This is a genomic window from Pseudanabaena sp. PCC 6802, from assembly GCF_000332175.1.
Taxonomy (GTDB): domain Bacteria; phylum Cyanobacteriota; class Cyanobacteriia; order Pseudanabaenales; family Pseudanabaenaceae; genus PCC-6802.
The window spans coordinates 2970434-3028104 of record NZ_KB235914.1; the positions used below are offsets into that span (position 1 = coordinate 2970434).

The 57671-nt window shown below is 49.2% G+C and carries 53 protein-coding genes and 2 pseudogenes (1 of these 55 cut by a window edge); 28 read left to right on the forward strand and 27 right to left on the reverse strand.

Going from position 1 to position 57671, the window contains the following annotated elements:
• Positions 1–64 precede the first annotated feature (64 nt).
• Positions 65–442, reverse strand: coding sequence for a 30S ribosome-binding factor RbfA (rbfA, locus tag PSE6802_RS0119410; protein ID WP_019501706.1), 378 nt, complete (start codon positions 440–442; stop codon positions 65–67).
• Positions 443–822: 380 nt separating this feature from the next.
• Here rbfA and PSE6802_RS0119415 point away from each other — a divergent pair, with 380 nt between their 5' ends.
• A complete protein-coding gene (locus PSE6802_RS0119415) occupies positions 823–1089 on the forward strand; it encodes a hypothetical protein (protein WP_019501707.1) in 267 nt (88 codons plus the stop codon).
• Between the two features lie 112 nt (positions 1090–1201).
• On the opposite strand, the gene PSE6802_RS0119420 is transcribed toward PSE6802_RS0119415, so the two are convergent.
• Both PSE6802_RS0119420 and PSE6802_RS0119425 read right to left on the reverse strand, forming a co-directional pair.
• On the reverse strand, positions 1202–1501 hold the full coding sequence (locus PSE6802_RS0119420) for a DUF6464 family protein (RefSeq protein ID WP_019501708.1): 300 nt from the start codon (positions 1499–1501) through the stop codon (positions 1202–1204).
• 28 nt (positions 1502–1529) lie between these two features.
• Positions 1530–1733, reverse strand: coding sequence for a DUF751 family protein (locus PSE6802_RS0119425; RefSeq protein ID WP_019501709.1), 204 nt, complete (start codon positions 1731–1733; stop codon positions 1530–1532).
• A gap of 221 nt (positions 1734–1954) precedes the next feature.
• Here PSE6802_RS0119425 and tkt point away from each other — a divergent pair, with 221 nt between their 5' ends.
• On the forward strand, positions 1955–3949 hold the full coding sequence (tkt, locus tag PSE6802_RS0119430) for a transketolase (protein WP_019501710.1): 1995 nt from the start codon (positions 1955–1957) through the stop codon (positions 3947–3949).
• A 256-nt stretch (positions 3950–4205) separates the two neighbouring features.
• Here the strand turns inward: tkt and phoU are convergent, their stop codons facing one another.
• From phoU to sfsA, 5 genes are all read right to left on the reverse strand, one after another.
• Positions 4206–4877 carry a phosphate signaling complex protein PhoU gene (gene phoU / locus PSE6802_RS0119435; RefSeq protein WP_019501711.1) on the reverse strand — a complete coding sequence of 224 codons (672 nt, stop codon included), beginning with the start codon at positions 4875–4877 and terminating at the stop codon, positions 4206–4208.
• A 264-nt stretch (positions 4878–5141) separates the two neighbouring features.
• On the reverse strand, positions 5142–8654 hold the full coding sequence (gene mfd / locus PSE6802_RS0119440; RefSeq protein ID WP_019501712.1) for a transcription-repair coupling factor: 3513 nt from the start codon (positions 8652–8654) through the stop codon (positions 5142–5144).
• 192 nt (positions 8655–8846) lie between these two features.
• Positions 8847–9707, reverse strand: a complete 861-nt coding sequence (locus tag PSE6802_RS29720) for a metal ABC transporter permease (RefSeq protein WP_036945670.1) — start codon at positions 9705–9707, stop codon at positions 8847–8849.
• Positions 9701–10447: a metal ABC transporter ATP-binding protein gene (locus tag PSE6802_RS29725; RefSeq protein WP_019501714.1), complete on the reverse strand. Its 747-nt coding sequence runs from the start codon at positions 10445–10447 to the stop codon at positions 9701–9703. Before PSE6802_RS29725 ends, PSE6802_RS29720 begins: the two co-directional genes overlap by 7 nt.
• Positions 10448–10579: 132 nt before the next feature.
• A complete protein-coding gene (sfsA, locus tag PSE6802_RS0119455; protein ID WP_019501715.1) occupies positions 10580–11365 on the reverse strand; it encodes a DNA/RNA nuclease SfsA in 786 nt (261 codons plus the stop codon).
• Between the two features lie 135 nt (positions 11366–11500).
• Between sfsA and PSE6802_RS0119460 the strand changes: the two genes are divergently transcribed.
• The 3 genes from PSE6802_RS0119460 (at position 11501) to PSE6802_RS29730 (ending at position 16888) form a co-directional block, all read left to right on the forward strand.
• Positions 11501–12823, forward strand: coding sequence for a S41 family peptidase (locus PSE6802_RS0119460; RefSeq protein WP_019501716.1), 1323 nt, complete (start codon positions 11501–11503; stop codon positions 12821–12823).
• A gap of 183 nt (positions 12824–13006) precedes the next feature.
• Positions 13007–15655 (forward strand): ATP-dependent chaperone ClpB, encoded by a 2649-nt coding sequence (gene clpB / locus PSE6802_RS0119465; protein WP_026103418.1) that lies wholly within the window; start codon positions 13007–13009, stop codon positions 15653–15655.
• Between the two features lie 300 nt (positions 15656–15955).
• Positions 15956–16888, forward strand: coding sequence for a chlorophyll a/b binding light-harvesting protein (locus PSE6802_RS29730; RefSeq protein WP_083901768.1), 933 nt, complete (start codon positions 15956–15958; stop codon positions 16886–16888).
• Between the two features lie 32 nt (positions 16889–16920).
• Here PSE6802_RS29730 and PSE6802_RS0119475 read toward each other — a convergent pair whose 3' ends face one another.
• The 3 genes from PSE6802_RS0119475 to PSE6802_RS0119485 all read right to left on the reverse strand — a co-directional run bounded on the left by PSE6802_RS0119475 (position 16921) and on the right by PSE6802_RS0119485 (position 18885).
• Positions 16921–18081, reverse strand: a complete 1161-nt coding sequence (locus PSE6802_RS0119475) for an IS110 family transposase (protein WP_019501719.1) — start codon at positions 18079–18081, stop codon at positions 16921–16923.
• Positions 18082–18356: 275 nt separating this feature from the next.
• The gene (locus tag PSE6802_RS33680; protein WP_156815595.1) at positions 18357–18713 is read right to left on the reverse strand and encodes a hypothetical protein; all 357 of its coding nucleotides are present in this window, start codon (positions 18711–18713) and stop codon (positions 18357–18359) included.
• Positions 18694–18885 carry a hypothetical protein gene (locus PSE6802_RS0119485; protein ID WP_019501721.1) on the reverse strand — a complete coding sequence of 64 codons (192 nt, stop codon included), beginning with the start codon at positions 18883–18885 and terminating at the stop codon, positions 18694–18696. Before PSE6802_RS0119485 ends, PSE6802_RS33680 begins: the two co-directional genes overlap by 20 nt.
• Positions 18886–19172: 287 nt before the next feature.
• On the opposite strand from PSE6802_RS0119485, the gene PSE6802_RS0119490 reads away from it, so the two are divergent.
• Both PSE6802_RS0119490 and PSE6802_RS0119495 read left to right on the forward strand, forming a co-directional pair.
• Entirely contained in the window at positions 19173–19397 is a 225-nt protein-coding gene (locus tag PSE6802_RS0119490; protein WP_225902739.1) for a helix-turn-helix transcriptional regulator, read from the forward strand.
• 29 nt (positions 19398–19426) lie between these two features.
• Complete coding sequence (locus tag PSE6802_RS0119495; protein ID WP_019501723.1) at positions 19427–19744, forward strand: hypothetical protein; 318 nt, start codon at positions 19427–19429, stop codon at positions 19742–19744.
• Here PSE6802_RS0119495 and PSE6802_RS0119500 read toward each other — a convergent pair.
• Entirely contained in the window at positions 19741–20343 is a 603-nt protein-coding gene (locus PSE6802_RS0119500; protein ID WP_019501724.1) for a tyrosine-type recombinase/integrase, read from the reverse strand. The two genes, PSE6802_RS0119495 and PSE6802_RS0119500, sit on opposite strands and share 4 nt — an antisense overlap.
• A 171-nt stretch (positions 20344–20514) precedes the next feature.
• Between PSE6802_RS0119500 and PSE6802_RS0119505 the strand changes: the two genes are divergently transcribed.
• The 10 genes and pseudogenes from PSE6802_RS0119505 (at position 20515) to PSE6802_RS0119545 (ending at position 27171) form a co-directional block, all read left to right on the forward strand.
• On the forward strand, positions 20515–20985 hold the full coding sequence (locus PSE6802_RS0119505) for a hypothetical protein (RefSeq protein WP_156815596.1): 471 nt from the start codon (positions 20515–20517) through the stop codon (positions 20983–20985).
• A 128-nt stretch (positions 20986–21113) separates the two neighbouring features.
• On the forward strand, positions 21114–21359 hold the full coding sequence (locus PSE6802_RS0119510; protein WP_156815597.1) for a hypothetical protein: 246 nt from the start codon (positions 21114–21116) through the stop codon (positions 21357–21359).
• 4 nt (positions 21360–21363) lie between these two features.
• Positions 21364–21786 carry a hypothetical protein gene (locus PSE6802_RS0119515; protein ID WP_019501727.1) on the forward strand — a complete coding sequence of 141 codons (423 nt, stop codon included), beginning with the start codon at positions 21364–21366 and terminating at the stop codon, positions 21784–21786.
• A 4-nt stretch (positions 21787–21790) separates the two neighbouring features.
• A complete protein-coding gene (locus PSE6802_RS0119520; RefSeq protein WP_019501728.1) occupies positions 21791–22801 on the forward strand; it encodes a hypothetical protein in 1011 nt (336 codons plus the stop codon).
• Positions 22767–23255: a hypothetical protein gene (locus PSE6802_RS0119525; protein WP_019501729.1), complete on the forward strand. Its 489-nt coding sequence runs from the start codon at positions 22767–22769 to the stop codon at positions 23253–23255. Before PSE6802_RS0119520 ends, PSE6802_RS0119525 begins: the two co-directional genes overlap by 35 nt.
• 27 nt (positions 23256–23282) lie before the next feature.
• Positions 23283–23717, forward strand: coding sequence for a hypothetical protein (locus PSE6802_RS0119530; RefSeq protein WP_019501730.1), 435 nt, complete (start codon positions 23283–23285; stop codon positions 23715–23717).
• Between the two features lie 9 nt (positions 23718–23726).
• Positions 23727–23873: pseudogene (locus PSE6802_RS33685) on the forward strand (chlorophyll a/b binding light-harvesting protein); the annotation flags it as partial.
• A 140-nt stretch (positions 23874–24013) separates the two neighbouring features.
• Positions 24014–24526 (forward strand): flavodoxin FldA, encoded by a 513-nt coding sequence (fldA, locus tag PSE6802_RS0119535; RefSeq protein WP_019501731.1) that lies wholly within the window; start codon positions 24014–24016, stop codon positions 24524–24526.
• Positions 24527–24689: 163 nt separating this feature from the next.
• Positions 24690–26210, forward strand: coding sequence for a chlorophyll a/b binding light-harvesting protein (locus tag PSE6802_RS0119540; protein ID WP_019501732.1), 1521 nt, complete (start codon positions 24690–24692; stop codon positions 26208–26210).
• Positions 26211–26421: 211 nt separating this feature from the next.
• Entirely contained in the window at positions 26422–27171 is a 750-nt protein-coding gene (locus tag PSE6802_RS0119545) for an alpha/beta fold hydrolase (RefSeq protein ID WP_036945672.1), read from the forward strand.
• A 266-nt stretch (positions 27172–27437) separates the two neighbouring features.
• On the opposite strand, the gene PSE6802_RS0119550 is transcribed toward PSE6802_RS0119545, so the two are convergent.
• Positions 27438–27959 (reverse strand): SH3 domain-containing protein, encoded by a 522-nt coding sequence (locus tag PSE6802_RS0119550; RefSeq protein WP_156815598.1) that lies wholly within the window; start codon positions 27957–27959, stop codon positions 27438–27440.
• A gap of 309 nt (positions 27960–28268) precedes the next feature.
• Here PSE6802_RS0119550 and PSE6802_RS0119555 point away from each other — a divergent pair, with 309 nt between their 5' ends.
• Positions 28269–30974 carry a HAMP domain-containing histidine kinase gene (locus PSE6802_RS0119555; RefSeq protein WP_019501735.1) on the forward strand — a complete coding sequence of 902 codons (2706 nt, stop codon included), beginning with the start codon at positions 28269–28271 and terminating at the stop codon, positions 30972–30974.
• On the opposite strand, the gene PSE6802_RS0119560 is transcribed toward PSE6802_RS0119555, so the two are convergent.
• The 6 genes from PSE6802_RS0119560 to PSE6802_RS29735 all read right to left on the reverse strand — a co-directional run bounded on the left by PSE6802_RS0119560 (position 30963) and on the right by PSE6802_RS29735 (position 36022).
• Positions 30963–31145: a hypothetical protein gene (locus PSE6802_RS0119560; RefSeq protein WP_019501736.1), complete on the reverse strand. Its 183-nt coding sequence runs from the start codon at positions 31143–31145 to the stop codon at positions 30963–30965. The two genes, PSE6802_RS0119555 and PSE6802_RS0119560, sit on opposite strands and share 12 nt — an antisense overlap.
• Before the next feature lie 354 nt (positions 31146–31499).
• Positions 31500–32639: a glycosyltransferase gene (locus PSE6802_RS0119565; RefSeq protein ID WP_019501737.1), complete on the reverse strand. Its 1140-nt coding sequence runs from the start codon at positions 32637–32639 to the stop codon at positions 31500–31502.
• 176 nt (positions 32640–32815) lie between these two features.
• Positions 32816–33163, reverse strand: a complete 348-nt coding sequence (locus PSE6802_RS0119570; protein ID WP_019501738.1) for a hypothetical protein — start codon at positions 33161–33163, stop codon at positions 32816–32818.
• 4 nt (positions 33164–33167) lie between these two features.
• Positions 33168–35057, reverse strand: a complete 1890-nt coding sequence (locus PSE6802_RS0119575) for a hypothetical protein (RefSeq protein WP_019501739.1) — start codon at positions 35055–35057, stop codon at positions 33168–33170.
• A 30-nt stretch (positions 35058–35087) separates the two neighbouring features.
• Entirely contained in the window at positions 35088–35702 is a 615-nt protein-coding gene (locus tag PSE6802_RS0119580; protein WP_019501740.1) for an RNA polymerase sigma factor, read from the reverse strand.
• A 107-nt stretch (positions 35703–35809) separates the two neighbouring features.
• A complete protein-coding gene (locus PSE6802_RS29735; protein ID WP_036945674.1) occupies positions 35810–36022 on the reverse strand; it encodes a hypothetical protein in 213 nt (70 codons plus the stop codon).
• A 429-nt stretch (positions 36023–36451) separates the two neighbouring features.
• Here PSE6802_RS29735 and PSE6802_RS0119590 point away from each other — a divergent pair, with 429 nt between their 5' ends.
• Entirely contained in the window at positions 36452–37480 is a 1029-nt protein-coding gene (locus tag PSE6802_RS0119590; RefSeq protein ID WP_019501742.1) for a hypothetical protein, read from the forward strand.
• Positions 37481–37589: 109 nt separating this feature from the next.
• On the opposite strand, the gene PSE6802_RS0119595 is transcribed toward PSE6802_RS0119590, so the two are convergent.
• From PSE6802_RS0119595 to PSE6802_RS29740, 5 genes are all read right to left on the reverse strand, one after another.
• Positions 37590–39158 carry a tyrosinase family protein gene (locus PSE6802_RS0119595; protein WP_019501743.1) on the reverse strand — a complete coding sequence of 523 codons (1569 nt, stop codon included), beginning with the start codon at positions 39156–39158 and terminating at the stop codon, positions 37590–37592.
• 178 nt (positions 39159–39336) lie between these two features.
• Entirely contained in the window at positions 39337–40131 is a 795-nt protein-coding gene (locus PSE6802_RS0119600; RefSeq protein ID WP_019501744.1) for a hypothetical protein, read from the reverse strand.
• A gap of 15 nt (positions 40132–40146) precedes the next feature.
• Positions 40147–41127, reverse strand: coding sequence for a lipase family protein (locus PSE6802_RS0119605; protein WP_019501745.1), 981 nt, complete (start codon positions 41125–41127; stop codon positions 40147–40149).
• Positions 41128–41698: 571 nt separating this feature from the next.
• The gene (locus PSE6802_RS0119610) at positions 41699–42856 is read right to left on the reverse strand and encodes a hypothetical protein (RefSeq protein WP_156815599.1); all 1158 of its coding nucleotides are present in this window, start codon (positions 42854–42856) and stop codon (positions 41699–41701) included.
• Between the two features lie 630 nt (positions 42857–43486).
• A complete protein-coding gene (locus PSE6802_RS29740) occupies positions 43487–47206 on the reverse strand; it encodes a WD40 domain-containing protein (protein WP_019501747.1) in 3720 nt (1239 codons plus the stop codon).
• Positions 47207–47450: 244 nt separating this feature from the next.
• Here PSE6802_RS29740 and PSE6802_RS0119620 point away from each other — a divergent pair, with 244 nt between their 5' ends.
• From PSE6802_RS0119620 to PSE6802_RS0119660, 7 genes are all read left to right on the forward strand, one after another.
• A complete protein-coding gene (locus PSE6802_RS0119620) occupies positions 47451–47639 on the forward strand; it encodes a hypothetical protein (RefSeq protein WP_019501748.1) in 189 nt (62 codons plus the stop codon).
• Between the two features lie 302 nt (positions 47640–47941).
• Positions 47942–48388: a tRNA (adenosine(37)-N6)-threonylcarbamoyltransferase complex dimerization subunit type 1 TsaB gene (gene tsaB, locus PSE6802_RS29745; protein ID WP_019501749.1), complete on the forward strand. Its 447-nt coding sequence runs from the start codon at positions 47942–47944 to the stop codon at positions 48386–48388.
• Positions 48389–48949: 561 nt separating this feature from the next.
• Positions 48950–50839, forward strand: a complete 1890-nt coding sequence (locus PSE6802_RS0119635) for an alpha-amylase family glycosyl hydrolase (RefSeq protein ID WP_019501750.1) — start codon at positions 48950–48952, stop codon at positions 50837–50839.
• A gap of 134 nt (positions 50840–50973) precedes the next feature.
• On the forward strand, positions 50974–51159 hold the full coding sequence (locus PSE6802_RS0119640; protein WP_019501751.1) for a PCP reductase family protein: 186 nt from the start codon (positions 50974–50976) through the stop codon (positions 51157–51159).
• Complete coding sequence (murQ, locus tag PSE6802_RS0119645) at positions 51159–52070, forward strand: N-acetylmuramic acid 6-phosphate etherase (protein ID WP_019501752.1); 912 nt, start codon at positions 51159–51161, stop codon at positions 52068–52070. The genes PSE6802_RS0119640 and murQ overlap by 1 nt, the downstream gene beginning before the upstream one ends.
• 291 nt (positions 52071–52361) lie before the next feature.
• Positions 52362–52784: a Fur family transcriptional regulator gene (locus tag PSE6802_RS0119655; RefSeq protein ID WP_026103422.1), complete on the forward strand. Its 423-nt coding sequence runs from the start codon at positions 52362–52364 to the stop codon at positions 52782–52784.
• Positions 52785–53005: 221 nt separating this feature from the next.
• A complete protein-coding gene (locus PSE6802_RS0119660; RefSeq protein ID WP_019501754.1) occupies positions 53006–53293 on the forward strand; it encodes an RNA recognition motif domain-containing protein in 288 nt (95 codons plus the stop codon).
• A 293-nt stretch (positions 53294–53586) separates the two neighbouring features.
• Here the strand turns inward: PSE6802_RS0119660 and groL are convergent, their stop codons facing one another.
• Together groL and groES are read right to left on the reverse strand one after the other, a co-directional pair.
• Complete coding sequence (gene groL, locus PSE6802_RS0119665; protein ID WP_019501755.1) at positions 53587–55215, reverse strand: chaperonin GroEL; 1629 nt, start codon at positions 55213–55215, stop codon at positions 53587–53589.
• A 66-nt stretch (positions 55216–55281) separates the two neighbouring features.
• Positions 55282–55593 (reverse strand): co-chaperone GroES, encoded by a 312-nt coding sequence (groES, locus tag PSE6802_RS0119670; protein ID WP_019501756.1) that lies wholly within the window; start codon positions 55591–55593, stop codon positions 55282–55284.
• A 134-nt stretch (positions 55594–55727) separates the two neighbouring features.
• Here groES and PSE6802_RS35925 point away from each other — a divergent pair.
• Positions 55728–55923 (forward strand): annotated as a pseudogene (locus tag PSE6802_RS35925) (PIN domain-containing protein); the annotation flags it as partial.
• A gap of 64 nt (positions 55924–55987) precedes the next feature.
• Positions 55988–56740 (forward strand): ABC transporter ATP-binding protein, encoded by a 753-nt coding sequence (locus PSE6802_RS0119680; protein ID WP_019501758.1) that lies wholly within the window; start codon positions 55988–55990, stop codon positions 56738–56740.
• Positions 56741–56866: 126 nt separating this feature from the next.
• Here PSE6802_RS0119680 and leuB read toward each other — a convergent pair whose 3' ends face one another.
• Positions 56867–57671, reverse strand: the 3' portion of a protein-coding gene (leuB, locus tag PSE6802_RS0119685; protein WP_019501759.1) for a 3-isopropylmalate dehydrogenase. 281 nt of this gene lie beyond the right edge of the window; only the last 805 of its 1086 coding nucleotides appear in the window; its start codon lies off the right edge, out of view — the gene reads right to left on this strand; it ends in the stop codon at positions 56867–56869.

Below are 57671 nucleotides of genomic sequence, written 5' to 3' on the forward strand. Positions count from 1 at the left end.
CCCTGCACCCCGTCCTAAGTCTAGCGGCGACAGCTATCTCATTCAGGTGGTTAGTTCCTTGTTTCTAAGTTAGAGATTCTTTGGCAGCTCTTTCTGCGCTCAGTTGATTCAGGAGCGATAGTACTTTCACCCCGCGTTCAAACGAGCGATCCTCTTGAAAAAGTATCTCCGGCGCGCGCCGCAAGGACAAGCGCTGGCCAATTTCACGTCTCACAAAGCCTGTTGCCGCCTCAAGTCCCTCCATTGTCTCGGTTCTGGCTTCTTCCGTACCATAAATACTCACGAAGATGCGGGCATGTTGCAGATCGCCCGAAACAACCACTTCGGTAACGCTGACCATGCCAGCACCAACGCGATCGTCTTTGATTTCATGCAGCAACATGTTACTAACTTCGCGCTTAATTAGTTCTGCAACCCGTGCCACTCTGCGACTGGTAGCCATAATTTATTCCTCGATACTCCACAAATATAGCAGTAAGCGATCGGGTTTGCGATTGGGGTGTTGTGGCTATCACCTGCCTATGCTCCTTACCTGCTCTCACGCAGGAGTGGGATCCCCCCTACCTCGGCCTACACCGAATTTGTGATGCTATAGCCGTAGACAGATCTGTTAGGACAGGGGGTGTGGGGGCTGCGCCCCCACGCAGGGGTTCCACCCCTGCACCCCGTCCTAAGCCTATTGGCTATAGCTATACATATTGCTTGGGCAACTGTAGCGCTGTAGCACAAAAATGCCAATCGTGTATATAACGTTACAATCTGTTATGAAATCAAAGCTATAGTGCTAACAATGGCATTTATACTCAATGCTTGCATTTGACTATGCTAGCAGAGACTAAGCCTGGACGTACTATAACGGAGGAAGCAATGATTCAAACTCCAGAAATGCTAAGACATGCGATCGAAAAGTTGTATATGGATATAACTGAGCCTCTCGATCCCTATATAGCCTTAGCCGTGACAAACCTAAGCGTAAAAATGGCTGAAACTGCTTATGCAATGGGATTTCAGGACGGTCGCAGTTCCGATCGCACTAACTGCGAGCTTTGCCATGGGGGGGAGTGCTTAGGTCTAGGCAAAGCATTCTAGTCAGTTTTTCGCAAATTTATCAAAGTTCTATCGAACGTTGGTTGGTGTGAGTAGCCCCATCTGCCCAGTATCTAAAGATCTGGCAATGGGGTTTTTGCTTGGTTCATAATTGTTAATCTATGCTGAGCAATTCGTAATGCCGACAGGACTGGCAAGGGCCAGATGGGTTAACGGCGCAACGTACGTGGGCAGAACGAGCGTTAAAGCGACAGCTAAAGTCGCCGATCGCAAAGCCAATCCCCTCAACATAAGTAACATCAGCAGGTAGCAATAGGGGTTGCGTTCTCGCTTGCCCGACTGCCTGCGCTACCGAACGCAGTCGTGCCTCTGTCTTAATTGCCAGGCGGCGCATTGCCAATATCGATAAAATGGGAGTTAAAAACCCCAGCACGATCGCGAGAAAAATTTCCATAAGCCACACAAAAGCTGCAACGACAGGACTAAACAGGATCTAAGCCCAACATAGCGCGTAAAATTAGCGACAAACCGATAAAACTACCAATAAACGCCGTTACAAGCGCGATCGCAGTTACAGGTTGTTTAAAAAAAGGCAACAGGGGCTTGAGTGCAAAAAACAAAACCCCCAATACGATCGTAATTAAGTAACGGGGATAGCGGCTGACATTTTCAAAAAAATCTTTCATGAGATAAAGAAGGCTAGGAGTTTGTTGCTTTAAAGTCCATATTTTATATCGCTAATTTAACATTTTCCTGTGGCTGTCACAGACCTGTGAGGAAGAGAGGCAGGTATCAGTAAAAGAACATTCATGAAGAAATAGTTAAAATTGCCCCTTCAAATTTGATCTTTAAGTGTCAAGCTTAGGTGAAAATATAGTCAAAGAAAAAAACTTAGGTACCCCGAATCATGGCTGTTGCTACCCAAACTTTAGAACAACTCTGCATAAATTCAATCCGCTTTCTGTCCATAGACGCAGTAGAAAAAGCTAAGTCAGGACACCCAGGGTTACCAATGGGAGCCGCCCCCATGGCTTTTGTACTGTGGGATCGGTTCCTCAAGTTCAACCCCAAAAACCCGAAATGGGTAGATCGCGATCGCTTTGTCTTGTCAGCCGGTCATGGTTGCATGTTGCAATATTCGATGCTGCACTTAACTGGTTATGACAGCGTTTCTATTGATGACATTAAGCAGTTCCGCCAGTGGGGCAGTAAAACCCCCGGCCATCCTGAAAACTTTGAAACCGAAGGCGTAGAAGTTACTACTGGCCCTCTCGGTCAAGGTGTAGGTAATGCTGTTGGTTTGGCGATCGCGGAAGCACACCTGGCAGCTCGCTTTAACAAGCCCGGACATAACATCGTCGATCACTATACCTACGTGATTCTGGGGGACGGTTGCAATATGGAAGGTGTGGCTTCGGAAGCAGCATCCATGGCGGGGCACCTCAAGTTGGGCAAGCTGATCATGATGTATGACAGCAACAGTATTTCCATTGATGGCAGCACGGATCTCGCTTTTACTGAAGACGTGGGCAAGCGCTATGAAGCCTATGGTTGGCACGTTCAGTACGTCGCCAATGGCAACGACGACCTCGATAGCATTGCCAAAGCGATCGCCGAAGCTAAGAAGGTTACCGATAAGCCCAGCTTGATCGTGGTCACTACCGTAATTGGTTATGGTTCGCCCAATAAAGCTGGTACCGCTGGCGTGCATGGTGCTGCCCTCGGTGGTGATGAAGTCACGGCTACTCGCAATAACCTGGGCTGGGAGTACGAGCCATTTGTCGTGCCCGAAGACGCTCTCAAGCGCTTCCGAAAGGCGATCGATAAGGGTGCCGAAGCCGAAGCCGATTGGAATCAGCGCTTTGCTGCTTATGCTCAAGCTTATCCCGCCGAAGCAGCCGAATTTACGCGCGTCATGGCGGGCGAGTTGCCGGAAGGTTGGCAAAACGCTTTAGAGCCGGTTACCCACAAGGAAACCTCTACCCGCCTGCTCTCTGAAGCCTGCCTCAATGCCCTCGCTCCAGCTTTACCGGAATTTCTGGGTGGTTCTGCTGACCTGGCACACTCCAACATGACCTACCTGAAAGGCATTCCCGATTTCCAAGCTGGCTCTTATGAAGGTCGCAACTTCCGCTTTGGCGTGCGCGAGCACGGCATGGGTGCAGTTTTGAATGGGATGGCCTTGCATGGCGGTCTCATTCCTTATGGTGCAACTTTCCTGGTATTTGCCGACTACATGCGGGCAGCGATTCGTCTGTCGGCGCTGTCGCAAGTACGGGTAATTTACGTCATGACCCACGACTCAATTATGCTGGGTGAAGACGGCCCCACGCACCAACCGATCGAGACGATCCCATCCCTACGAGCAATTCCCGATTTGCTGGTTTTGCGCCCCGCTGATGCCAAGGAAACCGTTGGTTCCTACGAAGTTGCCATTTCCGAACGCAAGCGTCCTTCTCTACTAGCTTTTACCCGTCAAGGCGTAAAGAATCTACCTGGGACATCGGTCGAAGGCACCAAGAAGGGTGGCTATGTGGTAGTTGATGCCGCTAACCCCGATCTGATCGTCATCGCCACTGGTTCTGAGCTAGAACTAGCTGTAAAAGCAGCGGATGCTCTTAAAGCAGAAGGAAAAGCCGTACGTGTAGTTTCCCTGCCTTGCTGGGAACTGTTTGAAGAACAAACGCAAGAGTATCGCGACTCTGTATTGCCTCCTGCCTGCAAGAAGCGCGTTTCAGTGGAAGCTGCTTCTAGCTTTGGTTGGCATAAGTATGTCGGTTCGGAAGGCGCGATGGTCAGTATCGATCGCTTTGGTGCATCAGCTCCCGGACCTACCTGCTATGAGAAGTTTGGCTTCACGGTCGATAATGTCATCGCTACCTGCCGCCAGGTACTCGGTTAATACCAATTTGAACAGTAAAACGACAGAGATCGAACGGGGTGAAGGGGTAGAACCCCTTCGTGGGGGCAACGCCCCCACCCCCCATCCGTAACCACAACAATTTAAATTGGTATAACCAGGAGTAAACCATTCGCGATCGCTCGTAGAATGGTAATCTAGAAAAATTCAAGGACTTCAGTGCATTTATGCACTGAAGTCCTTTTAACAGCGCCGTACGGTCAATAGTCTCAAAGTATGGAGCCGAGCCAGAAGTTCGTTAACGCTTACCCGTCACAATATAACTAACCCTTTTGCCGATGTTGGTGGCATGATCCGCCATGCGCTCGAGGTGATGAATTGCTAATACCATCAGCATTACAGGCTCTAAGGAAGTGCCGATGTTGGTTTGCCTGGTTAACAGGTTATAGAGAGAATCATAATCATCATCGACGGCATCGTCTTTGGCCTTAATATCTAACCCCTCCTCTGCATCTAAATTAGATACCGCACCCAAACTCAAAGCTAGCATTGCTTGGCAGCGCGCAAACATCACCTGAAGTCGATCCATGTGTGGTGGCACGGGGTAGGGAAAAAGTTTGATCGCAATTTCTCCTAAATTCTCAGCGTAGTCACCAATCCGCTCTAGATCTCTGACCATATGTATCAGCGCGGTTAAAAGTCTTAAATCGCGGGAAACGGGTGACTGGAGAGCAATTAGATCGATACAGCCTAGTTCGATTTGGCGATAGAAACGATCGATGTCCTTATCTTGAGTGTCAATTTTGGTAGCTGCCTCTAAATCTCGATCGAATAAGGCGCGGTGTGCTAGCAAGCAGGAATTTTCTACCAATGCGCCCATGCGTAGAGCGTCTTGCTCTAGTTCTCGCAGTTGGCGATCGAAGTTTTTTCTCGTTCGATGGCGCTCTTCCTCAGTTGAGAGTTCTTGCATGGCAATTTTCAAAGGTAGTTTTCAAATGATATAGCAATCACAAATGATTTGTGAAAAAGGGGGTGTGGGGCTGCGCCCCACGCAGGGGAGGCAGGGCGGTCTTGGGGGGTTCCCCCTAAAGCCACTGCCGTGTTCTACCCCTGCACCCCGTTCATATGATGATTTAGCATCGCTATAAGCGAGTTGAAATAATTAAAATGCAAATAATCTTGACATTCCAGTAATTTGGATACAAAAGAAAATACTTGACTGGGCAAACCTTTTTTAAAGGTTAAGTTCTGGTAAAGCTAGTTGCATTTTATCGAGCCAATCAATCAGGTTGTCCAGTTGTTTATCTGGTGGTAAAACACCCACTCCCCTTACTGTAACTTTACTTTGCTGATAAACAAAACGCGATCGCAAATGCTCTGGCAATTTTTGCTCTAATAGTTTCCAGGCAGGCTCTTCCATTTTAGTTTCTAAAATAACATGTTGTTTGCCATCGGGTTTAATCCGCGAAAATCCGATTTTCTTCGCCACCAGTTTCAGCTCCATCACCTTGATTAAACGCTGGGCGGCAGTAGGCAGGGAACCATAGCGATCGCGCCACTCTTCGGCAATCTGGCCCAACTCGCGCCGCGAACTGGCAGCGGCGACGGCGCGGTAGGCACTCATCTTCTGGTCTGGATCGCTGATATAGTCAGCCGGGATAAATGCCGTGATCGGAATGTCGATCTGCGTATCGTCTACTTCGGGGATGGCAGAACCGCGAATTTCCGCGATCGCCTCCTGCAACATTTCCATATACAAATCGAAACCGATCGCATCGATCTGGCCCGACTGCTCCGACCCCAGAAGGTTGCCCACGCCCCTAATCTCCATATCCCGCATCGCCAACTGGTAACCGGAACCAAGGTGCGTAAATTCCTGAATCGCACGCAGGCGCTGCCGAGCTGGTTCGGTCAGTTCCCCCTGAGCTTGATAAAATACCCAGGCATGAGCCTGAATACCAGCGCGACCGACCCGCCCGCGCAGTTGATAGAGCTGTGCCAGTCCCAGTTTTTGGGCATCTTCGATAATAATCGTATTCACGCGGGGAATATCTAAGCCGGATTCAATAATCGTCGTGCAGACCAGGATATCCGCTTCGCCACTGTTAAAGGCGATCATCGTAGTTTCCAACTCGGCTTCTGGCATTTGACCGTGGGCGATCGCCAAACGCGCGCCGGGAATTGCTTCTCGAATTTTAGTAGATGTTTCCTCAATCCCTTCAATGCGAGGCACGACATAAAATACTTGGCCGCCGCGATCTAATTCCTGACGGATGGCGGCTCTGACTGCTTCAGGATTGTAGCGGGACAGGTGAGTTTTAATGGAACGGCGCGATGGCGGTGGTGTCGCAATTAGACTCATCTCCCGCACGCCCGACAGCGCCATGTACAGCGTGCGCGGAATTGGAGTCGCTGTCAGCGTCAGTACGTCTACTTCAGTTTTGAGAGATTTAATTTTTTCCTTTTGCGCTACTCCAAAGCGCTGCTCCTCATCCACCACTAACAATCCCAGATCCTTAAACTTCACTTCCTTAGAAAGTAGTTGGTGCGTGCCTACAATTAAATCCAGTTCGCCCGTCGCCAATTTCTGCACGATCTCCTTGCGCTCGCTAGCCGTTCTAAATCGATTCAACAGGGCAATTTTAATTGGATAGGGGGCGTAGCGTTCCTGGAGGGTGTGATAGTGCTGCTGCGCCAGGATAGTTGTGGGAGCCAGCATGGCGGCTTGCTTGTTATTAGTTAATGCCTTAAAAATGGCGCGAATCGCAACTTCGGTTTTGCCAAATCCTACATCGCCGCACACCAGCCGATCCATAGGGCGATCGCTCTCCATATCCTGCTTGACATCTTGAGCTGCCTTTAGTTGATCGGGAGTTGGTTGATAGGGAAAAGAATCTTCCATTTCTGCTTGCCATTGCATATCAGGTGGGAAAGCATAACCGACCTGCTGCGATCGCTTGGCATATAGCTCTAGTAAGTCGATGGCGATTTTCTTAATCGCTTTGCGGGCTTTGTTAGTAGCATTGACCCATGCTTTGCCAGTCATGCGATTGAGTTGGGGCTTACCCTCTGTCATACTGCGATAGCGCGATAGAGTTCCCACCTGGTCGGCAGCAACGCGCAACAAACCATCCTCGTATTGAATTACCAGGTATTCGCGGGTTTCGCGGTTAATCGTTAAGCTTTCCAAACGCAAAAATTGTCCGACCCCGTGGTGCTTGTGGACTACATAGTCGCCGATGGAGAGCTTATTGAGATCGACCTGCTTGGAAACGGCTCTCCGTCGCTTGCGAATGTAGGTGGGGGTACCGAGTGCGTGTTGCCCAAAGAACTCGCGATCGCTGACGATTAAAATCCGAAATGTCGGCAGAATAAATCCCTGGATTTCTGCCACGCCAGAGTATTTCAACGCCACAGGCGTACGAGAGTTATGCAGTTTCTCAATGGCAGGATAATCTCGCACGTTCGGCACGAACTGGGCGGGGCAGTCATGCTCTTGCAGGAGCGCCACCGCCCGCGATGGTTGCGCTGACACGATCGAAATTTGATAGTGCGAGTTGCGATATTCTCGCAGAATCTTGGATAAATTGCCAAACTGATGCGGTATTGTGGGTATGGGGCGGCTAGATAGATTCACTGTTAGGGGGCGATCGGGGTGTTGCAAAAGACTGAGGTCATCTTCTGCTAATTCAGTGAGATAGAGGCGCTCGAACTTAGATTCCAAATCCAATAGACATTCATCAAAGGGTCGGTGCAGGGAACCAGAATAGCTAGAAGTGCCATCAAGAACTTTAAAAGCTTCCGAAGCAGATTCATACCAGCGATCGCTATGGGCTTGACATTGTTCTAGTTCGTCGATGGCGACGAGACAATGCTCTGGCAGGTAATCGAGGATGGAAGCGCTGGAATCTGGGTGGATAGAGTACATTGCTTCGGATCGATCTTCCAATCCTCCTTTGGGATCTGGCGGTGCGAAGATGGCATCGTAACTGGTGGGAGTAAGTGTAATTGTCGCGATCGCGTCCATAGTTCTTTGCGAAGCGGGATCGAATTCGCGAATTTTCTCAATTTCGTCGCCAAACCAATCCAGGCGGAGCGGTAATTCACAGGAAACTGGGAATACATCGACAATATCGCCGCGCCGACTCCATTGACCTTCAGCTTCAACTAAGGAGGTACGCTCGTAACCAAGTTGAGTTAAGCGATCGGCGAGAACCTCTAATCGCATTTCCATTCCCACGCTCAATTGCAAGCAATTGGCTTGAAATTGAGACAAGGCGGGGAGATGTGGTTGTAAAGCTCGATCCGTCACTACGATCGCGATGCGATTGCCGGAATTTAATTTAGAGCCGCCAGGTTTACCGTTACCATCGTTAGAAGTGTTGCTGAGATCTGCAAAATCATGCGCGTAACCGCTTAAATCTGAGAGTACCTGCATCTGCGCCCAGATAATTTCCGGTTCCGGCGCGTAGTTTTCGTAGGGCAAGGCATCGGAAGTGGGGTAAAAATGTACGGTCTGCCAACCCATCGCTTCTAGCTGCACCGCCCACCGCCCCGCCTCTTCAATAGTTGCCGTCACCACTAATAAAGGACGATCCTGCTTTTGCGCCAAGCAAGAACTAACCAGCCCTTTCACCAGGCGAGGCATACCACTGAGGCTGAGGCAGCGCCACTTTTGCAGCTTGGTTTCTAGTTCGCTGGTAAGGGGCGATCGCGTTAGAGCGCGGATGACAGACGAAAATGCCATAATTTTGACGACAATAACTCAGCCACTCAGATTCCTAAGTGGCTGCACGAGTTGGTTATCTTGATTGTATCAAAGCCCAAAAAGTTAGTTTTGGTCTGCCATGCTGTGATTTGAGTGCGCGATCGCACCCTTCCCTTAATACTGAACCGAAGTGCGATTTGATAGCATAAACACAACCCCGTGCGATCGCATCTATGACGATGTAAATGTTGCTGATTTCTTAAGGTTTAGCCGCGTTAGAATTCCCTGTGAGGGGCTGAAGAGTAGAACGCATAAGAATATGCTGGATGCTACCAGGGCGATCGCTGGGCCGGAAGGCAAGCCGTAATAATAACTAATATACATGCCAATAACGCCAGCAGTAATGCCGATCGCTGCCGCCAAAATCATGATTAAATGCAGTTGTTTGACTAATAAATAGGCAGCGGTACCTGGTGTGATTAGCAGAGAAATTACTAGCATTCCACCCACGGTTTTGAGACTGGTGACGATGGTTAGCGTGATCGCAAACATTAAACCAAAGTCTAAAAGTTTTACAGGTAGACCCATCACCTTTGCTGCTTGAGGATCGAAGGTATAAAGCAGCAACTCTTTATAGAAAATTTTGATGAGAAAGAAGATCGCGCATGTCGTCAGCCCCACCCACCAGACATCCTTGGTGGAAACGCTCAGAATGTTACCGAAGAGGAAACTATCGAGATCGACCTTTGTGCCTAATTTGGTAATTAAGCTAATACCGAGGGCAAAAAAGCTAGAGAAGACGATCGCCATCGCGGCATCCACTTTCACCTTTGACTGTGACCGAATCAGCGTGACGATAAAGGTACTGAAGATACCAGAGATAAATGCACCTAAAAAAATATCAACTTTGTAGAAAAAGGCGATTGCTAACCCCGGAAATACTGAATGCGAGATTACGTCGCTCAGTAATGACATGCGCTGTATGACTAAATAAACTCCGGTGACTGCGCATAGCGCCCCAATTGCGATCGCAGCAAGCATGGCATTGCGCATGAACTCAAGGCTGAGGGGATCTAAAAACCAGCTTAGCAACTTAAAAGCCCTTCTCTTGGCGAGAATATATGTCGATTTCTGGGGTCGCCGTAGGCACGCCGCAGGTTTTCCGATGTCACGACCTCGCCTACGGCACCGAAGGCAATTTGCCGCTGACTCAGTAATAGTAAGCGATCGTAGCGTTCCAGGGTTTCACCCAAATCGTGGCTGACGACAACCAGGGTTTTGCCCTGTGCTTTCAGTTCGGCAAAGACATCAAATATGATTTCCTCTGTGGCAGCGTCAACGCTACTAAATGGTTCGTCAAAGAAAAATAGTTCTGCTTCCTGTGCTAGCGATCGCGCCAAAAATACACGCTGCTGCTGCCCCCCCGACAACTGGCCGATCGGTTGCTGGCGCAGATCCCAAATCCCTACGCGCTGGAGTGCTTGCGTTACCACTTCACGCGATCGCCGACTGTGGGAACGAAACCAACCGGTACGGACAGTGCGAGCCATCATTACCACGTCCCATACAGTGGCAGGATAGTCCCAGTCGATCTGCGATCGCTGCGGTACGTAAGCAATTTGACGTAGATGCCGATCTAAACTTTCCTGTCCGAATCTAATTAAGCCGCTGACAACGGGTACAAGTCCCAACATGGCTTTGAGCATGGTGCTTTTGCCTGCGCCGTTAGGCCCGATCACTCCAAGTAACTGACCGGTATTGAGGGTAAAGCTAATGTTTTCTAATGCGGTCACACCCCGATAGTTGACAGCGAGTTGGCTAACCTCAAGCATTTTTACACGATTGCAAGAGAATGATTCTCATTCTTTTATATCACGATTTTGGGGAGGGGTTAAGCATTTGCATGGAATTCCTGCACTTTAGTCATTTTGAAAGAGCGGGGAAGGGGGTAAAATCTCTTCCAGTTAAGCATTTGCATGGAATTCCTGCACTTTAGTCATAGGCGGGATTATGGTATTTCTAAAATCTGGCAAAACTAGTTCCGCCAGTCCCAAATATTCAATTCCATTGGGAGTAACGTCAAAGCGGCAGGGCAGAATTTCTACTCCTTCAGCGATCGCTTCTCTTAGTAATTTGCCATACTCGGGATCGGCGCGATCGCCTGGTGCAAAGCGATCGCAGTCGCCGCGATTGATGAAGTACAGCAATATGGAACGGGTGTTGGCATCCTTAATCGAGATTAATTCGCGCAAATGCTTTTGTCCTCTGGTCGTTACCGTATCTGGGAAGAGAGCTAAACTGCCATCGCACCAGGTTGTATTTTTGATCTCGATAAAGGTCTTGCTGGTTTTATCAGTTTTGGGATCGGTGGTACTGAGGACGAAGTCAATCCGGCTGTTTTCGCTGCCATAGGCAACTTCTGCTCGTACTAGATCGTAAGCTCCTAATTCGGGAATTATGCGATCGTTCAACATTTTGCCCACCACTTGATTGGGTAAGCCCGTGTGTACGCCCACCCAAACATTGTCAATGTGAATAATTTCCCAACTGTAAGGCAGTTTGCGTTTGGGGTTATCGCTACAGGAAACCCCCACCCTGCTGCCAATTTTACAAATGCCAGTCATCGGCCCTGTATTGGCACAATGGGCAGTAATTAACTCCCCAGTTTCTAGCTCGATATCTGCAAAAAAACGCTTGTAACGCTTTACTAACGTGCCAAACCGTAGAGGGGGATAGGCGTGTACCTGCATAGTTTCCTGATTTCGCCCTAATCTAAAATTTCCTCCCAAGAGTTTAGCCCGATACGGTTCCCCACTCCTCAGTTCTAAAAATTTCCACTAGGATAGATCAATAAGTTAAGTTAGATTGCGATCGCCATAGTAAGCATGACAAAGCCGCGTAAGTTCTGGTCAATTATTATCGTCCTCTGTCTGGTATTTGTAGTTCAGTTGTGCAGTCTAGGTAGCGCTAAAGCCGCGATCGCAGACTGGACGCAAGAGCAAAAGTTTTTTAACAACGTATGGCAGATCGTGTATCGCTCCTATGTGGACGACAGCTTCAACCATCAAAACTGGTATCGCGTCCGCAAAAGTTTTGCCAATCGGAAGTTTAACAGTCGCGAAGAAACCTATGCGGCAATTCAAGAAATGCTAGCCAGCCTCGGCGATCCGTTTACCCGCTTCTTGCCGCCCGACCAGTACAGGACTATGCAAACCAGTACTAGCGGCGCGCTTACCGGCGTGGGCTTGCAAATTGCGATCGATCCCCAAACTAACTCTCCGATCGTGATCGCGCCGATTGAAGGCTCGCCAGCAGATAAGGCGGGCGTGCGATCGCTAGATCGCATCCTCAAAATCGACAACGTATCGACGGATAATTTAACCCTCGATGAATGCGCCGAACGCATGCGCGGTCAGATTGGCACCCAGGTAACGTTATCGATCGCTCGTACTGAATACGCCCCTGAAACAAGTGCGAAGAAGGACAAACAAACACCCAAACAGAAAACATTTGACGTAGAAATTAGACGCGATCGCATTGAAGTTAACCCGATCGTCGCCAAGCTGGATGATTTTAACCACCATAAAATTGGCTACATCCGGCTATCGCAGTTTAATGGCAACGCCGCCACTGAGATGGCAAGCACGATTAAGCGCATGGAAGCAAAAGGTACCGATGCCTATGTATTGGATTTGCGCGGTAACCCTGGTGGCTTATTGCAAGCAGGGATCGAAATTGCCCGCATGTGGCTGCCCGATGGCACCATTGTCTATACAGCCGATCGCATGGGGATCCAGGAAAGCTTTACTGCCCACGGCCAGGCTCTGACTAAACATCCGCTGGTCATTTTGCAGGATAGCGGTACTGCTAGTGCGAGCGAAATTCTCGCAGGTGCTCTACAAGATAACGGACGCGCATCGTTGGTGGGAACCAAGACCTACGGTAAAGGCTTAATTCAATCCTTGTTCGAGCTAGAGGACGGTTCTGGACTGGCAGTGACGATCGCTAAATACGAAACACCCAGCCATCGAGATATAAATAAAGTTGGTATAACTCCCGATCTTGAAGTCAAGATTTCTCCCATCAGTCGCGAGCAGTTAGCTACTCAAGACGATATTCAGTATCAAACTGCCATCAAACTACTCGATCGCCAGATTAGTCACCCACAAACAACCCCAGCCGTCGCTAAAGCAACTGCCAGCGGGTGAACGAAAAAAAGCACGGGGGTAGAAAAAGGCGTAAGAAGGGAAGCATACAGACAGCAGGCAGAAAAGCCAAAGGAAGTAGGAAGTAGCTTTGCTGGCATAGGTAATATGGTGGCGGTCAGCCCGCTGACCGCCGACCGCTATACAATTAGTAATGCCCCAAATGCTACTAGCCGTTTTAGATTAATGCAACCAACAGACCCCAATAAATTTACCGAGAAAGCTTGGGAAGCAATTGTTAAATCCCAGGATGTGGCGCGGCGATCGCAGCAACAGCAACTGGAAGTCGAACACCTATTGCTCGCTCTGCTAGAGCAAAACGGCTTGGCAAGTACGATTTTAACCACCGCCTCCGTGCCATTGCCAAGATTTCAAAAACTGACCGAAGATTTTCTGCGCGCGCAGCCCAAGGTGGCAAATCCCGAGCAACTTTATTTAGGGCGCAGCCTTGAAGTCTGGCTGGATCGCGCCGACGAGTCTCGCCAAACCTTTGAAGATGAATTTATTTCGATCGAGCATTTGCTGCTGGGCTTACTGGACGACGATCGCTTGGGAAGACGCTTGTTTCGCAATGTGGGCATCGACCGCGCCAAACTGGAAGCTGCCGTCAAAAAGGTGCGCGGTAACCAAACCGTATCCGATCAAAACCCCGAAGCTAAGTATGCCTCTCTGGAGAAATACGGGCGCGACCTTACTGCTAGCGCCAAGGAAGGCAAACTCGATCCCGTGATCGGGCGCGACGACGAGATCAGGCGCGTGATTCAGGTGTTGTCGCGGCGTACGAAAAATAATCCCGTTCTGATTGGCGAGCCGGGTGTGGGGAAAACGGCGATCGCGGAAGGATTAGCACAACGGATTATCCGGGGTGATGTGCCGGAATCGCTTAAGGGGCGCACGCTGATTAGCCTGGATTTGGGGGCACTAATCGCTGGAGCTAAGTATAGAGGCGAATTTGAGGATCGCCTGAAAGCAGTACTCAAGGAAGTGCTGGACTCTAACGGGCAAATAGTCCTGTTTATCGACGAGTTGCATACGGTGGTGGGAGCTGGGGCCACGCAGGGGTCGATGGATGCCGGTAATCTGCTCAAACCAATGCTGGCGAGGGGGGAACTGCGCTGTATCGGTGCTACGACGCTGGATGAATATCGCAAGCATATCGAAAAGGATGCCGCTTTAGAACGCCGCTTCCAACAAGTGCTGGTCGATCAACCCACAGTAGAGGATACAATTTCGATTTTGCGCGGACTAAAGGAACGCTATGAGGTACACCACGGGGTTAAAATCTCCGATTCGGCTTTAGTGGCAGCATCTGTCCTGTCAAATCGGTACATTGCCGATCGCTTCTTACCAGACAAAGCGATCGATCTAGTCGATGAAGCCGCCGCCAAACTCAAGATGGAAATCACTTCCAAACCAGTGGAATTGGATGAGATCGACCGTCGCATTATGCAGTTAGAGATGGAGAGATTCTCTCTGCAAAAGGAAGATAGTATTGCTTCTATGGATCGCTACGAACAGGAAGGCAAAGTCATCTACAAGTCCAAGGCAGCCCAGGCAGCCAGCGAGCGCCTGCAAAAGATCGATGATGAACTGAACGAGCTAACTGAAAAGCAAACGACTTTGAACGATCGCTGGCAACTTGAGAAGGAAACTATTGATAGCGTACAAATTCTCAAGGAGCAAATCGATCAGATTAAGCTGCAAATCGAGCAATCGGAACGCGACTATAATCTCAATCGCGCCGCTGAATTAAAGTATGGCAAGCTTACGGAGCTAGAGAAGCAGCTCGATGATGCGGAATTGCAAATCGGGCAAGCGCGATCGGAAGGTTCCACCCTATTCCGCCAGCAGGTCACAGAAGACGACATAGCCGAAATCGTCGCTCGCTGGACCGGAATTCCGGTGAAGAGTTTATTGGAATCGGAGCGGCAGAAATTACTCAAACTAGAATCGCATCTACACGAGCGGGTAGTCGGACAGGATGAAGCCGTAGAGGTAGTAGCAGCGGCGATCAGGCGCGCCCGCGCTGGTATGAAAGATCCCAATCGCCCAATCGGTTCCTTTATCTTTCTCGGCCCCACTGGAGTTGGCAAAACTGAGTTGGCTCGTGCTTTAGCCCAGTTTATGTTCGACACGGATACGGCCACGATCCGCCTCGATATGTCGGAATATATGGAGAAGCATTCGGTATCGCGGTTAATTGGGGCTCCTCCGGGCTATGTGGGCTACGAAGAAGGCGGGCAGCTTTCCGAAGCCGTGCGTCGCCATCCCTATTCCGTGATTCTATTTGATGAAGTGGAAAAAGCTCACCCCGATGTCTTTAACATTCTTCTGCAAGTACTGGATGACGGTCGCATTACCGACAGCCAGGGACGTTTGGTGGACTGCAAAAATACAGTCATCATCATGACCAGTAATATTGGCAGCGAATTTATTTTGGATGTGGTGGACGATGACTCTAAATATGAAGAAATGCGCCGCCGCGTAATGGAAGCACTGCGTACCAGCTTCCGCCCCGAATTTCTCAACCGCATTGATGACACGGTGATTTTCCACGCGCTGAAGCGTTCTGAAATTAAAGCGATCGCTGCTCTCCAAATCCAACGCATCGAAGAGCGTTTGAGCGATCAGAAAATCAGTCTGAAACTCACTCCCGAGGCACAGAACTATATCGCTGAAGTCGGATACGATCCCGTGTTTGGAGCGCGACCGCTCAAACGGGCGATTCAACGCGAGATCGAAAACCCGATCGCCACCAAGATCCTGGAAGGCATATTCAGCTCCGGTCATGCGATCGAGGTTTCTGTCAAGGATGGGAAACTAGCATTTAGCTAGACTGGGACTTTACCTATCGTTTGCTTTATAGCATTTTTCAATTGAGAACAGGTTTTATTTTTGGGGTGAAGGGGTACCCCTTCTTGGGGGCAACGCCCCCAAACCCCCTTCTCGTTTTCATCTGAAAACCGCTATAAGTCGTTGATACGCTCATATTAATTTAATGATAACTATTTGCATTAAGCAAATTTTCATGTAGACTAATTCCTTAGTTGAGAATTACTAGCAATAAATCTAAGGAGGTTAGTCGTGACAAGTAGCACATCTGCAAGCACGAATAAGGATCCGAATCTAAGCGCGATCGCAACTGAAACAAGCTATGCCATAAAGGAGAAAAATAATGCTGATATTCCTTGGTGGGCTGGGAATGCTCGCCTTACTAACCTGTCTGGTCAACTATTGGGCGCTCATGTGGCTCACGCTGGTTTAATAGTTCTGTGGGCGGGGGCAATGACCCTATTCGAGCTATCGCACTTCGACCCTAATTTTCCCATGCACGTGCAGGGGCTAATCCTCTTGCCTCATCTTGCTTCCCAGGGTTGGGGTGTGGGGGCAGGCGGTACGGTAATTGATACGTACCCGTATTTTGCGATCGGCGCTCTCCATCTCATTTCATCCGCATTTCTGGGCATAGGCGGCATCTTCCACGCCGTACGCGGCCCTAAGACTCTACAAGAAAAGTCAGATTTCTTTGGCTATTACTGGGCTGATACCGACAAAATGACGACTATTCTGGGATTTCATTTAGTTCTATTAGGTATTGGGGCATTTTTGCTGGTTATCAAAGCTATGTTATGGGGTGGTCTATACGATCCTGCAGTTGAAAATGTCAGGATAATTGCCAATCCTACCCTCAATCCCGCTGTCATCTTTGGTTACTTATGCGGCGCGATCGGCAAACACTGGATTGCGGGCGTGAGTAATCTTGAAGATGTCGTAGGGGGGCATATCTGGATTGGAGCCATTTGTATCGGTGGCGGCATTTTCCATATCGCCACCAGGCCATTTGAGTGGACGCACTCGCTATTTATCTGGTCGGGTGAAGCTTACCTATCTTTTAGCCTTGGCGCGCTAGCTCTGATGGGGTTTATTGCCACCTATTTCGTGGCTGTGAATGTGACTGTTTATCCCGAGTCGTTCTACGGTTCTAGCCTGAATATTCAGATGGGCATCCTACCCTATTTCTCCGCACCGAACCCACAGGTTCACTGTAGACGATTTCCATTTTATTAAAAAGCCAGCCTTTCGACTGGCGTACAGATCTGTTAATCCCGTTGGGTTAGTAGGAGTTCTTTAAATAATAACTTGACTGCTTTAGCGGCAACGGTGATTCTGGCTAGTTTGATCGGCCTGCCCATCGCTTTATATTCATCCAGGTCTTTACCGAGTTCGTTGAGTATGGGGTTGGTTCCCCTTGACTTATGAGGCTCGACCCGAGTAAAAATCCACTGCCATAAACTACGACGGCACAGATCTGAACCTCCGACCACTGAACGATTCTGCTTGTCACCCGATGAATTTTCGGTGGGTGCCACGCCCAATGCTTTCATGAATCGTCGGAGGCTTAAGTAGCGTTTAGTAGGCTTGCCAGATTTGCGTCCCTTGCGTATTTTCACGATCGCTCTACCGTTGTCGAGGTAGTTTTCAAACGGGTAAATCTGACTCAGTACGATCGCCTGGACGCGATCGCCGAATCCGAACTGTTTGAAAACGCTGCGATAGGGGAGGAATTGGGCATCGTCGAGGTAACCGCGCAGCTCGTCCTCGATCGCTTTTTCTTCGAGGTGAATCAGGCAAAGTCGCTCTGCATGGAGTCCTACCGTGTCGGTCAGTCCCAGCCCGGCGCTGCCAGCATACTCGCTGTCGAAGCGCTTGGACTTGACCCTGCCAGCCAGCCACGCCCACAGGCGATCGCTTTTCGATAGGGCAACTTCGGGAAACTGCCATGCCAGATCCTGCCGGATGCGGTTGATGATAGGCGATTGCACCCGCGCCAGGTGCGACAGTCTCAATACCAGTTCTCTGATGCGCACGATCGGGAACTCTCTGACCTGCACGAAGCGCCTGTTGTCTTCGCAGTAGTCCCAGTAGTAGCAAGCCAGTGCTAGCGCGTCCGCGTCGTCGTCTTTGTCCGGTAGCCCCAAATGAGCGTCCCTGTAGTGCCTTAGCTGCGTGTGTCCTACCAGCACTACTTTTACGCCCTCACGGGCTAGCTTGGTTGCCCACAGCTTCGAGTAGTTCACCCCCGTCGGTTCCATCACGGCCACGTCTGGCTTTAATGCCAGTAGAGCTTTGATGCCTTTGACGTTGGCCTCGAACTTGTGAAAGTCGATATCGAAGTAAAGTTGCCGTGGATCTTTCGGTTTTTCAGCAAGTACGCACGCAGCAACCGATAGCTTGCATACGTCAATTCCGCAAACGATCATAGTAATATCCTTTTGTCATGGAGTATGACGGTTACCCCGTTGGCTAGCTTACGAAACTCCCAAAGGCCGCTAAAGAGCCTGTTTCACTGTCAAAGCCAATGATTGCCGTGGGGTGAACGGTCGTCCGATCGCCGAGCTTATGAACCTGTAAAAGCCACAAGAGCTTGTTTCTTTCTCAAAGCCCTGAGCGATCGGACATGTTGACCGACTGTACGACCGTCGTCGCACAGCAGACCGCCATCTCAAGGAGATGGGCGGGTGCTGTGCGATCGGCACTACGATCGCCCCATCGAGGAAGAAACTCTCTCTATGCTGAAGCAAGCTAGCTCGACCAGAGCATAATCTTGAATTTTGTAGTGCAGCAGTGCCTGACGGATACAATTGTTTACCCGCTCTACGTCAATACTGCTGACGTATGGCGCGTAGCAGATCGAGAATTTCAACGCACCGAGATAGTTGATGAACCCAACTTCACGGTTGCCATCTACCGCGAAAACCGTCCATACATCGTCTTCAGTTTTGCGGATTTTGTAGCCGCTGGTGGTGAGGTAATAGCGAATGTTAGCGGCGATTTTGTGCCGTAGAGAGTACCTGTCAGCAGGCACAGCATGTTTAATATCCGGCTTTTTCATCTTGTTCCACCAAAAAATCTGCAACTTCACTTAAGCGTTTGTAAACCCCAGCAGATAGATCGCTGAGTTCAAAGTGGTCTAGATTCAGTTCGTCGATCAGCAGTAGCAGGCTAGTTACCTTGCCGCTAATGGGAATGCGATCGCCTGCATCGTCTTCGTCTTCGTCGTACATAATTCAAAATCTCCTTAGATAGAGCGATCGCAGTTACGCGGAATAACTGCGATCGCATTTGGGGTTTTTACTCTATGGAACCAGCACCCCTGCCAGACGGCACAACGCCTGACGGAACGTGGGATGATGGTGCTAACTAACGCAGCGTGCGATCGGGTTTCCGTTCGTGCGCTGTTTTAGCTTGCCAACCAAACTATACACCAATGTATAACTATGAGGCAAGTGTGTATAGTTTTTATCCATGCTTGTATAATTAGATGACCCTTGAAAATGTTTCGCCCCTTGCCATGCTTAGACGTTTAAGATTCATGTCTCAAGAAGAGTTGGGTAAAGCCATCGGAGTTACTGGTAATACAGTTGCTCGTTGGGAGCGTGGAGAAGTACAGCCGCGCTTGACTCCCAAGCAATACAAGCAACTTGCACAAGTCCTTCATGTGAAACCTGAAGATTTGCCTGATGACTTTGGCCCCCAACCGATCCACGACACGGCACCGCGAACGACACAGAACTAGCGATCGCTAATGGCAAGAGGTAAAAAGCTATGACCAGAAAGTACGAGCAGCTAGGTATTTTCGCGATCGCCCCGATAACGCCTGGTGTTGCTCCAGAACACAAACCCTTGCCCCCCGTGAGTTCCTGTGGCTGGATCGAACGTTATTGCGTTGTGCGATCGCATCGGGAGTATTGGTATTGGCGCTACTGCTATCGCGATGTAAACGGCAAAACCTGGCGCTTGCACGTCACAAACGATCGCATCTCAACGGTATCGTCAATGATCGCACAGCGTTACGCCCCTAAAGAGATCAGGAGATTCATCAAAGGTAAGCTGAGTCTAGCTCGATGTTCTGGGGCAAGCTAAGCAAACACCTTATTGAGACTGTCTCTCAGCTTGAGTGGATCGATACCGATGTAGCGCTGCACGACTTGCAGGTCTTTATGTCCCGTGATCTGCTGAATGGCATGTAGATCCATGCCATGCCGATACAACTGCGTGATAAACGAGCGGCGCAAGCTGTGGCCGGAGATGCCGCGATGTTCCATCCCAGCTTTTTCGACTGCCGTTCTCAGCCACTTATCGGCAGCGCTCCAGGTGATCGGCAAACCCTCGTGAATCCGAGATGGAAACAGCCATTCCCCGCTAAGGTCGCCCCTGTAGGCACGTAACGACTCGTACAGGCGATCGCAAATAAAAGCTTGCCTGGTTTCGCGGGTACCGTCTGGCGCTGCCTTGCGAGTGCTGGCGCGGAACGTGATTTCCTTGAGCGGTTCGCGGGTACCGCTAAAGCAAACGTACACATCGCAGACCTTAAGCTGACAGATCGCCCCAAAGCGTTCGCCCGTGTACCTGGCAATCTGGAAAAAGAGCTTGTGAGCGGGTGACTTCAGATGTCGGTAGATGCGATCGAGTTCCGTATCGCGCAAAATTTCCGCTTGACCGTTCCTGTTATTTTTGCCCATGCCAACCTCTCACTTTTCCTGCTATAGAACGTAAAAGTGAGAGGTTTTTTTAACGTCTCACTCCCAGGTATACCCCAAGCGATATACCCCGTCAAGCTTTCATCCCAAAACGGAACCTCTCAGTTTTACCTAAAAGTGAGAGGTTTACCCCATTACCTTTGCACCTTTATATTGCTAATCAATGGTATTGACAAGCTCGGTACAATTGGCGGCCAATCTGCCAAACATGGCCGCGCCCAAAAACACGAAACCCCTCAACTACGCCCAATGGCAGGATCGATCGCAGACTTCGCATACACCGATGATGACGGACAGCAATGGCTGATACGCATCGATAGGAGCAACGCACTGATTGAAGGGACGGGTTTCACGCTGCTTAGCGAAGATGATAAGGATTTGTCATTCTTACCCAGAAATGTCAAACCCCGTTTCGTCTCGTTCAGGCACTTGACGCGGCCTACCAAGCGTCGCATCTACTGCGCTAACACGGACGCGGACATTTGGCGCGGCAACAAAACCGCGATCGAGCTAGTTGACTACCAGGACAACTCCGTACAAACGTTTGTAGCGATGTCGCGGACGGCTGAAAAAGCCAAATACCGAGCCAACCTTACAGACACTTACCTTAACGACAACCCCTAAAACTAATGGCAACAGCAAAGTACAAGTACCAGACCAACGCTGGAAACGTGTTTTACTGCCGTACCGACTCCGATAGCGAGGTGGCCGGAATTCGCGGCGCCGAACCCGCTGGCGCGCAAACCGAGTACATGACTTTTGAGTTCTCCAAAAACTCGAAGCAGGTCGGATGCAGGCCGCGATCGGCAATACTCAGGCGCGAGTATGTTGGCGGCGCGGCAGCGGCAGACAGTTGTATAGACACTTCCGGTTCTCGCAACAAATACGTCATCGTCCTGACCTCCGCTCATTACGACTCGTTGCAGATCGGCACGGCAGTCAGCGTCAACGGCATCAACTACACGGTAGCAGGCAAACGCAGGGAGGAAATGAGATAATCCTATGGCTAGAGGCGTAAATTTTGAAGATACGATCTACACGCTCGATGACGGGCTGGCAATGCTGGCTCGCATGGATAAGAACTGGGTAACCGCCGATCGCGCTGGCGTGATCGCTCCAGGAACGGGAACCCTGATCGACGCGCACGTTAAAATTAGTTCCAATCGCAATCAATACGGCATCCACCCCCGTTATGTGAACCTCTATCGCGAATTGGGAGCGGCAGGCGATGCCTGCGTCTTGCAAAACGCTAACAAGTCGATGAAGCTGGTAATTCTTTCTAAGGAAAGGTTCGACGAACTCGTAGTATACACTGCCGCTACTGCCAGCAATGCCAACAGCAAAATCACGCTGTCTCACAAACCTGGCGGCGGCGGTACCGTAGAATGGCGCGTAGGTAGTAAAGTCCCCGAAAAACGGGTGTAAGCCAGTGGCTGAGGGAATCTGTCTTTACGGCGGTCGCAAGAAAGCAGGGGCACCCGATGAGTTCTCGGTCGATACGGGAGTGGGATGCTACCTGTTTGGACTGGAACATTACTTTTGCAAGTACTTGGATGCAGTCTTCCTCGAAAAAGGCACCGCCTTAAAGTCAATCATCCAGAAGTTAATAAAAAAGGTAGTCAAAGATGTTATAGACGGCAATATCAATACGGCTAAATTCTGTGAGACTCCCCCGTCGATAGAGTTCTCAGAAATCAACTACGTTGACGTGTTTCTGTGCTTCTATTACGGCAACTGCTTAGTACTCCAGCAAAAGATTGCCGAACTCTATCGGTATCAAAAATGGTACGAGTACTGCGAGTGCATCCCCAACAAGCCGGATACAACGCCACCTACCCCCGATCCAAACGAGCCAGACTTACCTCCCAACCCCCCTCCCCCTTTGGGCGGCTGTGGTGCCTGCTTTAATTACTGGCTATCGGTGTTTGAGACTCAGACTGCTCAGAACGTGCAGAAGCTCAATAATTACCGAGATTTCTCAATATCGCAGGGGTTTGAGAGCCGTATAAGAAAAACTTATCGGTCATTTCCCGAACCTCCAGCCCCAGGGTCTTCTAGATGGCTAAGGTTAACCTGTAGTGGTGAAAATGCAACTAATTGCACTTGCTGGTACAGGATTATCAGTGATGTAGGGGGGTTTGTCGAATGCCGACCCCCTGGTACTCAAGCATGGGGTGGATGCCCCGTTGCACCAACAGACGGCAACTACTCCAGTCAGACGATTTTGAGGAGTTATTATTCATGGCGCGAGACTGGTTGCTTTGATAACACCCCCCCTCAAGGACCGATCGAAATACCCGACAACTTCCCCAATTTTTGCAAACAGTTCCCCTATCTGTGCAAAAAGAAAAAGCGGAATCCTAAATGCTGTAACTGCTGTAACTCTCAATGGTTGAAAAATCCCAATGGCCTGTATTTGCCCTCAAGGTACAAAATCTGACCAGACCTTAGATGTAGTTGAAATCGTCAAAACCCGCATTATCGAGGTTGAAGAGCCTGAAGAGGGTCTGTATTATCGCGGGATTGGCGTTGAGGTATTGGATTTTCCCGATTGGGGCGGCAAGCGCTTTAACTACGACACAGAAGTTCCCTTAGAACGCTTGTACGATGTCGGTTTCATCTCCTTCAGCACTTCCAAGGATTACTTCCTGCCGGAGATGGAATTGATGTGGAACAAAAACTACTTCTTTCTGCCGGAGGGAACCGTACAGATTTACCTGTGGCTGTATCCAGACATCACCGTCGATCTGCGCTACGACATCTGGGAGTGCCCAGAAGAAGAAGCTACGCCCCCGGGCGCGGGTGGCGATAACCCTGGCACGGGCGGCGATAACCCTGGCAGCGGCGGTAACGACACCAGCGGCGGCGGCGATTCGCCTGGTAGTGGCGGGTAAGTATGCGCTGACGCGCTAGGAGGAAACGTGAAAGCATTGATAGCTCAACAATCTACCCCTACAAATCAACCACCGTCGCCTTCGCTTTCTAATTGGGCTGAAGGTGCTGTCATCCTGGCGGCGATCGCTTACCTGATTAGGACTGTCGTACCCAGCTTGTTTAGCAGTTGGCTCAAGCGTAGCGAACTGGAGTCGCAGCACGACATAAACAGCGAGGCCGTCACGCTCTCTACTGTTCTAACCACCCTTACCAAAATGCAGGATGCGGTGTTAACGCAACAAAACACGCTCATTACCAATCTCCTCAACAAGCACCAAATTGCGATCGAAGACATCGAGCTAGCTAAAGCCATCAATTCTCAAAACCAGATTTTTAAGACTCTAATTGAGAATCAACAGGAAATCCTCAAATGCGTGCGGGAACTTAGTTTGAATCAAGAACAAGATTCAAATCAAAATTAGCTGGGGTTTCTTTCTAATCGGGTTTGGCTGGCAAACGCACATATGTGGTTGTCCTTCTTTTTCTTGCAAGGACATATTTGGCACGCCCTGCAAGCCGCAGGCTTCGACTTCCGTGTAGGTAAAGTAGTTTCACCCAGTTCAAATCCAGGCTATTAGGGACTTGTTGAACTCACGTACTTATTAGAGATCGTAAGGTGGGCGATGCCCACCCTACCCATAGCTTATTAATAGTAAGTACTAATAGTGAACTTGGCTTGTAGTTAAAGAATTCAGTTTAAATGCAATAAGGAGGATATATGCCAACAAAGATTGGACTTTTCTTTGGCACCACTACTGGGAAAACCGAGTACGTCGCAGAAATGATTCAAAAGGAATTCAACGGTACCCAGATCGACCTTAACGATGTATCCAAGGTATCAGCATCAGATCTGACAGCATATGATTGCTTGATTATCGGTTGTCCCACCTGGAATATTGGCGAGTTGCAAAGCGATTGGGAAGGTCTATACGACGAATTAGATAGCGTCGATCTTAATGGCAAAAAAGTTGCCTACTTCGGTACTGGCGACCAGGTTGGCTATAGCGACAACTTTATGGATGCGATCGGCATTATCGCGGAGAAGGTGGAAGAGCGCGGCGGTATTACTGTCGGCTACTGGCCGACGGATGGCTATGACTTTAATGAATCTCGCGCCGTGCGCGATGGGAAGTTTGTTGGTTTAGCTGTAGACGAAGATAATCAACCTGAGTTAACTGCTGCCAGGGTTAAGACATGGGTAGCTCAGGTGAAATCAGCTTTTGGTGTATAGCGATCGCTAATCCCTCAACGTCAATAGGTCGAATCCTCTTCGTAAGTCTCTACTGTAGGATGTGTGAGGCGATAGCCGTAACGCATCGTAGGCATCTTATTTTCATGCAAGTCTCTAAGTAGGTTGAATCCTCACCGTAGGTATATAAACAAGGTGTAAATTTATGACAACAGCTTCTACGCTCAAGTTGGACAGAAGTATTCCCGATGTTGGCTGGTGGGCAGGAAACGCTCGCCTAGTTAATCTTTCGGGGAAATTATTAGGTGCCCACGTTGCCCATGCCGGACTGATCGTGTTTTGGGCAGGTGCCATGACTCTATTTGAGATATCGCGCTACGACCCCAGTATCCCCATGTACGATCGGGGACTGATTCTGCTACCGCATTTAGCAACCCTAGGTGCAGGTGTATCGGCTGGAGGCGTAATTGTCGATACCTATCCCTATTTCGCGATCGCGATGCTGCATTTAATCTCATCTATGGTGCTTGGTGCTGGCGGCATCTACCATGCCCTCATGGCAAGGGAAACGCTGGTGGACGACTCTACTTTCGCAGGTCTGTTTGGCTATAACTGGGAAGATGGCGACAAGATGACCACAATTTTAGGTATCCATCTAACATTACTTGGCAGTGGGGCCTTACTGCTAGTTGCCAAGGCGATGTTTTGGGGTGGCTTATTCGATCCGCATGTTTTGACTGGTTCTGGTATCCAGGGAGATGTGAGAGTAATTACCAATCCCACCCTCGATCCAGTGAGGATATTTGGATATCTGTTTGGCGCTCGGGGTGAAGGAGGAATGGCAGCAGTTAATAATTTAGAAGATGTTGTTGGCGGTCATATTTGGATTGGATTAATCTGCATTCTGGGCGGATTCTGGCATATTCTTAGCAAGCCGTTACCCTGGGCAAAAAATATTCTCATCTATTCTGGTGAAGCTTATCTTTCATACAGCTTGGGTGCGATCGCTTACATGGGAGTACTTGCAGCCTATTTCATCAGCGTTAACGATACTGTTTACCCTTCGGTATTCTTTGGTGCTCTGGGTGGATTGGAATCTACGCCTGGTGTTATTTCCGCCCGAGGATGGTTGGCATCGTTTCATTACATTTTGGGCGGCTTATTTCTGACGGGGCATATCTGGCACGCCATTAGAGCAAGGGGTATAGCTAAGGGTTTTGACTTCAAGAAAGGCGATCTATCGGTGAGGGCGATCGCTAACGATCCCCAGGAAGGCAATCTCTCTACTCCTCTTAATTCTTCCGATCTGACGCTCAACTTTCTCAAGGGTTTACCTATCTATCGTACTGGGATGTCACCATTATCGAGAGGTTTAGAAATTGGTATGGCACATGGCTACTGGTTAATCGGGCCATTTATCAAACTCAGCCCATTCCGCAATACCGAATACGGCGATTTATCGGGATTGATTTCGGCGGTTGCCTTATTAGTCGTGACTACAGCTTGCCTATCTATCTATGGCACGGTTACTTTTAGCAAGCGACTGGAAACTCAACCCCGCCCAACATTTGTGACAAAAGTGCCAAATGTGCCCAATACGTTAGTTTCGGCAGAAGGATGGAGTCAATTTTCGACTGCTTTTTTGATTGGTGGAGTGGGTGGAGCTCTATTTGCCTACTTCCTGCTGCACAGTATCGATGTCCTAAGCAATATACCTACAGCGTAGAGGGGTGGTTGTAAGGCTGTTTTCTCATCGTCTGGCTCTCTTGACCGGGATGATTTATCCCAGCGTGTTCGTTTAGTATTAATCCCGCACAGACAATATGAGTAGGGCGGGCAACGCTCGCCCTACAAAAATCTGAAAATTTCTATAGCTTATAATCAAGTCTAAGGCTGTTGTGAAACGCCTGTATTTAATAAAATCCTATAAAAATTTTATGTCCACCTTACCCAATGTTCTATGCTTAAGTACCAGTAAGGCTTTGCAAGGTTTCGATTGCCCTCTATTACGCTACCTAGCTCAGCATACCCTTATCGAGCAATGGGAATTTTCTCAAAGTCAAGATGAACCCAGTTCGTTAGATGTGGCTTTGGTACTGCTCCACGACTATCTCAAGCCCAAGGCTCAGCCGATTCACCTGATCGGGCACGGTATTAACGGTCTTTTAGGTATTTTATACGCGCGCCAGCATCCCGAACGGGTGCGATCGCTAACGCTTTTATCCGTAGGGGTATATCCTGCGATGAATTGGCAGGCACAATATTATTTCAATCGTAGTTTTCTGGGATGTAGCCGTCAAATCCTGCTGGCGCAGATGGGAACCAGCTTATTCGGTCGCAAAGATAGGTACTGGTTAGCGGGTATAGTTGATATTTTGGCAAAAGATCTGGACTTCGGGCTGTCACCCCACTCATTAATCTCGCAAATGCACTTATCCCCTGGCTCCGTGCCCATACCGCTATTGGTATGCGGCAGTAAAAATGATGCAATTGTGGATGTTAATGCTTTGTCGGGATGGCAAACTTATTTTAAAGAGAGCGATCGCCTGTGGATGTGTCCCTCTGGCCGTTACTTTTTCCATTACTTCCATCCTCAAGCGGTTGGGGAGCAGATCCTCTCATTTTGGGAATCCATCCCCTATCCCTCGCCTACGTTGGCTCCAGTGGAATTTTTGAGCTTAGCATGAGCAATTTCAATACATATAGCTATAGCCAATAGGCTGAGGACGGGGGGGTGCAGGGGTTCCACCCCTGCGTGGGGGCGTAGCCCCCACACCCCCTGTCCTAACAGATCTGTCTACGGCTATATAAGGAGATTGCCGTGAAAAAATATACCGATAATTGTCGGGGCAATCCCCCTGAGGCGGGACGCATCTCGTAGGGAATCGCCCCGATTGGTGAGGGCAAGCGCGGGGGCGCTGCCTCTAGGGGTATTTTCTTTACCAGAAATCTCCTAATTGCGATTGAGGTTACCACTCCTGACCCAGCCTTCCTCGTGGGTATCTTCCTGGCGAATGTAAACCCACTCGCGATCGGGGCTTTCCTTTAAAACAGAGACAGCCGCATTGTAGTCAGCGCCGCCAATCTTACTACTAGCCTGATTCGGTTCCGACCTCAGTACCAGACCGATCCCTGAATTAACGGTTCCCTTATATTTTGTTTCCAGCACCGTCTTAGTAGGTTTTTTAGCTGATAATTTAGAACTGCGCTTGTATTGAACGTTCTGAGCCTGGGCGATTTGCTCTTTAGGCGCAGTGAAAACTACTTGCGGTTTTTTGGCTGGTTTTTTAAAGTCCTCCGCATATTTTGGCCTCGTTGGTAAGGTGCGATACGGCACAATAATGTAGTGCCAGGTGCCATACACTGCCGCCACAACAATTCCTAGATAGAAAAGCACGCCCATTGCAGACTGGGCTATATGCCACACCCTCAAGGAATCTTGTCTAGTTTTAGGTCTAGCTCTAGTTGTAGTCACTTTTTTTAGGTTTAGGGTGGAAATTGGTGTTTTAGGGGATAACTACTGGAAATTTTGCACAATCTTAATAGCAGATATAACCGCTAAAAGTCTACACCCTGTTGTTAAATTGTTTTGAACAGGTTTGTTTTTTATCGTCGCTGCGATTTGAGGGGGGTGGGGATTGGACGCAGGGGTTTAGCATTTGTTCGATAGTCTTCGCATCAAACGCATGCATTCGTCACAAATGCTAAACCCTTACGGGGCAGTTGGGTTAAACCCCGGCGATATCTTCCGGGGGTGGGTGTACAAATTGAGCCAGCCAGGGCTATGCTAGCTCTCGATCGAGCGACCCAACCCTTCCCAACCATGAGTAACGCAAGCGAACAACGTCGAGAAAGCCTTGTGCGGCGAGTGTTAGTAGGATTAGGCACGAGTGTATCGTTGTTGGCAACTGCTAGCCTCTTGCTCCTGCTATACGTCCATCAAGGTACCCCTGAGGAATTTCAGCAGATTGCGACTTGGGTATCGATCGCCTATTTAAGTATGGGTCTAGGTGCTGGCATATTTGTTGGCTTATTAATCGTGCGCAGTATCCAGCCCTCTCTAACAGAGCTATCGCGGGTTGCCGAATCGATTACGGCTGGCAATTTATCCGTGCGATCGACGATCGAACGCTATGACGAGTTGGGCGAGTTTTCTAAAGTATTCAACCGCATGGCGGCTCAACTGGAGGCAAATACTACAAAGCTAGAAGCCCGCGATATTCAATTTGGCCTGCAATCTCTCGACCAGGTTTTAGTGAATACCACCAATCAAAATAAGCTAATACAAACCAGTTTAGAGAAAGTTTGCCAGCTTACTAATGCCCAACTTGGCAGCATTTATTTGTGGGAAGGAGAAGTACTGAAACTAGTTGCGGAGTGGGGCTGTAAAACTAATCAACTCATGTCTGAGGTTGCCCTTGGCGATGGTCTGATCGGACAGGCAGCCCAGTTAGGCGAGCCGGTAATTTGGGAGGTAGATCGATTAACCGGGCAAACGTTGGTCTATCGAACCCCAGCAGGAGATCTGCTTCCTCAAAGTTTATCAGCCTGGCCGTTAATGCTGAAACGGAACTTGGTAGGCGTTCTGTTTTTAGGCAGCCTCACACCCCTATCGGCACAAAGTCGCAATCTACTGCGATCGATCGATCGCCGTCTGGCAACGGCGATCGCTAACGCTCAGAGCGTTCAAACGATCGCCCGCCAGCGCGAAGAACTGACTACGCTATTCGAGCAGTTAGCGGATGGCATTTTGCTCAGCGATCCGGCTGGACGGATTCTGAAAATCAACTCGGCAGGGCGAGCCATGCTAGGCGTATCGGTACCTGAAGCTAGCGAAGGGGCAAAGTCCTCTCCGCTCGTCGCCAAATCAATGGCAGAGATTCTGGAGCAGTTTGATGTCCGCAATGCCAACGACGAACCAATTAGTTTATCTGACCTCGTCATATTTCGCGCTATGTCCAGTGCTGAAGTAGTCGAAGATCGGATTGTGATGCGACATGCTGATGGTAAAGAGGTAATTCTCAGTACCAAGGCCGCTCCCTTAGTGGGCATGTCAGAGGAGTTGATCGGCAGCGTGATGATTTTGCGAGATGTGACCGAGGAGCGCTATCGCGAAAAGGTAGTGAGAGAAACTAACCGCCTGATGATCGACCAGCAAAGACGCATGAGTATTTTGCAGCGACTCACTAATTTAATCAATCAGCAGATTCAGGATCTTGATATCTTATTAGAGTCAGTTGTAGAGGCTACCTGCGATGCGATCGCGTGGGCGGAAATTTGCGTTCTCGCCCTCCACAATGCTAAGAGTAACGAGCTGGTATTCTCAGCCACCAAAGGCTTGCCAGCGGAATTCCCACATACATCTATCTCCAGCTTAGAAAAAACTAATCTTCTCACTCAAGTTTTTCATGAAGGCATTCCTGGTGAAATTAAAGCGGGTGAAGTCTGTCTAGTGGCCGATTTATCGATCCAAAGCGCTCTTTGCGTGCCAATTGAGTCCAGTCGCTCCGGTCGATTGGGCGTACTGGCGATCGCTCATCCTCAATTGGTAGAAGCTGGTTCCCGCGAGGATATCAGCCTGTTGGCATCATTTGGCGTGCAAGCGGCGATCGCGATCGGGAATGCCCAGTTAATTAATCAAATCGAGACTCAGAATGCCCAACTGATTGAAGCAACGCAGCTTAAAAGTCAGTTCCTGGCTAATATGAGTCACGAACTGCGCACGCCCATGAATGCAATTATCGGCTTTTCGCAGGTGCTTCTGCGCCAACGACGCGATCCTCTCACTGAAGGGCAATCCGATATGATCGAGCGCATTCTGCGCAATGGCAAAAATCTCTTAGACCTAATTAACGATATCCTCGATCTATCCAAGATCGAAGCTGGTCGGATGGAAGCTCATCCCGAATACTTTTATATCGACGAGCTGATCCATCATACCTGTGATAGCCTCCAGACCTTAGCTAGTAATAAGGGGTTGCATTTCTTCTTTAACAACTGTGTTGGTAAGTGCAAAATCTACCAGGACCCGATCAAAGTAAGACAAATTATTACAAATTTAGTCTCTAATGCTATTAAGTTTACCGATCGCGGTGAGGTGAAGGTAGAACTGCAATATAGCGATGTTTCAGTATTAGATTGGGTAGCAACTGAAAACTTGGAATTAGAATCTCAAGACCGCGATCGCGATTTAGATAAGCAAGCTCCGATTATTTTCTCAGTTTACGATACCGGCATTGGCATTGATATCGAGTACCAGCATACGATCTTCGAGCAATTTCGCCAGGTCGATCAATCATCGACTCGCAGGCATGGTGGCACTGGTTTGGGATTATCGATTACAGAACAACTAGTCAAGATGATGGGCGGTACGATCCGCTTGAAAAGTACTATTGGCAAAGGATCGGTATTTACTGTCGAATTACCCAGCCGCTTCGGCCAGCAAGTTGTGGAGTACTCGGATATCGATCGCGCCAAACTAGGAAGCTAGCAATTCCTGGCTTGCCCACAATTGCTTTTGAGCTTCCCAAGCATAGTCGAGCAACTGGAGGTTAGTATCGACATCAAATTTAGCCGATCTGCTGGTAGTTAGCGTAAATGCAATTATGGCTCTGACCCGATCTAGATTTGGTACCTGAGTTAAAAGACGATCTTCGTTCATTGAAACCCCCTTATGTGTATGTTGCTCCGTAATCGTTTTCCATTAATACAAAGATTAACCGACACGAAACGCAACCGTAAACTAACGGTATGTTAGAGTTTCTGTTTTTTTAATATTCAACTACCTAACAACATGTTAGCTGCCGTTACAATACTGTCGGTTAAGCCACCCAACCCCGACCTCTGAGTGCCGATCTCTGAGCGCCGATCGCTAACTCGCACAAATCATTTGCGATCGCTATATAGCCGTAGACAGATCTGTTAGGACAGGGGGTGTGGGGGCACAGCCCCCACCGCAGGGGTTCTACCCCTGCACCCCGTCCTAAGCCTAGTGGCTACAGCTATAGTTCCTTATTTAGATTGCAGTAGCTACAGGTTTACGATCGCGACAAGCAACGATCGCTGCATCATAGTACTGTTGCAGTTGCACAGTCGCAGCCGCCCAACTCCATTTTTCCGCTTCCTGCCGCGCGCATTGCTTAAATTGAACGGGATTCTCTAACAGACGCTGCGTAGCGTGGAGGAGACCGTCAGGATCGTCTGGCTCAAACAAGTAGCCGTTGATGCCATCGGTAACGATATCGGGGATACCGCCAGAACGTGCGGCTACTACAGGGCATCCGGCTGCCATTGCTTCTAAGAGCACCAGCCCCAAAGTCTCGGTGCGCGATGGAAAAAGGAATACGTCGCTGGAGGCAAACGCTGATGCCAGTTCTTCGCCCTGGAGATAACCCACAAAATTAGTGGGCGTACCCGCAAAAATCCGCTCCAGTTCCTGGCGGTACGGGCCATCACCCACCAGAGCCAATCGACTGTTAGGCACTGCCTCCAAAATCGGCAAAATCTGCGTAATTTCCTTCTCCGCTGAGAGGCGACCCACATAAAGCATTAAAGTGGCATCCTCATGTCCTTGGGTCAGGCGCGATCGCATCGCGGTACTTTGAAAGCGGGGATGGAACCGATTTGTATCGACACCTCTTTGCCACAGATCCACCCGTTCGATGCCGCGAGAGCTTAGTTCTTCTACCATTGCGTTTGACGTGCATAGGTTCAGTTCGGCATTGTTATGCGCCTTTTTGAGTAGCTCCCACATCGTGCTTTCCAGAAAGCCCAAACCGTAGTGCTGCAAATATTGGGGCAGGTGCGTATGATAGGAGGCTAGAAGCGGTAGCTTCATGGACTTAGCATAAAACAAGCCCGCTAACCCCAGGACGGCGGGGTTAACTACGTGTACGATATCCGGCTGAAACTGCTCCAGGGCATAGCCAATAGAAGGACGGGGCAAGGCTAGTTTTAGCTCCGGATATAGCGGTAAGGGAAATCCAGATACGCCGTAAACCTCAGCGCCACAGTATTCGCGAATGCCACCATCAGGGGCAAAGACCATAACCTCATCGCCTAACTGGACGAGGTTTTCAACTGTGTATTTCAGGCGAGTAACAATCCCGTCAATTTTAGGTAGAAAGGTTTCTGTGAAGATAGCAACTTTACGCATGCAAACTTAACTAGCAGTTTTACTTGGCCTATCTAAGCCAGATCGATCATCACATATTATGGGGATCGCTATGTATTCTGATGGCAAAGTTTGTCGAGCGAAATTGCTCCAGGTTAACCCCCCATTAAATTTGCACTAAATTGGGGTTAAGTAATTCTCAATTAGTCGATGCTTGTTTAGATCGCGCCAAGTGCTCCACCTAAAAGAAAGTTAAGTGTAGCGATCGCGACCGGATGCCAAATTATTGCCCAGATGGCGGGTACGCGCACTTGCTGGCAGTAGGGCAGCAGAAATTTCCCTACCAATGCGTTACCCGCTAAAAATACTACTATCCAAACGACAAGATGGGGCTTCAGGCTGGCTAAGCACAGCCATATAACCATGTTTGAAATGGCGATCGCACCAATGCCCTGCCACCAACCCAGGGGCTGCTCGATGGGGGTTTCAGGAGACATCCACACCAGGCCAGCCCAAGTGATGCCAGATAATACGCCACAGGCGATCGCGTCAATCAACCATGACATGTTGTTATTGCTGTTCGACTTGTACGGGTATGCCTTGACGACGCAATTCGTCCGCTCTTTGTTGCGCGGCTTTAGAGTTTTGATATGCCCCTAGCTGTACTTCGCCGCTCGGACGCACGTATGCCTCTTTGTCGATTTCCTGAACCTTGGTTAAATAACGGGTTGGGGCAACTATCTTATAGCCTGCAGATTTAGCTGGGGCAGGGGCTACCGGAGCAGGGGCTACCGGAGCAGAAGTAACATTACTGGATGAATTAGCATCGCTAGGTGCAGCCGAAATCGGAGCAGTGTAGCGCACTGGTGGCAATCCGACAGTAGGAGACGACTTTAGCGGTGGTAAAGCCTGGGGTGTAATGGGTGTGGGGCTGGTAATACCTGCGGTTTTAGCAGGACTGGTGGCACTGGGCAAAGAGTTGGCGGGACGCTTCCAGCGCGGACGGGGAACTGCGGGCGTGGTATTTACCTGGGGACGCGGCTCCGGTGCGCTCTTGTATACAGGTGCGGGACGAGCAGGAGGCGTATAAGTGTCTCGCACTGGCGGCACGTAATTATTGCGATTTTCTCGTACTGGTGGTACGTAGGTGTCTCGTATGGGCGGTACGTAAGTGTTTGTCTTGCGTACTGGTTCCAGTGGGGTTGATTCGGACTGGTATGGCAGAATTGCGGGGGGGAGAGCAGTGGGTGTAGATAATCTGGGTGCTTTATTAGGGGATAGAGGTGGTATGGATAGGTTGGGAGCCGACTTGCGATCGGATGACCGATCTAGAGGATGATTTGGGTTGGCCGTGGTAAACCCCTTAACCGACTGACCGGGCTGCGACTGTTTCCCTGGCAGCGGCACGAATGGCACCAGCTTAGAATCTTTCTTGGGAACCGCAAGCAGCGTATCGCGATCGATCGGGTTTGGCTCCGGCTTGAGGTTGGGATCGCTCTCAGTATTTTCAGTAGTAGGAGTTTCTGATTGCGATGGCTTGGCCTGTTCTGGCTTAAGGATTCTGGATATCCTGGTCGGATCGAGCATGGCATAACCGATCGCGGAGCTAGCGGCTAAGAGTATCAATAAAGTGGCAACGCTCAGGTGTCCGAACAGATTAAATCTGGGTTCGTCAGAGGCTTCTGACTCTTCTTCATACTCCTCACCATCATCTTCTTCTAACTCATCTTCTTCCAATTCTTCCAGATAATTTTCCAGGCGATCGCTGTCTAGCTCCTCTGGATTGTCATCCTCATTCTCATCTGCCTCATATTTGGTAGTGTAGTTATCAGTAATATGGCTATGGTTTTCGTCCGCGATGTCTGCCGGAACTTCCGCGAAGAACTGCTGGAATAGATCGTCTGCTTCTGCACTACTGTCCTGGCTAGAAGCAATATCAGGGTTCTCAAGTGGAGGATCGATTATTGTCTCAGCCATTTGCTCTGACAGGTTAGACCTGGCTACGCCTTGTTGAGCTACATCTCTTGTTGTGTCTATATCCCGATCGTCGATTCGAGCATCCTGGATCTGGACATTCTGGGTAATTTCAGGTTGTTCGACTTGTAATTTGGACTGCGGAGGCGACGGTACTTTGGGCAGCTGCAACGGCGTGCCATTCCGATCGGCAGTTTTGTCAGAAGCAGCGATCGCACTGGCACTATTGCTATTATTGGCATTATTCCTTGTGGTAGCACCAACCGGCTGCAAGGCACCAACCCCAAATGACGATTTAAAGGGATTGAGATATGAGAAAGTTTGGCCGTTTTCTAGCCAGTAGCGGTAGCGCTCTAGCTCCTCATCCAAGCTGGTATCCAGACTGCTGAGAGCGGTTTGGAGCAGAGGGACATAGGCTATTTGCGGCAACCGAGCGGTTCCTTTTGATGTCGTTGCCTGGGAATTAGAATGATTAACTGTCTGCATATAGCGATTGCCTCAAGCTGCGAGTGATGGTTAAGCTAGTGACGACCGAACGAGATAAATATCTCGAACGTCTTCTGGTAGGAGGGATTCTAGGGTTTGAAAGGCTTTTGCGAGCAGGTTTTGCACGTCGTTGGCAGATACAGGTTCGCCTTCAGCTTGCAAATAGGCGGCAATGCGGGTATTGCTCCAGTGGAACGTTTGAGATAGTAGCAGGACTAGACGCAGGTTGCCAGGTAGTAGTTTGATGGCTTGACTGAGATAGCACCAGAACACGGGTGGCGTATCTGCCAAAGAGTATTGGATGTCCTCAGTTGGAGGTAGGTTGGTTCGGTTGATCATGATTGCCGCAATATTAACCAGCCAGCTTTGCAAGGAAAGCCTTGGATTTGCTGCCAGGTCTAGCGATCGCATTTCGTTGTAAATGCAATCCCAAGTATGGGCAAATAAATAGTCTGCCTGCGCGGGCGATCGCGTTGATGCACTGATCAGGGTGTACAGCACCTGCCCGTAGCGACAGAAAATCGTAGCAAAGTACTGACCGGACTCTGGGTAACGCTGAAATAGGGTTACCAAGTCGCGATCGCTTTTCATGAACAGCGCCTGGATGGTTGGGTGGTTAATTTCAACAAGTGGTGGAAGCTGCACGATACCTGCCTACATTACTCAAACGAATTTTGAATGCACACATAGTAGCAGCAAAATTTTATAAATCAAGACCGACATCCGCCAAATCTCAGTTATTTTCGGTCTTACTAAGCAAATTCCTCAGTTACAATTCTGCGGATAATTTCTGTTACTTCCGCCGCCATTCTGACATCAGCTTCAATGAAAGAGGTAACTTTAGTACCATCTACTCGCAAAGCCATTGCCAGCGTTCTTAGCTTGGCTGGTTGAGTATTGCTTTTAAGCCGTTCGTCAACAAACTGGCAAAATGCCACGTAGGTGAGATCTCGATTATCCCCCAAACCTAATTTTGAAAATAATTACAGGCTGAGAAACTAGATTCCCCAGCCCCAGGGTTTCAATTGCCACGTCAACATAACGCGCGCGATCCTTGCCCAAGGATTTAACTACACTGCTCAAGCTTTGCCATTTAATGCCTGGTAGCCGATCGCGATCTCCAATATGCCCGTGCCAACCTAACCTAAGTTACTCCAATTACAGCCATTTCTTGACCCCTTTATTCTTCGTCCCAGGATGCCAAATGAGTTCTATTCAGCGACCCAGAATCTATGATTTGAGTTGATGAGCGATATGCCAATTTAAAAAGTGTCATGCTTACCATAGCATCAACGCTAGAAATGGTGCAAGATCGGACATAAATAAGGAGAGCGATGTCCAAATACGGCTTCGTAGCGCTATATTTTGGTCAAATACTATTTCTCGTCTGAATTATGAAGATCTATAAAGAAGATTTATCCTGGGCGGCTTCTCAGGGCTTGATTTCTGAGACACAAGTAGATGCACTCTGGGAAGCCTTATCTCTGCGCGCTAGCGATCGCCCGCAGTTTAATTTTTCCAATGTAGTTTACTATTTTGGGGCTTTGCTGATTATTTCTGCTATGAGCTGGTTGATGGGGTTAGCTTGGGAACAGTTTGGCGGCGTTGGTATATTTCTACTGGCTAGCATATATGCAGGTTTGTTTGCACTGACGGGAAGAACCTTATACTTCCATCAAGGCATGAAAGTCCCAGGTGGGCTGCTATTTACGATTGCTGTTTGCATGACTCCACTGGCAATTTATGGCCTGCAACGCGCAACTGGCTTTTGGATTCAAGGTAATCCGGGTGTATATCGAGATTTCTATACTTGGGTTAAAGGAAGTTGGTTTCTGATGGAATTGGGAACTATCTGTACGGGTTTGATTGCGCTTCGATTTGTCCGATTCCCATTTTTGACAGCACCAATTGCTTTTTCGTTGTATTTTATGTCGATGGATTTAACTCCATTGATGTTTGGTGAGAAATTCACCTGGGAGCAGAGATTATTAGTTTCTTTCTGGTTTGGCATTGCCTGTCTGATTGTCGCTTATCTGGTCGATCTGCGGGTGCGTCGCAGAGATGGAGATTATGCATTCTGGTTATACTTTTTTGGGTTGCTTGCCTTTTGGTTCGGGATGACTTTGGATTATCAGAATAGCTGGGGCGGTTTTAACTATTTCTTAATTAATTTGGGTTTGGTTTTACTATCAGTCCTATTCAAACGGAAGGTTTTTATGGTCTTTGGAACTATGGGAGTGCTTTCCTATTTAAGTTATCTTGCCTATATTTTTAGCGGCGTTCTATTTCCGTTTGCCTTGACTGCTGTGGGAATAGCAATTATCTATTGTGGGGTTCTATATCAACGCCATAGCAAGGCGATCGAGCAATTCTCAGAACGTTTGTTACCTCAAGAATTGCAACACCTGCTACCACGGGATTAGTAGATAGCGATCGCCTCCGAACAATTTCCTGTACAGCAGCAACAAGACATCGGGCGACGATGCCTCAATGCCTTGCTGACAGCAGAAAAGCATGAAGGAGTCCAGTGGCTCAATCGTTAACCTCCAGCGTATAGTTTAATTTCGCCGGAAGTTCTGCACCGCGATGCTGAATTTCTAAACGAAACTTAGCCCGTTCCACCGCCTCTGCTGGCATGTTGCCGAGCGGGAAATGGGCAATTACCTCCAGATGAGTTAGGCAATTGGCGCATCTAATTACATTCCGGCGACTGAGCACGGAGTGGTGTCCGAGATAGTACTCGGTGGATTCGCCCTTCTCGTTCTGAACGGTAGCATAGGCTCTCAGGACAAAAGACCCTTGGAATAAAGCCCGGTCGATTCCCCTTACTGTCAATTTCTTGGTGCTGAAACCACTTTCCACTGCCTTTAGCTCAGGAGCTACCTCAAGCGAGCCCGGCGCGTAGGTGTAGCCCAGTTGCTTCTCGATATTGATGCAGTCTCTAGAAGTAAAGATGGTACCAAACTCGTCTTTGAGAAACGGGTTGAGCGGCGTATCTAAATCGAGTGGTGTGCCGGGGGCAATGCCTGGAGTGGGGCCTTGGGAATCGCTGGAACTGGTGCCAGCATAGCCAGAAATAATCTCAAAACTATCGGTAAAACCGTTTTGCTTCTGCCACAGCCAGAACATGCGATCGACATTGCAATGGTGAAAGAAGAAAATCGGATCCATAGCAGCGGTATTGTTTTCGCCCATGTCGCCATTTGCACCAGCGAACTTTCCAGCCTCACCCTGTCCCGGCACGTCAAACCCACCAACCGCTAGATGAATGTCGTTGTGGGGAGATTCCAATGGAGTTATCGCAGTGCCGGAACGATCTAGATTCCATTGCCCTGCCGAAGTGGTATTTGAAAAAACGGTATAGTTTGGTGCGTGCAGGCAATTTTGGAATTCCCAGTAGACACCATTTTGGGAGCGCGGCTTTGGTTCCTCTGGTTTCGGCCCTTCCAGCCAATCGACTATATTCTGATTCAGGAGTTTAATATTTTCACTGGGATGGGGATACTGGGCATTGTGAGCGTCGGTGGCAGCCCGAGCTGCTTCTGTGCCAACTAATCCAGACAATGGGTATCGCACTGTCTCATAGCCTTTAGGCTTTTCATAAATCCTGTCATCACCTGGCAAATAGTCGGATAAAGCCTCGGGCAAGATAAAAGATCGCAACGGATTATCGATCAATTCGCCATCAAGCGGAAATTGCTCTTGCGTCAGGATGGAGGGAATTCCATGTTGGCGCGACTCATCAGACGTTTCATCCCAGTAGGGCATGGTGACGCTGGGAACGATGCTTTGCAGTGCTTCTTCTAATTTGCGGACGTAGACTCGGTGCCAGGTGGGGAACAGGACATTACCGTGGTTGCAATATCCGCCCCAATAGGTATAGCGATCGGTGTCTGAAAGGTTATCGACTTGTCGGCGGTATTGGAAGGGTTCGCCGTGATAGCCACCGATCGCAAAAAACGATCGCTTATCAGTGGCGGGAAGATTTTGGATGCCTCGCCAGGCTCGTACCAGGTCTTCTAGGGGCTGCTTATTGCCCTTGTCGTATTCTGCTTGCAGGCCGCGCACAGATCGACGTACTTTTATCTCATTTGTAGGCATATTCGACTCCTTTTGTTATCAAATTTTTTCAGCCAGTAAATTATTCATTGATGGAATTTATGTACGGCAGTAGGGGGCAGGTTTGGATAGAAGTTATTGACATTTACCAATAGTGCTTGGGCAAAACCTGACCCTACACCAGTTGCTTGTTACGGATAACGCTCGTACAAAATCTGCCCTACGGCAATGGATCTTTTACAGCAACAAATTTTTCAGATGTTGGCGGAATTATAACCGTCGCTTTGTCAACTCCAGTATTGCCCGTCTGCTTTTGAAAGGCGAAAACCGTTATCTCGTATATCTGTAACTGCTTTGTATCGTTCTGCGGTACTTGCCATATATTTGCAAACTGGCTGGGTGCCCCATACGCAGCATGTTCGTCGTACTTAAGGGGAATCTCAAGAGGAAGTCCGATAAAGCCGAATTCCTTCTGCGCGATCGCAGCCGTCACATCAAATAGATCGGGATTCCACGGATCTCTTCCGATGGGACAACCGCACATCATCGTGACATTAGCTCTGATCTCTATTTGCCCAGGGGCAGTCTGTGGCAAGAAGTGGGTGGGAGGATTCAAAATCTGAACCGCCAGACCGGGTATCTCCAGGAGAAATCCACCTCCTTCCGTTCCTCCGGTTATATTCTTGCCAGGATAAACCCACTGAGTAAGAGAAACCGTATTGGCGGACTGCTGGGAGGCAAGCGGCCCGTAGGCAGTTACCTTGATTAGGCGCGGCTCGTCTAAATCGAGCAATGCGGTAAAAACCGAGGCTCCATCGACTGGCAAGACTTGCGATCGCGTTAGACAGACATCCATCAGATCTGACAATCCCGAGCCGCCTTTAGTCGTACCGCGAGCCAGCAACTCGCCCGTGCGGACATCGTGAATGGTGACAAGCGCTCCACCAATGTCATCGCCCAGATACTTGCCATCCTTAGCAATTACTCTTACATCTATCTGTGTTGGTATACCCATAACTGAGTCTCATTTTCAAAGCGTAATATTTTTATCGTATTTGGAAAGAGGGGAAGGAGGACTAAGATCTGTTTGGGGTGCGCCAAGCAAATAGAGATAACTGTTGGCATCATGTTGATCTTCGACCTGATCTAAATAATCGACAGACGAAGGAATTTGCACCTCACGCAAGTGAATTTCTGTATCCAATTGTTGATAGATCCACCCTTTAAATTTTAGGTAGAAAGCCGCTCCTATAATAATAGGGTCAATGAGGAGAGGAACATTAGTAGGAATATGCTTCGTGATGAGAGTCGATAACCCCGCCCAAGCATGAGGTACAACGTCTAAGGGATTAACCACCCGAAAGCAATTACTTCCTACCTTAGCGTCGAAGTAGTTAGCGAAATCAGAATTACCTGCAGTCGGTGCAGCAAAGGTGTAACCGCTCAATTGCATGTTGTTGGCATTGATGCTCCAAGTCGGAATTGTATCGTATAGCCAGATTAAAGCCAGAGAAGCTAGACAGCCACCCAAACTGTGTCCCGTTACGACTAGATTTACGCTGGAATTAGTCACCAACATTTTTAAGTAATCTTCCAGTGTCTGGCCGAGACTGGGATCGATCGCTTTCTGAAGGTTTTGTAAGCCGAATAGTGCTCCATTCGAAACCATTAGAGCGCTGCCAACGCTGGTGGCATAGGGATACTTAACCTGACTGACCCAGAAATCTTCTTTGATATTACTGAAAAAATCAAAATCTGTTCCTCGAATCGCCAGAGAATATCGATCGGGATTGAGTTGGTTTTGGGCGACGTACATGAGATTTTTGTCAGTAATTCCAGGGCCCCAGACCAGTTTCCAATTTCCGCCCGTAGCATATTGCGATTTTGCTAACTCGTTTTCGATCGCGGTTTTAGTTGCAGCATAGTCTCCATTTTCATCAGCATAGGCAATGGCTGATAGGGTCATTTGAACCCCAGCCTGACTGGGATCGTAATTAGATTTTTGCGTCATTTATTGCCTCTCTTAAATCACTAACTAATATTGCGCGGAACCATAAAATTCTGTTACCTTTGGCAAGTGATAAGCGCTAGGTAGGGTGGGCATTGCTCACCCTAGCTGTGGCTCTCTTGCTACCCCTCACGCATCGGGGCAACCACGGGGGGATTTCGCCCCTGCGAGGATCACATAAGTTATATCGACCGACGGGCAAAACTCGAACCCCCTGTGAGTTCAACGGAGCGCTCTCAATCTTGCGGAAATATTCACCACCTCCACGATAATCAATCCCACTAAAGTAGCGTCCCCAAAAGAGAGGTTTTTTGCTTAGAAAATCAGTTGCATCTTGAATATCTCTAGGCCGAAAAAAGTGTCTACGCCGTGCATATACAACTCTTTATATTAATCATAGTTTCCCACATTATTAAATATCTACAAGCGACTCGCGATTTAATCTCTCAAGTAGGGTGGGCAATGCCCACCCTACTTGCAATCCCACTTTAATGAATGGAACAAACCGAGGATAGAAGGAAGACAAATGATGGTTTTCCTTCTATCCCACGATCTGGGAACGTTGTGTTGCCTTTTAGGTTGGGTACTTCAAAGGAGCGCTCACCGATGTGATGCTGCAACAGGCTCCGCCCCTAGCGGAATTCATTTGTGCGGAGTAATCACGATTATTATAAGATGCTTTAAAGTCCACCTTTCTTGAGTTGTACAAGGTTCTGAATATTTTGTCGATTTCTCCCTTGTTCGTTATAACTCCACCAGGATACGTTCCGATGTTCACGCCATTATCATTGGTGTACGGTACCGCAAATTGAAATGCAAAGCCAGGATCGGTCTTTGCATAATCCGTGAAGATATATACCCCTTCGGCACCGCGAAAGCCAGCCTTTCTCTTTGCGAAGAACATTGAAGCTGCAACCATTGTATCTTTATCGTCCTCGCCGATCAGGCGTGCGTTCAATTGTAGTTCGGGCGAATCTATGTCCTCGGTCAAGTTGGTTACGGGAAAGCTTTGGGTAGACCCATGCGCCATGTATAAATTCCCCTTCTTGTAACCCTCCAGTCCATCCCTCCAGTCAGCTACAATGTAATTTGTATCCGTGTCATTGATTAAAACACCCAGAATTCTCGCTTCCTTTCCAAATATGGCCCACAGCAAAAGTGCCCCAAGGGCAATTACAATAGCGCCTACTGCTGTGCGAAGTCCGAATCGTTTAAGACCCTCTTGTAATGCTTTTTTCCAAGCCAGTTGTTCAGCTTTCTTGATTATGGCGGCTTGAATCATTAATTGAACTCCAACAGCCACGATTCCAAAGCCAAAGGATGACGCCACCAGTTGATCAATGTTCTCCGAAGCAGCCATGATCTCGAGACTCTTTCTCACTGAGATGACATAATTATAGACATCATCCCCTTTGTAGTTGGTAATGATCTTCGCATTGTAGCGAGAGATGAAATAATTTGGTTCGTATTCGACGAGCGAGAGCATTCTCTTGGGCTGCCCCTCAATGTCCTTTGACTCGCCATCAGCTTCTTCGGTCGGGAAACCCTCGTATTGGGACAATCCGATGACGATCCTCTCGCGGAAAAGTCGATAGGCATCCTGGAGGCTGTAGTGATCAGGATCGAATAGGCTCTGAAGCTCGATCCCGAATCGCTTTTCCCAGGTTTCGAGGGTCTCGAACACTCCGCGACATAGTTCGTCTTCGTAGATGTCATTGATTTGTTGACTCATTAGGAACGCTCCTTTTAGTATAGATAGGTGTGAACGGTTTTGATCGCCCACCACAGATAACCTCAAACTCCCAGCAGATAGCCTTTCGGCAGTTGGGTGCATTAGGGTAGCTACGCGGCTGGCGTTGCATTGAGTTAGCAGTGCTTCAAAAGTGCAGACATTCCTTCTAGATGCCTTTTTATAAGGTTCTGTTAAAGAAGATCGACAGGTCAGAACACTACCGAGTGGAGTTAAGTTTTTTCTGCTGTAATGAATCAGGCTTAACCTTCGCTACATCTTCAAAACGATTTTTAAAAGTCGTTTGTGAATTTTTTGAGTTCGGGACTGTGAATTGATATTTAGTCCCCTCACTTCAACGGTCTTACTTTATCGGTACTTCACCAGCGATCTCATCTGATAAATGTCACGACTTACCCATAACAAATGTCACGACTCATGGGAGCGATCGCTACATCCTAGACAGGGCAACATCTCATTCACGCAAGACATCGCAAGCTTTTGGCTAGTGGATGTAGTAAGCAATATTTGCGTCTCTCATCATTATTTACTCCGTGCTATGTTTCATTAGCGTTACTTTAAAGCGATCGCTCTGAAAAGTCTTGGGGAAGTTGTGGGGAAATTATGGGGAAGTTATGGGGAGCGTTCGCTGAGATCGAATTCCTCGATCGCTCCTAATGCCATCAGCGTTGACTTCTGGGCTGCTGTCAGTCCCATCGCGCCCGCAATATTGGTGCCCTCATAGGGGCGTTCGGCACTGAGAATCCGCAAACAGACTCCAGTTGCCGTATCCCACAGCACGATCTTTTCATCGGCACTGCTGCTGGCAAGGATTTTGCCATCGCGACTCCACGCGATCGCATAAACGCGATCGCTATGACCGCGCAAAATCATGAGTGGCTCGTCGCTAGCAACATGCCACAGCCAGATCTCGCCATCGTGGCTGCCACTCGCCAGCATAGCCCCCCGAGGACTCCACGCCACAACTCGCACCGCATCCCGATGTCCCCGCAGGGTGCGGATTGCCTGAAATGTATTCATGTTCCACAGTTTAATCGTGCGATCGTCGCTACCACTGGCAAGCATTTGACAATCCGCGCTCCAGGCTACAGACCAGACAAACCCAGTATGCTCTTGCAAAGTTGCCAGACAGGAGCCTGTTTGCCAATGCCATAGCCCGATCTGGCAATCCGCACTGCCACTCGCCAGGAGCGTACCATCCGCAGACCAGGCTACAGACCAGACAAACCCAGTATGCGCCGAGAACTCTTGCAGTTGTCTGCCCGTGCGAATGTCCCATAACTTGACACGACGGCAAGCGCTGCCCCCAGCAATTATCCAATCTTTGCCTTCCAGAACAGACTCAGGAGAAACCAAACGATGCTCTAATTCACCTGCAACGGGTTGGAGAGCGGCATTGGCATAATTGTCGGTATTGTCGGAGCGATCGCCGATCTTGCTGACACTAACCGGACACCACGCTACGGACAAGACCCAATCATCATAACCAGCGAGAGTTTTCAAACACTTGCCCGTCTGACAATCCCACAGCTTAATCGTGCGATCGCTGCTACCGCTCGCTAACAACTGCCCGTCAGGACTCCAGACCACAGATCGCACCTCACTCGTATGTCCCTGCAAGGTTTTCAGGCAGCTTCCTGTTTGCGCGTCCCACAGGCGGATCGAGTTATCTTCACCGCCGCTAGCTAGCAGGCGATCGTCGGGGCTCCACGCCACCGAACAAATCCCACTGGTGCGCCCCTGGAGCGTACTGACGCATTCGCCGCGATCGACATCCCACAACTTCACAGTCTTGTCGTAGGAACCGCTAGCTACGATTTGGGAGTCGCGAGCGCTAACCGGACACCAATCCACCGATCGCACCTCGCTGACATGTCCCGGCAAGATCTTCAGGGGGTTGCCCGTGCGGGCATCCCAGACGATTGCTTTTCTGTCATAACCACCACTGACTAGATTTGCGCCATCGGGACTCCAGGCGATCGCAGACACCAAATTCTGATGCTCTAGCAATGTCTTCAGCACGGTTCCCGAATTGATATCCCACAACTTTACAGAACAGTCAGCACTACCACTCGCCAGAGTACTACCATTTGGACTCCAGGCTACCGCTCGTACTCCACCATCATGCTCCTGTAGAGTCCTGCTACATAGACCTGTCGATATATCCCAAATCTTAATGGTTCTATCCAAAGAGCCGCTCGCCAATGTAGAACCGTCTGGATGCCAAGCTACGGATGCTACTAAATCCTCATGCCCCAGAAAGGTCTGAAGACAAGCTCCCGTTTCAGGATTCCAGAGCTTAACAGTCTTGTCAAAGGAGCCACTTGCCAAAATCTGACCGTCTGGACTCCAGGCTAAAGCCCAGACCGCGTTTATCTCTGATATCGTTTTCAATTCTTCTCCACTGCGAGTATCCCAAAGTATTACAGTTTTGTCATCCCCTCCAGTTGCCAGGATCTGACTGTCTGGACTCCAGGCTAAAGACCAAACCCAACTCCGATGCTGTTTCAACGTCAGCAACAATTCACCGCTTGCTATCTGCCATAAGTGAACGGAGCCGCTCGCATCACCGCAGGCAAGCATTGTCCCATCTGGACTGTACGCCAGGGTTAAAACGCCCGCAAAGATTTGGGTAAAGACAGAGCGATCGAAATGACAATCGGTAAAGTTAACGCATTGCAGGGTTGTTCCCTGCAAGTTAGCGTGCCAGATACTCAAACCAGAGAAATCCCACCCCGTTAGATCGATGGATAGATAGCGAGCCAGATTGATAATATTTCCAGCCCCATAGGTGCACTGCACGTTCGCCTCTTTAAAATGTTGCAGGATTCTTTGCAGATGGGTGCGAATGTTTTTGGGCGAGCGTAGAGCAGTCTGGAGATAAGTAGCGATCGGAGCCAAAATCAATCGCATTTGAGTTTCTCTGATATCGGAGTTAACAGAAGTCATAACAAGTGCGTGACTGAGTAATAGCGAACTATCCAGTCCCAGGCGATCGGACATCAGTTCGCTCTCCACGCGATCGATGAGGCGATAGGTAATATACTCCATAATTGCAGGTTGTAGCGTGTAGTGCCCCGATCGCTGCTCCAGAAAAGAACGCCGACTCAACGATTCCAAAGCGCTAAACAGTTGCAGTCTAGATACTCTAGGGAATATCTGCTCTTCCAATTGAGCGGAGGTTGTCAGCGTGCGGTTAATTGCCAGCCAGTAAGCAATTGTCTGTTCTAACGCCGACATCCGATTAAATTGGCGATCGAGCAGCCGATCGATATCCCCAAAAACTGCCACATCTTGAGCCAAAAATTGCTCGATCTGCCCGTCGAATAGCTCCTTAATTGAGGTGGAAACAATTTTGATTGCCAAAGGACTGCAATCGTAACGCCGACAAAGCTGTTGTTGTAGCGTCGGAGATCCCACGAGTCCTTTGGCTTGCAGCAAAGCGATAGATGCTTCCATAGAGCCACCCAATTGTAAGGATTTCACCGCTAGCTCGCTGCCTTCTAGGAGAGAGACTTCGGCTGGCTTTTCTCTGGAAGTCAGGATAAGGCAACTGGAATGCGGCGTTTCGCCTACAAGCCAAAATAACTCTCCATAGTCCTCATAGCCAGCTCGATACTGTCCGACCAGTCCGCTGTCTTGCAGCAATGTTTCAACGTTATCGAGTACGATCGAACAGCGAGCAGCTCGCAGGCACTGAAGCAACTGGGACAAGCCTCCCTTTGAAGTGCGCCCATTGGAGAGAAACTTCACTAAATCCTGAACGAGATCGGCGAGGGGCGGCGCATTCCGCAGCGATCGCCAGATCAGATAGTCAAATTCAGAAGCTACCTGTCGAGCAAACTCAATCGATAAGGCCGATTTGCCAATCCCCCCCAGACCTAGCAAGGCCACCAGGCGACAGCGATCGCGGATGACCCAATTTGACAAAGTCGCTAATTCCCGTTCTCGCCCGCAAAACAAAGTGATATCGATCGATTCTCCCCAATCTTGCGCTCGGGATCGGGTACTCTTTCCCTTTAACTCGTCTATTGGTATTGGTGCTGGCCCAATCCAACGATATCCAATTCGATGTCGAGTTTCGATGTAAATGGGTTCCTTGCGATCGTCTCCCAGTGCGTGTCGCAAATCTCGAATAGTTGAAGTTAGTGCCGCTTCGCTGATATCTTCATCTGGCCAAACCGTATTGAGCAAGGAATCTTTTGTTACGATCTGACCTTTGTGCCGTACTAAGTATTGCAACACGGCAAAGGCTTTTGGTGGCAATTGAATTTCGTGCAACCCGCGCCACAGACAGGTGTTCTCTACATCAAGTCGAAGTTCCTCGTTCATTAATTTAGGGTTGCCGCTTCATACCTTGGACAAGATTAAATATCAATCGGGAGGAACTGAAGTTCCACATTGAAGACTATAAGCGCATCCATCTAAAATTATGCCATCGCGATCGCTATCTATGTTTACATTGCAAGTTTACATTGCAACATCAACAGCTTTGCCAGAAGCCACACAAGTTGGGGCAAGATTTGTGTTAAGGTAAGCTAATGCAATCGTTTTTTTAGGGGTAAGATAGCTAAACATGGCTAAGCGCCGTAACCAAAAGAAAGAAAAGGCTCTTCGTAACCAAGCCTATGCCCGCAAGTTCCGCAAGCGTACGCCCGGTCGCTTTGGGCGCAAGCGCTTTGGCAGCAATCGCTTCGGTGATGGTGATGAAAATGAGTCTGAAAGCGAGACTTCTGAAGATACCGGTGCTGCTGGCCCATTTTAAAGCTAGCGCGCCTTAACGTAACTAATTCCTCGATCGCCTACAAGTTGAGCTTGTACCAATTCAATCTCATGAAAATTGCCTGGGAGGGTGGAGCTTACTTCACCCTCTGGTTTTGTTTGCACGTTCGCCCGACCCTAAATAACTATAGCGGTTTTCAGATGCAACCGAGAAGGGGGGGTGGGGGCGTTGTCTCCAAGAAGGGTAGGCAGGGCGGTCTTGGGGGTTTCCCGCTAGAGCCACTGCCGTGTGGAACCCCTTCACCCCGTCAATAAAACCCGTTCTCAATTGAAAAACGCTATATCATGACGTTAGGACTAGCCTTGCATACTACTACTGAAGTTTTGAGTATGGCGATCGCCGAGCTAAAAGGACGACCGGAAGATCGCGATAGTCTACGTGTCAAGCAACAGTCTTGGCAATTAGGACGAGACTTGTCCGCGCAACTGCACCCACTTCTAGCTGAGTTTATGCAAGGTTATGACTGGGCAGACCTGGGGGCGATCGCGATCGCTAAGGGCATAGGTAGCTTTACGGGTACGCGCATAGGCATAGTGCTGGCCCGTACTTTAGGAGAGCAAATGGGTATACCAGTTTATGCCATTAGTTGCGATGAGATTTTAGAGCGATCGCAGCCATTATCAGAAGCTCCATCCCCTGCTCGAGTTCTGCTATCTATCGCTCGAGAACGATGGCAGCAAAAGAGCTATCCGCATTGGTCTGACGCGCTACCCTTGTATAGCATGGAATAACAGTTTGCGAAGCGATCGAGGGATTTAGTTGAGAGATTGCCGGAAGGGATAAGGCAAAATTCTCAGCTACAAGCTGCCCTGAGCTTTAGCCAGTTGAGTGGCTGCCGCTTGGCGAATGGTGACCATCAGAATGTAAGCCGCCTGCGCCATTCCTCGATACACTCTGCTATTGCTCCTCAGACTTGCACTTGTTCTTCCGCTTGCCGTGCCAGCAATATCCCTGCGAATGTACTAAAAATTCTAGAAAGCCTCATCCTAAAACGCTTCAAGCTCTTTCCCCCCTTTTTTCTTGCTTCTTATGAATTATTCAGGTTAAAGCATTAAAATTTTTACTCGAAACTTGGAGATCGGCACTTTTACCCTTAATTTGGTATTACTAAAAGTTTAGGACTTACGCATTTGCATGCTGAAACTAAGATCCTCCCTAGCCCCCCGTAAAAAGGGGAACTCCTGAAGTCTCCTTTTTCTAGGCTTTGCCTTCCCGTAAGGGTAGGGGGGGAAGATCTTTGAATTAGCGTAAATCCTGACCAAAATTTATGTTCAGAAAATTACGGTACAAGTATGGTGCAAACTCCTCCAGTTCAGTCAGGCATTGAGGCGACAGCGGTAAAAGCTGCGGCTGGCTTTCACACCGAGGCGCAATCAGATAAAATAGACGACCTTGAGTTTCTCTTTACCAGAGCAATTGAATTTCGTCAGGAAACCATTTACTTCATCATCGTCGATCGCTTTAACGATGCCCAATCAAGCAACAATGAAGGGCCAAATGCGGCGCTCTTCGATCCAACGCGGCAAAAATGGGGGAAATATTGGGGGGGCGATTTGCAGGGCATTATCGACAAACTGGACTATCTCAAACACATGGGCGTGACCGCGATTTGGATATCCCCATTATTCGAGCAAGTGGAAGATTTGATGTTTGAGTTTGCCGCCATGCACGGCTACTGGACGAAGGACTTCAAGCGCATCAACCCGCGTTTTGTAGGAGTTGACGAATCAACATCTTTAGCAACATGTAATGTTTTCAATCGTCTGGTTAAAGAGATGCACGCCCGAGGTATGAAACTGATCCTCGACATTGTTTGCAACCACAGCAGCCCAGACGTAAACGGACAAAAGGGCAAGCTCTACGACGACGGAGTTCTAATTGCTGATTTCTATAACGATACGAACAACTGGTACCACCATAACGGTGAGGTGACGGACTGGGAGGATCGGTGGCAGCTAGAAAACTGCGAAATGGCAGGTTTAGCCGATTTCGATGAGAGCAATATTGACTTTCGCAACTACATCAAATCAGCAATTAAAAAATGGCTGGATCTGGGCGTTGATGCCCTGCGTGTCGATACGGTCAAGCACATGCCCCTCTGGTTTTGGCAGGAATTTAATAGCGATTTGCAGACCCATAAGCCTTCCATCTTTATTTTTGGCGAATGGGGATTTAGTAAGCCCTGGGATCGCGGTTCGGTGAACTTTGCCAATAAATCGGGCATGTCGATTTTGGATTTTGGCTTATGCGAAGCGATCCGTGCAGCGCTGGCAAAAAATAGCGAGGGCGGTTTTCATCTGCTCCAGAACATTTTCGATCTCGACCATCTCTACGACACGGCCTCGGAACTGATTACATTCATCGACAACCACGACATGCCCAGGTTTCAGAGTCTCAACTCCGATCCAGATACCCTCCGCATGGCAGTAATTTTAATTATGACCGCACGGGGGATCCCCTGTATTTACTACGGCACCGAGCAGTATCTCCACAACGATACTAATGGCGGCAACGATCCATATAACCGCCCCATGATGGAACGGTGGGATACGAACACCCAGATTTACAAAGACTTGCAATTATTTTCTAAGCTGCGACGGCTTAACCCAGCCATATCCCTGGGCAGCCACGTCCAGAAGTACATTAAACCCGATATTTACTCTTACCTGCGCCGCTATCGCGACTCCCGTTGTTTGGTGGTGATGAATAAGGGACAAGCAACTACCATCGATATTAGCAATACCGAGCTAGAGGATGGCGAATACACCTGCATCGTTACCTCGCGCCATTTTGAGATCCACAACGGCAAGTTACGGGGATTGAGCCTACAACAAAAAGAGAGCGTTGTACTTAGCTATGTGGGCGATCGCGTCAAGGGTCAAACTATTGTCCGCGCCCAACTGAATGGCATCACGACGCAATACGGTGAAATAGTTGTGGTAGTGGGAGACTGCCCAGAGTTGGGAAATTGGGACATCAGTAAAGCCTACCGACTGGAATATATTAATGCTAATACCTGGTTTGGCGAGATTCCGTTTACAGAAAGCGCGGGAAAAGCGATCGCCTACAAATATGCCATCCTGAGCAATAATATGTCCCCCCGCTATGAAAATCTCGTCAACCGTCGCTGGATTCTAGTCGATCGCGGTACGGTAAAATGGCGTGACAACTGGGCGAATTAGTTCTCCAAACCTTGCCTGGCGACTAAAGTCGCAGCTATACAGACGCAGTCTGGCTGCGCGGACTTCAAGGCGATCGGCAGAATTTTGATGTTATACCAATGATTTTGCAATGCGTAATACCGAGACAAACTGCTATGACTGAATCGGACTATATTGAAACCCCTACCTGGACACCCGAGGCAAAAGAGAAATTGCGCAATATTCCCTATTTTGTCCGCACGCAGGCGCGCCAGCGCATCGAGCAACTCGCCCGCGAGTCGAATCTGGATGCAATTACAGCGGAATTGGTAGAACAGGCACGTATGGAGTTTGGTCAGTAATGCAGCGCGGACACTTACTTACCGAACAAGCCAATCCCAACAGCCAGAACCTCGATCGCATGGAAATTACGCAACTGGTTGACCTCTTTAACCAGGAGGATGCCAAAGTAGTGGCAGCGGTGGGAGCAGAAACCGAAAATATCGCCAGGGCGATCGCCAAGATCGCTCAGTCCATGCAACAGGGCGGCAGGCTATTCTACGTGGGCGCGGGTACGAGCGGTCGTCTGGGCGTGCTGGATGCAGCGGAATGCCCCCCCACATTTTGCACCGACCCAAATCTCGTGCAGGGAATTATTGCCGGAGGAGCGGCGGCACTGGTGCGCAGTTCCGAAGCCCTGGAAGATAACGAGGCGGATGGGGCAGCAGCGATCGCCCAAGGTGAAATTACCGCTAGTGATGTTGTATTTGGCATCACCGCTGGCGGTACTACCCCCTTCGTACACGGCGCGTTGCGGGAAGCCAAACAACGCGGTGCCACTACCGTATTTTTTGCCTGCGTCCCTGCCACTCAGGTGCCCGCAAATTACGACATTGAGATTCGCCCCCTGGTAGGGCCGGAAATTTTAGCAGGTTCTACTCGCCTCAAAGCTGGTACTGCTACCAAACTCGTCCTCAACACGGTTTCCACGGGCGTAATGGTGCAATTGGGTAAGGTTTACGGCAACCGCATGGTGGATGTGGCGGTCACCAATAGCAAGCTACACGATCGCGCTATTCGGATTATTCGCGACCTCACTAACCTGGATTATGTCGCTGCCGCAGATCTACTCGAACGAGCCGATCGCAAAGTCAAGCTAGCGCTGTTAATGCAAGAGACCGGATTAGATGCCCGAGAAGGCGATCGCCTCCTACAGGCACATCAAGGTCATTTGGGCAGGGCGATCGCGCATCATGGGTGTAACGACGAATGACAACGGGACAAGGGCAAACGAACGCATGGATAACGGAACGGTAACGATGGCGATCGGGATGATGGCGATCGAGATGATGGCGATCGTGTAAGGGTTTAGCATTTGTCATGAATGCTTGCGTTTGCCGCAAAAGCTGTCGGACAAATGCTAAACCCCTCCGTTAACGCCTATCTCCCATCACGATCTCGCCTATCCCCCATCGCGATCGCCTATCACCCCAACCGCCAAATGCTATGCTTAGTAGTACGCGTAACAATAAACTGGACTCTACACTCGCATGGTTTAAGAATTATGTCTGAGCCGATCGCTACTTTAGGTGACGCACTCAATCGCTGCCAAGCTCTAGGTATGCGCGTTAGTCGGCAGCGACGTTTTATTTTGGAGTTGTTATGGGATACCAAAGAACACCTATCTGCTAGGGAAATCTACGATCGCCTCAATCGTGCCAGCAAGCCCATCGGTCATACATCTGTGTACCAAAACCTTGAAGCACTGGCCTCTAAGGGAGTAATTGAGTGCGTCGAGCGCTCTGAGGGCAGGCTATATGGCAATTTCAGCGATTCCCACAGCCATATTAACCTTACCGATCCGGAGCAAATTATCGATGTAAAAATCGAGCTGCCATCCGATCTGATTAAGCAAGTCGAGCAGCAAACGGGCACGGTGATTACCGATTACCGCGTTGAATTTTTCGGGCATCGAGTCAGTAGCTAATTATACTTATATCAAGCGCGGTAATGCACAAATTGTACGCGATCGCCATATTTTTAAGAATCTTTGTAATTCAGCTTACCTAATTTTGCCCCTAGAGAGGCTAAACTATTAAGCAAGTCGAGGTTCGGGTTCGGGATTTGTGCAATGTTTATTGTCGATCGAGTTCTTTCCGAAATCTGGCGTTTTACCATTTAGTGTTTCAGTTTCGGAGAGTATATATTGTGACCATTTACGTAGGTAATTTGTCATACAAGGCTACTCAAGAAGACGTAGAAGCGGTCTTTGAAGAGTACGGTAAAGTTAAACGAGTACAGTTACCAACAGACCGCGAAACTGGTCGGATGAGGGGCTTTGCTTTTGTTGATATGGAGGAAGAAGAGCAAGAAGATAAGGCTATCAAGGAACTTGATGGTGCGGAATGGATGGGGCGCGATCTGCGGGTAAATAAAGCTAAACCCCGTGAAGAGCGTGGTGGAGGCGGTCGCCCCGTTGTTAGAAACCGCTACTAAGCAGCTTCTTTACCTGAAAAATTTCTAGCGATGTTAAAAATACAGAAGTTTAACGCTTCTGTATTTTTATTGCTTTTCAAGCGAGATCGTCGATAAAAAAAGCACACTCACCTATTTGGCAAGTGTGTTTTCTAATTGATGTTTACAGGAGTAAGAGCGATTACTAAGTCGATCGCTAATTATAGCTATAGCCAGTCGGCTTAGGACGGGGTGCAGGGGTTCCACCCCTGCGTGGGGGCGCAGCCCCCACACCCCCTGTCCTAATAGATCTGTCTACGGCTATAGCTACCAAATTAATAATCAAAATCGCCGCCACCCATGCCAGCAGCAGGAGCAGCTTCCTTCTCTGGCTTATCAACCACGATGCACTCGGTGGTGAGAATCATGCCAGCGATCGAAGCAGCATTTTGCAATGCCGATCGCGTCACCTTAGCTGGGTCAACAATGCCTGCGCTGAACATATCTTCAAATTGTCCTGTCATGGCATTGAAGCCGGTATTGAATTCCTTCTCTTTGACGCGCTCGGCAATCACGGCACCGTTATGTCCGGCATTTTCAGCAATGCGCTTTACAGGTGCGGTCAGAGCGCGTGCCACGATCAGAGCGCCAGTTAACTCTTCACCGGAGAGGTTATTGTTAGCCCAGGTTTCCAGTTCGGGTGCCAGATGGACGTAGGTGGTACCGCCGCCGGGGACAATGCCCTCTTCTACTGCGGCTTTAGTGGCGTTGATCGCGTCTTCCAGACGGAGCTTGCGATCCTTCATTTCCGTTTCGGTAGCAGCACCAACTTTGACCACAGCCACACCGCCAGCTAGCTTAGCGAGGCGTTCTTGCAGCTTTTCCTTGTCAAACGAAGAATCGCTTTCTTCGATTTGGCGGCGAATTTGTTCGCAACGGGCTTTAACTGCGGCTTCGTTACCATCTGCCACGATTGTCGTGCTGTCTTTGGTGACGGTGATGCGACGAGCCCGACCCAGCGACTCCAGCTTCACGGCATCAAGACGCAGGCCAGCATCTTCGGTGACTACCTGAGCGCCAGTCAGGATGGCGATGTCTTCGAGCATGGCTTTGCGGCGATCGCCAAAACCAGGAGCCTTAATCGCGCATACATTCAGTACGCCACGCAAACGGTTGACCACGAGAGTGGCAAGCGCTTCTTTTTCGATATCTTCGGCGATAATCATCAGAGGACGACCGGCACGCGCCACTTGCTCCAGTACGGGCACCAGCTCCTGTACCAGGCCAATTTTCTTATCGGTGATCAAGATGGCCGGATCGTCAATGGAAGCTTCCATGCGTTCGGCATCGGTGACAAAGTAGGGAGAGATATAGCCCTTATCAAAGCGCATCCCTTCGGTGATTTCCAATTCGGTAGTCATGGACTTGCCTTCTTCGAGGGAAATCACGCCTTCTTTACCGACTTTATCCATGGCATCGGCAATCATTTTGCCTACCTGCTCGTCATTGCCAGCGGAAATGGTACCGACCTGGGCGATCGCGGTGGATGACTCCACTGGGCGAGAGTGGGCGGCAATCTTATCAACCAGGAAGTTAGCAGCCTTATCGATCCCGCGCTTGATCGAGATCGCATTGGCACCAGCGGCAACGTTGCGCATACCTTCTTTGACGATCGCGTGGGCAAGCACCGTCGCGGTAGTTGTACCATCACCGGCAGCGTCATTAGTTTTGGATGCAGCTTGACGAATGAGCGCTACGCCAGTATTTTCAACGTGATCTTCTAATTCGATCTCCTTGGCAATGGTGACACCATCATTGATGATCTGAGGCGAACCAAACTTTTTCTCCAGAACCACATTTCTACCTTTTGGTCCTAGAGTGACTGCCACAGCTTCGGACAGGATATCCATGCCGCGCTCGAGCGCGCGACGGGCATCTTCATTGTAAATAATTCGCTTTGCCATAGTTTTTTGCTGTGAACGTTAATAGTTATGCGTGAATTCTTGTTGCGTAGTGATGTTAAGAGTTAACTAGGAGACGATCGCGAGAATGTCTTTCTCGGCTAACAGTACGTAATCATCGTTGCCCAGCTTGAGATCGGTGCCAGCATACTTGGAGTACAGCACCTTATCTCCCACCTTGACTTCTAGAGGTTGGCGCACGCCTTTGTCATCTAGCTTGCCGGGCCCCACAGCCGCGATCTCACCGACTTGGGGTTTTTCCTTGGCGGTGTCGGGTAAAAAGATCCCACCAGCGGTTTTTTCTTCCTTTTCGCTAATTTTAATGAACACGCGATCGCCTAGAGGCTTTACGGTAGATACATTAAGAGACATTGTTGCCATAATTGTTTATCCACTCAGCAAGTTTTGTTAACAGTAGAGACTGCCACTCTTAGCACTCTACATAGCTGAGTGCTAATGTAGCGGAAGATGATGCTCAGATACGAGTGCGGTTTACCGAACTATGGGTGCCATAACTGCCTTACAATGAAGCGGCGGCTGAATGGCACGCTTTGGAACGAAGTCGGTTGGTGCAGTTAGGTAAAACTCCCCCCCTTGGCTGATGGGCAAATTGTAGCGATCGCCAAAGTCAACAATTTGATTATGGTCACCAATAATCGAGCGGGTTACGATCGCTTCTTTGGTATCCAAGTTGAGAACTGGTTTAGCTAACTTTAACTGGCATATTACTAAAATCAGTCTAATTAACAATTTCTAAGCTTTTTCTTTGTCACCTATGAGTTCTAATCAACCCTCCCAACCACCTTTATTGACTGTCAAAGATGTTTTTGCGGGCTATGTGGAGGGCGTTGATATCTTGCAAGGAGTTAACCTGGTCGTGCAGCCGGGGGAACTGATCGCAGTTATTGGCGCTAATGGCGCGGGCAAGTCCACGCTAGCCAAGATGATTTTTGGTTTGGTGCCCGTGCGCTCTGGGACGGTGGCATTCGAGCAGCGAGACATTACTGGTATTGCACCTGAGGATGTGGTGCGCCTGGGCATGGGTTACGTGCCGCAAATTGCCAATGTATTTCCTTCACTCAGTATTTCTGAAAATCTGGATATGGGGGCGTACCTGGTTAAGGGTGATATTAACGCGCTAAAGCAAAATATTTATCAGATATTTCCAGTGCTGGCGAAGCGGCAAAAACAACGGGCGGGGACGTTATCCGGTGGCGAGCGGCAAATGTTAGCGATGGGGAGAGCGCTGATGCTAGAGCCGAAGTTGCTAATTCTGGACGAGCCTTCTGCTGCCCTATCGCCAATTTTGGTACAGGATATTTTCGATCTCGTGCAACGCATCAACCAGACTGGCACGGCAATTATTCTGGTGGAGCAAAATGCGCGCAAGGCGCTGGCGATCTCCGATCGCGGCTACGTACTCGACGCGGGACGCGATCGCTTTGAAGGTAAGGGTACAGATCTGCTGAACGATCCTAAAATCGCCGAGCTATATCTCGGCGTTGGGCACATCAAATCTACTCATTAGGAACTATAGCTATAGCCTAGTGGTTATAGGACGGGGTGCAGGGGAGCCACCCCTCCGTGGGGGCAACGCTCCCCATCCGTAACCACAACAATTTAAATTGGTATCAACTTGACCTTGTACAGATCGCTAAGCCAAAGCAGCTAATAGCGCTTCTCCCATTGCCTTACAACCTAACTGTTCGCAGCCTGGAGCCATAATGTCACCCGTGCGCTTGCCCGCATCCAGTACTTGCATCACGGCTGCCTCAATGCGATCGGCAGCAGCTCCTTCATTTAAGCCATATCGCAGCATCATCGCCGCACTCAATACCTGTGCCAATGGATTCGCAAGATCTCGACCCGCAATGTCTGGGGCGGAACCGTGTACTGGCTCGAACAAACCGGGTTTACCTGGCTCGCCCAAACTCGCAGATGGTAACATCCCAATACTACCCGTCAACATTGCCGCTGCATCGGAGAGAATGTCGCCAAATAGATTACCCGTGACGATCGTGTCAAACTGCTTCGGCCAGCGCAAAAGCTGCATCGCCGCATTATCCACGTACATGTGCGATAGAGTTACGTCGGGATACTCCTGAGACATCTTAGTGATGCGATCGCGCCAGAGTTGCGATACTTCCAACACGTTTGCTTTATCCACCGAACAAAGAACTCCCTTGCGCTTGCGTGCCGCCTCAAATGCCACGCGCCCAATTCGATCCACTTCCATTTCGGAATAGACCATTGTATTCAAACCGCGCCTTACGCCCTGCTCGTCGGTGAAAATACCCTTGGGTTTGCCGAAATAAATACCGCCCGTCAGTTCGCGCACGACGAGAATATCCACTCCTTCTACAATCTCGCGCTTGAGCGACGACGCATCGATCAACTGAGGCAATATCTTCGCAGGGCGCAGATTGGCAAATAGACCCAAACCGCCGCGCAGTCCCAAC

Bases quoted from the DNA above. Each gene is read 5' to 3' on its own strand.
- rbfA (WP_019501706.1), bottom strand. From the start codon at position 442: ATGGCTACCAGTCGCAGAGTGGCACGGGTTGCAGAACTAATTAAGCGC.
- PSE6802_RS0119415 (WP_019501707.1), top strand. From the start codon at position 823: ATGCTAGCAGAGACTAAGCCTGGACGTACTATAACGGAGGAAGCAATG.
- PSE6802_RS0119420 (WP_019501708.1), bottom strand. From the start codon at position 1,501: ATGGAAATTTTTCTCGCGATCGTGCTGGGGTTTTTAACTCCCATTTTA.
- PSE6802_RS0119425 (WP_019501709.1), bottom strand. From the start codon at position 1,733: ATGAAAGATTTTTTTGAAAATGTCAGCCGCTATCCCCGTTACTTAATT.
- tkt (WP_019501710.1), top strand. From the start codon at position 1,955: ATGGCTGTTGCTACCCAAACTTTAGAACAACTCTGCATAAATTCAATC.
- phoU (WP_019501711.1), bottom strand. From the start codon at position 4,877: ATGCAAGAACTCTCAACTGAGGAAGAGCGCCATCGAACGAGAAAAAAC.
- mfd (WP_019501712.1), bottom strand. From the start codon at position 8,654: ATGGCATTTTCGTCTGTCATCCGCGCTCTAACGCGATCGCCCCTTACC.
- PSE6802_RS29725 (WP_019501714.1), bottom strand. From the start codon at position 10,447: ATGCTTGAGGTTAGCCAACTCGCTGTCAACTATCGGGGTGTGACCGCA.
- sfsA (WP_019501715.1), bottom strand. From the start codon at position 11,365: ATGCAGGTACACGCCTATCCCCCTCTACGGTTTGGCACGTTAGTAAAG.
- PSE6802_RS0119460 (WP_019501716.1), top strand. From the start codon at position 11,501: ATGACAAAGCCGCGTAAGTTCTGGTCAATTATTATCGTCCTCTGTCTG.
- clpB (WP_026103418.1), top strand. From the start codon at position 13,007: ATGCAACCAACAGACCCCAATAAATTTACCGAGAAAGCTTGGGAAGCA.
- PSE6802_RS0119475 (WP_019501719.1), bottom strand. From the start codon at position 18,081: ATGATCGTTTGCGGAATTGACGTATGCAAGCTATCGGTTGCTGCGTGC.
- PSE6802_RS33680 (WP_156815595.1), bottom strand. From the start codon at position 18,713: ATGAAAAAGCCGGATATTAAACATGCTGTGCCTGCTGACAGGTACTCT.
- PSE6802_RS0119485 (WP_019501721.1), bottom strand. From the start codon at position 18,885: ATGTACGACGAAGACGAAGACGATGCAGGCGATCGCATTCCCATTAGC.
- PSE6802_RS0119490 (WP_225902739.1), top strand. From the start codon at position 19,173: ATGCTTAGACGTTTAAGATTCATGTCTCAAGAAGAGTTGGGTAAAGCC.
- PSE6802_RS0119495 (WP_019501723.1), top strand. From the start codon at position 19,427: ATGACCAGAAAGTACGAGCAGCTAGGTATTTTCGCGATCGCCCCGATA.
- PSE6802_RS0119500 (WP_019501724.1), bottom strand. From the start codon at position 20,343: ATGGGCAAAAATAACAGGAACGGTCAAGCGGAAATTTTGCGCGATACG.
- PSE6802_RS0119510 (WP_156815597.1), top strand. From the start codon at position 21,114: ATGACTTTTGAGTTCTCCAAAAACTCGAAGCAGGTCGGATGCAGGCCG.
- PSE6802_RS0119515 (WP_019501727.1), top strand. From the start codon at position 21,364: ATGGCTAGAGGCGTAAATTTTGAAGATACGATCTACACGCTCGATGAC.
- PSE6802_RS0119525 (WP_019501729.1), top strand. From the start codon at position 22,767: ATGGCCTGTATTTGCCCTCAAGGTACAAAATCTGACCAGACCTTAGAT.
- fldA (WP_019501731.1), top strand. From the start codon at position 24,014: ATGCCAACAAAGATTGGACTTTTCTTTGGCACCACTACTGGGAAAACC.
- PSE6802_RS0119540 (WP_019501732.1), top strand. From the start codon at position 24,690: ATGACAACAGCTTCTACGCTCAAGTTGGACAGAAGTATTCCCGATGTT.
- PSE6802_RS0119545 (WP_036945672.1), top strand. From the start codon at position 26,422: ATGTCCACCTTACCCAATGTTCTATGCTTAAGTACCAGTAAGGCTTTG.
- PSE6802_RS0119555 (WP_019501735.1), top strand. From the start codon at position 28,269: ATGCTAGCTCTCGATCGAGCGACCCAACCCTTCCCAACCATGAGTAAC.
- PSE6802_RS0119560 (WP_019501736.1), bottom strand. From the start codon at position 31,145: ATGAACGAAGATCGTCTTTTAACTCAGGTACCAAATCTAGATCGGGTC.
- PSE6802_RS0119565 (WP_019501737.1), bottom strand. From the start codon at position 32,639: ATGCGTAAAGTTGCTATCTTCACAGAAACCTTTCTACCTAAAATTGAC.
- PSE6802_RS0119570 (WP_019501738.1), bottom strand. From the start codon at position 33,163: ATGTCATGGTTGATTGACGCGATCGCCTGTGGCGTATTATCTGGCATC.
- PSE6802_RS0119575 (WP_019501739.1), bottom strand. From the start codon at position 35,057: ATGCAGACAGTTAATCATTCTAATTCCCAGGCAACGACATCAAAAGGA.
- PSE6802_RS0119590 (WP_019501742.1), top strand. From the start codon at position 36,452: ATGAAGATCTATAAAGAAGATTTATCCTGGGCGGCTTCTCAGGGCTTG.
- PSE6802_RS0119595 (WP_019501743.1), bottom strand. From the start codon at position 39,158: ATGCCTACAAATGAGATAAAAGTACGTCGATCTGTGCGCGGCCTGCAA.
- PSE6802_RS0119600 (WP_019501744.1), bottom strand. From the start codon at position 40,131: ATGGGTATACCAACACAGATAGATGTAAGAGTAATTGCTAAGGATGGC.
- PSE6802_RS0119605 (WP_019501745.1), bottom strand. From the start codon at position 41,127: ATGACGCAAAAATCTAATTACGATCCCAGTCAGGCTGGGGTTCAAATG.
- PSE6802_RS0119610 (WP_156815599.1), bottom strand. From the start codon at position 42,856: ATGAGTCAACAAATCAATGACATCTACGAAGACGAACTATGTCGCGGA.
- PSE6802_RS29740 (WP_019501747.1), bottom strand. From the start codon at position 47,206: ATGAACGAGGAACTTCGACTTGATGTAGAGAACACCTGTCTGTGGCGC.
- PSE6802_RS0119620 (WP_019501748.1), top strand. From the start codon at position 47,451: ATGGCTAAGCGCCGTAACCAAAAGAAAGAAAAGGCTCTTCGTAACCAA.
- tsaB (WP_019501749.1), top strand. From the start codon at position 47,942: ATGACGTTAGGACTAGCCTTGCATACTACTACTGAAGTTTTGAGTATG.
- PSE6802_RS0119635 (WP_019501750.1), top strand. From the start codon at position 48,950: ATGGTGCAAACTCCTCCAGTTCAGTCAGGCATTGAGGCGACAGCGGTA.
- PSE6802_RS0119640 (WP_019501751.1), top strand. From the start codon at position 50,974: ATGACTGAATCGGACTATATTGAAACCCCTACCTGGACACCCGAGGCA.
- murQ (WP_019501752.1), top strand. From the start codon at position 51,159: ATGCAGCGCGGACACTTACTTACCGAACAAGCCAATCCCAACAGCCAG.
- PSE6802_RS0119655 (WP_026103422.1), top strand. From the start codon at position 52,362: ATGTCTGAGCCGATCGCTACTTTAGGTGACGCACTCAATCGCTGCCAA.
- groL (WP_019501755.1), bottom strand. From the start codon at position 55,215: ATGGCAAAGCGAATTATTTACAATGAAGATGCCCGTCGCGCGCTCGAG.
- groES (WP_019501756.1), bottom strand. From the start codon at position 55,593: ATGGCAACAATGTCTCTTAATGTATCTACCGTAAAGCCTCTAGGCGAT.
- PSE6802_RS0119680 (WP_019501758.1), top strand. From the start codon at position 55,988: ATGAGTTCTAATCAACCCTCCCAACCACCTTTATTGACTGTCAAAGAT.